The 57671-nt window shown below is 34.0% G+C and carries 52 protein-coding genes and 1 tRNA gene (1 of these 53 cut by a window edge); 16 read left to right on the top strand and 37 right to left on the bottom strand.

Annotated elements, in window-relative coordinates; all coding sequences use genetic code 11:
• Nucleotides 1–11: 11 nt before the first annotated feature.
• From G7A72_RS03625 to G7A72_RS03615, 3 genes are read right to left on the bottom strand one after another with little or no spacing between them, the layout of a single operon-like run.
• Nucleotides 12–968, bottom strand: a complete 957-nt coding sequence (locus G7A72_RS03625; RefSeq protein ID WP_165151465.1) for a HipA domain-containing protein — start codon at nucleotides 966–968, stop codon at nucleotides 12–14.
• Nucleotides 961–1293 carry a HipA N-terminal domain-containing protein gene (locus tag G7A72_RS03620; RefSeq protein ID WP_165151464.1) on the bottom strand — a complete coding sequence of 111 codons (333 nt, stop codon included), beginning with the start codon at nucleotides 1291–1293 and terminating at the stop codon, nucleotides 961–963. The genes G7A72_RS03625 and G7A72_RS03620 overlap by 8 nt, the downstream gene beginning before the upstream one ends.
• A 5-nt stretch (nucleotides 1294–1298) precedes the next feature.
• A complete protein-coding gene (locus tag G7A72_RS03615; RefSeq protein WP_126745055.1) occupies nucleotides 1299–1517 on the bottom strand; it encodes a helix-turn-helix domain-containing protein in 219 nt (72 codons plus the stop codon).
• 305 nt (nucleotides 1518–1822) lie between these two features.
• Between G7A72_RS03615 and G7A72_RS03610 the strand changes: the two genes are divergently transcribed.
• Genes G7A72_RS03610 through G7A72_RS03595 form a run of 4 tightly spaced genes read left to right on the top strand, consistent with a single transcriptional unit; the run spans nucleotide 1823 to nucleotide 3386 of the window.
• The gene (locus G7A72_RS03610) at nucleotides 1823–2578 is read left to right on the top strand and encodes a hypothetical protein (RefSeq protein WP_165151463.1); all 756 of its coding nucleotides are present in this window, start codon (nucleotides 1823–1825) and stop codon (nucleotides 2576–2578) included.
• A 1-nt stretch (nucleotide 2579) separates the two neighbouring features.
• The gene (locus G7A72_RS03605; RefSeq protein ID WP_165151462.1) at nucleotides 2580–2990 is read left to right on the top strand and encodes a DUF5675 family protein; all 411 of its coding nucleotides are present in this window, start codon (nucleotides 2580–2582) and stop codon (nucleotides 2988–2990) included.
• Nucleotides 2987–3220 carry a hypothetical protein gene (locus G7A72_RS03600; protein WP_165151461.1) on the top strand — a complete coding sequence of 78 codons (234 nt, stop codon included), beginning with the start codon at nucleotides 2987–2989 and terminating at the stop codon, nucleotides 3218–3220. The genes G7A72_RS03605 and G7A72_RS03600 overlap by 4 nt, the downstream gene beginning before the upstream one ends.
• Complete coding sequence (locus tag G7A72_RS03595) at nucleotides 3210–3386, top strand: hypothetical protein (RefSeq protein ID WP_165151460.1); 177 nt, start codon at nucleotides 3210–3212, stop codon at nucleotides 3384–3386. Before G7A72_RS03600 ends, G7A72_RS03595 begins: the two co-directional genes overlap by 11 nt.
• 198 nt (nucleotides 3387–3584) lie before the next feature.
• Here G7A72_RS03595 and G7A72_RS03590 read toward each other — a convergent pair whose 3' ends face one another.
• From G7A72_RS03590 to istA, 7 genes are all read right to left on the bottom strand, one after another.
• Nucleotides 3585–4385 carry a hypothetical protein gene (locus tag G7A72_RS03590; protein ID WP_165151459.1) on the bottom strand — a complete coding sequence of 267 codons (801 nt, stop codon included), beginning with the start codon at nucleotides 4383–4385 and terminating at the stop codon, nucleotides 3585–3587.
• Between the two features lie 143 nt (nucleotides 4386–4528).
• Entirely contained in the window at nucleotides 4529–5290 is a 762-nt protein-coding gene (locus tag G7A72_RS03585) for an HNH endonuclease (RefSeq protein WP_165151458.1), read from the bottom strand.
• A 107-nt stretch (nucleotides 5291–5397) separates the two neighbouring features.
• Nucleotides 5398–5820: a hypothetical protein gene (locus G7A72_RS03580; RefSeq protein ID WP_165151457.1), complete on the bottom strand. Its 423-nt coding sequence runs from the start codon at nucleotides 5818–5820 to the stop codon at nucleotides 5398–5400.
• 787 nt (nucleotides 5821–6607) lie between these two features.
• Nucleotides 6608–7315 (bottom strand): macro domain-containing protein, encoded by a 708-nt coding sequence (locus tag G7A72_RS03575; RefSeq protein WP_241258570.1) that lies wholly within the window; start codon nucleotides 7313–7315, stop codon nucleotides 6608–6610.
• A complete protein-coding gene (locus tag G7A72_RS03570) occupies nucleotides 7306–10398 on the bottom strand; it encodes a DarT ssDNA thymidine ADP-ribosyltransferase family protein (RefSeq protein WP_165151456.1) in 3093 nt (1030 codons plus the stop codon). The genes G7A72_RS03575 and G7A72_RS03570 overlap by 10 nt, the downstream gene beginning before the upstream one ends.
• 135 nt (nucleotides 10399–10533) lie before the next feature.
• The gene (gene istB, locus G7A72_RS03565; protein ID WP_113667236.1) at nucleotides 10534–11271 is read right to left on the bottom strand and encodes an IS21-like element helper ATPase IstB; all 738 of its coding nucleotides are present in this window, start codon (nucleotides 11269–11271) and stop codon (nucleotides 10534–10536) included.
• 17 nt (nucleotides 11272–11288) lie between these two features.
• Nucleotides 11289–12836, bottom strand: coding sequence for an IS21 family transposase (gene istA, locus G7A72_RS03560; RefSeq protein ID WP_165151421.1), 1548 nt, complete (start codon nucleotides 12834–12836; stop codon nucleotides 11289–11291).
• A 230-nt stretch (nucleotides 12837–13066) separates the two neighbouring features.
• Between istA and G7A72_RS03555 the strand changes: the two genes are divergently transcribed.
• The 5 genes from G7A72_RS03555 to G7A72_RS03535 all read left to right on the top strand — a co-directional run bounded on the left by G7A72_RS03555 (nucleotide 13067) and on the right by G7A72_RS03535 (nucleotide 17545).
• Entirely contained in the window at nucleotides 13067–13300 is a 234-nt protein-coding gene (locus G7A72_RS03555) for a hypothetical protein (RefSeq protein WP_165151455.1), read from the top strand.
• Complete coding sequence (locus tag G7A72_RS03550) at nucleotides 13284–14477, top strand: hypothetical protein (RefSeq protein ID WP_165151454.1); 1194 nt, start codon at nucleotides 13284–13286, stop codon at nucleotides 14475–14477. Before G7A72_RS03555 ends, G7A72_RS03550 begins: the two co-directional genes overlap by 17 nt.
• A gap of 168 nt (nucleotides 14478–14645) precedes the next feature.
• Nucleotides 14646–15653, top strand: a complete 1008-nt coding sequence (locus G7A72_RS03545; RefSeq protein ID WP_165151453.1) for a HipA domain-containing protein — start codon at nucleotides 14646–14648, stop codon at nucleotides 15651–15653.
• A gap of 2 nt (nucleotides 15654–15655) precedes the next feature.
• Nucleotides 15656–16063: a HipA N-terminal domain-containing protein gene (locus G7A72_RS03540; RefSeq protein WP_165151452.1), complete on the top strand. Its 408-nt coding sequence runs from the start codon at nucleotides 15656–15658 to the stop codon at nucleotides 16061–16063.
• A gap of 1059 nt (nucleotides 16064–17122) precedes the next feature.
• Nucleotides 17123–17545, top strand: coding sequence for a hypothetical protein (locus tag G7A72_RS03535; protein WP_165151451.1), 423 nt, complete (start codon nucleotides 17123–17125; stop codon nucleotides 17543–17545).
• A gap of 162 nt (nucleotides 17546–17707) precedes the next feature.
• Here G7A72_RS03535 and G7A72_RS03530 read toward each other — a convergent pair whose 3' ends face one another.
• On the bottom strand, nucleotides 17708–18511 hold the full coding sequence (locus tag G7A72_RS03530) for a hypothetical protein (RefSeq protein WP_165151450.1): 804 nt from the start codon (nucleotides 18509–18511) through the stop codon (nucleotides 17708–17710).
• A gap of 108 nt (nucleotides 18512–18619) precedes the next feature.
• Between G7A72_RS03530 and G7A72_RS03525 the strand changes: the two genes are divergently transcribed.
• On the top strand, nucleotides 18620–19087 hold the full coding sequence (locus tag G7A72_RS03525; protein WP_165151449.1) for a thermonuclease family protein: 468 nt from the start codon (nucleotides 18620–18622) through the stop codon (nucleotides 19085–19087).
• Nucleotides 19088–19180: 93 nt separating this feature from the next.
• Here the strand turns inward: G7A72_RS03525 and G7A72_RS03520 are convergent.
• The 15 genes from G7A72_RS03520 to G7A72_RS03450 all read right to left on the bottom strand — a co-directional run bounded on the left by G7A72_RS03520 (nucleotide 19181) and on the right by G7A72_RS03450 (nucleotide 35391).
• A tRNA-Ser gene (locus tag G7A72_RS03520) sits at nucleotides 19181–19265 on the bottom strand.
• A gap of 167 nt (nucleotides 19266–19432) precedes the next feature.
• Nucleotides 19433–20566 carry a 3,4-dihydroxy-2-butanone-4-phosphate synthase gene (ribB, locus tag G7A72_RS03515; RefSeq protein WP_113665512.1) on the bottom strand — a complete coding sequence of 378 codons (1134 nt, stop codon included), beginning with the start codon at nucleotides 20564–20566 and terminating at the stop codon, nucleotides 19433–19435.
• A gap of 7 nt (nucleotides 20567–20573) precedes the next feature.
• On the bottom strand, nucleotides 20574–22013 hold the full coding sequence (locus G7A72_RS03510; RefSeq protein WP_165151448.1) for an LptF/LptG family permease: 1440 nt from the start codon (nucleotides 22011–22013) through the stop codon (nucleotides 20574–20576).
• Between the two features lie 8 nt (nucleotides 22014–22021).
• Entirely contained in the window at nucleotides 22022–22636 is a 615-nt protein-coding gene (locus tag G7A72_RS03505) for an outer membrane lipoprotein carrier protein LolA (protein WP_371807565.1), read from the bottom strand.
• Between the two features lie 79 nt (nucleotides 22637–22715).
• The gene (locus G7A72_RS03500; protein ID WP_113665515.1) at nucleotides 22716–25163 is read right to left on the bottom strand and encodes a DNA translocase FtsK; all 2448 of its coding nucleotides are present in this window, start codon (nucleotides 25161–25163) and stop codon (nucleotides 22716–22718) included.
• 19 nt (nucleotides 25164–25182) lie between these two features.
• Nucleotides 25183–25557, bottom strand: coding sequence for a diacylglycerol kinase family protein (locus G7A72_RS03495; protein WP_113665516.1), 375 nt, complete (start codon nucleotides 25555–25557; stop codon nucleotides 25183–25185).
• Nucleotides 25558–25567: 10 nt separating this feature from the next.
• Nucleotides 25568–26065 (bottom strand): thiol peroxidase, encoded by a 498-nt coding sequence (gene tpx, locus G7A72_RS03490; protein ID WP_165151447.1) that lies wholly within the window; start codon nucleotides 26063–26065, stop codon nucleotides 25568–25570.
• A gap of 189 nt (nucleotides 26066–26254) precedes the next feature.
• Nucleotides 26255–26512: a hypothetical protein gene (locus G7A72_RS03485; RefSeq protein WP_113637306.1), complete on the bottom strand. Its 258-nt coding sequence runs from the start codon at nucleotides 26510–26512 to the stop codon at nucleotides 26255–26257.
• A gap of 113 nt (nucleotides 26513–26625) precedes the next feature.
• Entirely contained in the window at nucleotides 26626–26934 is a 309-nt protein-coding gene (locus G7A72_RS03480; protein WP_091172170.1) for a co-chaperone YbbN, read from the bottom strand.
• A gap of 87 nt (nucleotides 26935–27021) precedes the next feature.
• Nucleotides 27022–27660, bottom strand: a complete 639-nt coding sequence (locus G7A72_RS03475; protein ID WP_113665518.1) for a peroxiredoxin — start codon at nucleotides 27658–27660, stop codon at nucleotides 27022–27024.
• Between the two features lie 142 nt (nucleotides 27661–27802).
• Nucleotides 27803–29413, bottom strand: a complete 1611-nt coding sequence (locus tag G7A72_RS03470) for a glycoside hydrolase family 3 protein (RefSeq protein ID WP_165151446.1) — start codon at nucleotides 29411–29413, stop codon at nucleotides 27803–27805.
• A gap of 166 nt (nucleotides 29414–29579) precedes the next feature.
• Entirely contained in the window at nucleotides 29580–30854 is a 1275-nt protein-coding gene (locus tag G7A72_RS03465; protein WP_165151445.1) for an AmpG family muropeptide MFS transporter, read from the bottom strand.
• Nucleotides 30855–30881: 27 nt separating this feature from the next.
• Entirely contained in the window at nucleotides 30882–32414 is a 1533-nt protein-coding gene (locus G7A72_RS03460; protein ID WP_165151444.1) for a glycoside hydrolase family 10 protein, read from the bottom strand.
• A 311-nt stretch (nucleotides 32415–32725) separates the two neighbouring features.
• Nucleotides 32726–33934: an anhydro-N-acetylmuramic acid kinase gene (locus G7A72_RS03455; protein WP_165151443.1), complete on the bottom strand. Its 1209-nt coding sequence runs from the start codon at nucleotides 33932–33934 to the stop codon at nucleotides 32726–32728.
• Between the two features lie 230 nt (nucleotides 33935–34164).
• Entirely contained in the window at nucleotides 34165–35391 is a 1227-nt protein-coding gene (locus G7A72_RS03450; RefSeq protein WP_165151442.1) for an aminotransferase class I/II-fold pyridoxal phosphate-dependent enzyme, read from the bottom strand.
• A 279-nt stretch (nucleotides 35392–35670) separates the two neighbouring features.
• Here G7A72_RS03450 and G7A72_RS03445 point away from each other — a divergent pair, with 279 nt between their 5' ends.
• Entirely contained in the window at nucleotides 35671–36129 is a 459-nt protein-coding gene (locus tag G7A72_RS03445; protein ID WP_113634615.1) for an Lrp/AsnC family transcriptional regulator, read from the top strand.
• Nucleotides 36130–36280: 151 nt separating this feature from the next.
• Nucleotides 36281–37684 carry a dihydrolipoyl dehydrogenase gene (gene lpdA / locus G7A72_RS03440; protein ID WP_113665525.1) on the top strand — a complete coding sequence of 468 codons (1404 nt, stop codon included), beginning with the start codon at nucleotides 36281–36283 and terminating at the stop codon, nucleotides 37682–37684.
• Nucleotides 37685–37763: 79 nt separating this feature from the next.
• Here the strand turns inward: lpdA and G7A72_RS03435 are convergent, their stop codons facing one another.
• Together G7A72_RS03435 and G7A72_RS03430 are read right to left on the bottom strand one after the other, a co-directional pair.
• Nucleotides 37764–38144: a DoxX family protein gene (locus G7A72_RS03435; RefSeq protein WP_113634612.1), complete on the bottom strand. Its 381-nt coding sequence runs from the start codon at nucleotides 38142–38144 to the stop codon at nucleotides 37764–37766.
• A 36-nt stretch (nucleotides 38145–38180) separates the two neighbouring features.
• Entirely contained in the window at nucleotides 38181–38585 is a 405-nt protein-coding gene (locus G7A72_RS03430; RefSeq protein WP_165151441.1) for a VOC family protein, read from the bottom strand.
• Between the two features lie 142 nt (nucleotides 38586–38727).
• Here G7A72_RS03430 and G7A72_RS03425 point away from each other — a divergent pair, with 142 nt between their 5' ends.
• The 3 genes from G7A72_RS03425 to G7A72_RS03415 are packed head-to-tail and all read left to right on the top strand — an operon-like array spanning nucleotide 38728 to nucleotide 43385.
• The gene (locus tag G7A72_RS03425) at nucleotides 38728–40014 is read left to right on the top strand and encodes an anthranilate synthase component I family protein (RefSeq protein ID WP_165151440.1); all 1287 of its coding nucleotides are present in this window, start codon (nucleotides 38728–38730) and stop codon (nucleotides 40012–40014) included.
• Nucleotides 40015–40041: 27 nt separating this feature from the next.
• Nucleotides 40042–41352, top strand: a complete 1311-nt coding sequence (gene tilS / locus G7A72_RS03420) for a tRNA lysidine(34) synthetase TilS (RefSeq protein ID WP_165151439.1) — start codon at nucleotides 40042–40044, stop codon at nucleotides 41350–41352.
• A complete protein-coding gene (locus G7A72_RS03415) occupies nucleotides 41352–43385 on the top strand; it encodes a thioredoxin family protein (RefSeq protein ID WP_165151438.1) in 2034 nt (677 codons plus the stop codon). The genes tilS and G7A72_RS03415 overlap by 1 nt, the downstream gene beginning before the upstream one ends.
• A 143-nt stretch (nucleotides 43386–43528) precedes the next feature.
• Here the strand turns inward: G7A72_RS03415 and G7A72_RS03410 are convergent, their stop codons facing one another.
• The 5 genes from G7A72_RS03410 to G7A72_RS03390 are packed head-to-tail and all read right to left on the bottom strand — an operon-like array spanning nucleotide 43529 to nucleotide 48791.
• Nucleotides 43529–44602 carry an alanine/ornithine racemase family PLP-dependent enzyme gene (locus G7A72_RS03410; RefSeq protein WP_091171105.1) on the bottom strand — a complete coding sequence of 358 codons (1074 nt, stop codon included), beginning with the start codon at nucleotides 44600–44602 and terminating at the stop codon, nucleotides 43529–43531.
• Entirely contained in the window at nucleotides 44602–45753 is a 1152-nt protein-coding gene (alr, locus tag G7A72_RS03405; protein ID WP_165151437.1) for an alanine racemase, read from the bottom strand. The genes G7A72_RS03410 and alr overlap by 1 nt, the downstream gene beginning before the upstream one ends.
• Nucleotides 45743–46897, bottom strand: a complete 1155-nt coding sequence (locus G7A72_RS03400; protein ID WP_165151436.1) for an amidohydrolase — start codon at nucleotides 46895–46897, stop codon at nucleotides 45743–45745. Before G7A72_RS03400 ends, alr begins: the two co-directional genes overlap by 11 nt.
• A 6-nt stretch (nucleotides 46898–46903) precedes the next feature.
• The gene (locus tag G7A72_RS03395; protein WP_165151435.1) at nucleotides 46904–47338 is read right to left on the bottom strand and encodes a GNAT family N-acetyltransferase; all 435 of its coding nucleotides are present in this window, start codon (nucleotides 47336–47338) and stop codon (nucleotides 46904–46906) included.
• Nucleotides 47319–48791, bottom strand: coding sequence for a sodium:solute symporter (locus G7A72_RS03390; protein ID WP_165151434.1), 1473 nt, complete (start codon nucleotides 48789–48791; stop codon nucleotides 47319–47321). The genes G7A72_RS03395 and G7A72_RS03390 overlap by 20 nt, the downstream gene beginning before the upstream one ends.
• Nucleotides 48792–49302: 511 nt before the next feature.
• On the opposite strand from G7A72_RS03390, the gene G7A72_RS03385 reads away from it, so the two are divergent.
• Nucleotides 49303–51150, top strand: coding sequence for a CocE/NonD family hydrolase (locus G7A72_RS03385; protein ID WP_165151433.1), 1848 nt, complete (start codon nucleotides 49303–49305; stop codon nucleotides 51148–51150).
• 246 nt (nucleotides 51151–51396) lie between these two features.
• Here the strand turns inward: G7A72_RS03385 and G7A72_RS03380 are convergent, their stop codons facing one another.
• The 4 genes from G7A72_RS03380 to G7A72_RS03365 form a co-directional block, all read right to left on the bottom strand.
• Nucleotides 51397–52713 (bottom strand): ammonium transporter, encoded by a 1317-nt coding sequence (locus G7A72_RS03380; protein WP_165151432.1) that lies wholly within the window; start codon nucleotides 52711–52713, stop codon nucleotides 51397–51399.
• A gap of 328 nt (nucleotides 52714–53041) precedes the next feature.
• On the bottom strand, nucleotides 53042–53419 hold the full coding sequence (locus tag G7A72_RS03375; protein WP_113665535.1) for a PH domain-containing protein: 378 nt from the start codon (nucleotides 53417–53419) through the stop codon (nucleotides 53042–53044).
• 9 nt (nucleotides 53420–53428) lie between these two features.
• Nucleotides 53429–54736: an amidohydrolase family protein gene (locus G7A72_RS03370; protein ID WP_165151431.1), complete on the bottom strand. Its 1308-nt coding sequence runs from the start codon at nucleotides 54734–54736 to the stop codon at nucleotides 53429–53431.
• Nucleotides 54737–54801: 65 nt separating this feature from the next.
• A protein-coding gene (locus tag G7A72_RS03365) for an amidohydrolase family protein (protein WP_165151430.1) crosses the window boundary here: on the bottom strand, nucleotides 54802–57671 show its 3' portion. 121 nt of this gene lie beyond the right edge of the window; the window shows 2870 of its 2991 coding nt (coding positions 122–2991); the start codon falls outside the window, past its right edge; its stop codon occupies nucleotides 54802–54804.

Here is a 57671-nt window from a genome sequence, read left to right as displayed (position 1 = left end):
AAAGAATGCGTTTATTCTTGCTGAAATAAGGTTCTGTATCTTTCTTCCATCAGGGACTTGTATTTTTCTTTGTATTCCTCCGATAGGAATGAATTATTGATCCATTGGATAGCGATAATTTTGTTTTTCTGGAAGCGCTTCGCAATTCCTTTTATTTGTTTTTCGTTAAGTCCGAGGTTGATGCCGAGTCTTTCAAAATTTTCCCATTTGAGTTTTTTCTTTTTGCCTTCTATGGTTAAGGCGAGTTCCTCGGTGTCGTCCGGGTTTACTATGGCCACGTTCAATAGGTCATAGGCTGGAGCCAATGTCCAAGTTTCGCCAGAATGGATCATCGAGAAGTTCTTCAGGTGCATATCATTGTTCCCGGTAAGGAAACTCAAAATACCCAATTCCAGAAAATACAATTTATCTAACAGTGTGTTGTCCGAGTATTCATTTATGGCTTTGCCTACTTTTTCCATCGAGCTTTTGTATTTATCAAAAGCTTCCGTGATTTGGAACATATCGAGCATGTGGATTTTCTCTCCTGCATCTGTTCGGTCGATACGTTTGGTGATGTAGGACAGTTCACCCGACTGCAGTCTTATTAAGCTTGATTTTACGGTGTTAATTCCGAAAGCTTCCGCAATACGCATTGTCAGGTGCTCGTTTTCGGGCATTTCAGGATACTGGGTGGATGGTGGTTTGAAAATGTAATTTCCTCCCAAGGCACCGACAACGGTAAGACGACCTCTGTTTCCGTCCTGCAGAGCGTCATTCACAATGGAGAGTGATAGTTTGGGTTGCACGCCGGGAACTGCCACACTTCGTTCCACCACGTTTTTGGCTAATTCTGCCATTTGTTTTAGTGAATGTTCAAATGCCGGCGGTTGTTTGGTGCCGAAAAACTCTAGGCTGCATTGTTCGTGAAAATCAACAACACTATTGTCTTCCAACGTTTTGTAGCAATATAGACAGTTCTTACTCATTTTCGTTCGATATTGGTTGAATACTAACCGCTCCGATGCAGTTCTGGCAACAGGCCAATAGCAATCCCATACGGTCATTTTGATTTATTTTCCAGTTTTTGGATGCAATATCCAAAAGCCATCCTTCTGGGATCAATCCTTCAAAAAAAGGAAATAACCGTTTTTCGGTATAGGTTTTTGATCGTACCGGCATCGTCAAGGTGATGCCTTCCTTGGGATGTTCTATCACATACTTTTCATCGTATTCGAAGGTGTAGTCTCCGTCATCCGTTTCGGTGAGGATGCCCGCCAGAAACTCTTTGTAATATACGGCTGCTTTTCTCATTTTATTTAGTCTTCATTTTTGGATAATTCTCTCGCATTGACTGGAGCCAAGGTATGCCCAAACATTTTGAGTACCTGGTTTACTTTTTCGAGGTTGAGGTTTTCCTTTCCCTGTTCTATTTTTCGAATGACGGTAAGTGCCACTCCAGCCCGTTCCGCAAAGGCTTCCTGGGTGAGTTTTACTTCGTTTCTTTTCTCTTTAACAAAATCCGCTAGTGTGTTCATAATTATATGCATTTGCATTGATTTTAAGCAAATATAGTAAATTATATTTAAAAGCATATAATTTGTTTGAATAAAATATATTTATATGTAAACGCATATAATTTATATTTGGATAGATTTCTAGAAACAGAGCGATATTTATGCTTTTAAATGCAATTTATACCACTGTAGGACATATGGAATATAGCTGCGTTCTAAATTATTTGTTTAAGTGTAATCTTTGTTTCGAAATCAATCGAAGGATGTTGCAACAGGATGATGATTGAGGGAATTTGAAACATTATTAATTTAAAAATTTAGAAATTATGGCAAGGCAAAAAGGCATAATTAAGTTGAAAGGTACTATCGGAGATATTACTTTTTACAAAACACAGGACGGGCATTTGGCTCGTGAAAAAGGCGGAATTGACGCCAGCAGAATCAAGAATGATCCTGCGTTCCAAAGAACACGTGAGAACGGTTCTGAGTTTGGTAGAGCCGGGAAGGCTGGGAAGATTTTGAGAACTTCCTTGAGAGCTTTGCTCATCAATACTGCCGATGGTAGAATGGTGAGTAGATTGACTCAAAAAATGGTTGAGGTAATTCAGGCAGACGTGACCAGCGTGAGAGGGTTACGAAATGTAATTGATGGTGAAGCAGAATTGCTTGCCGGCTTTGAATTCAACATCAGAGGGAAACTAGGCACTAGTTTATTTGCCCCATTTGTGGGAGCAATTGACCGTGTGACTGGTGAAATCACTGTTGATCTGGATCCGTTTGTTCCGGCAAATATGATTGCTGCACCGAGTGGAACCACCCACTTTAAAATCATATCTGCAGGAGCAGAAATTGATTTTGAAACAGAAACGTTCGTTGAAGCTCATTCGGAAACTGCCATTTTACCTTGGGATGCTGTGGCTACGGTTGCCATCAACCAAGTGAATACGGTGACTCCAGCCAGCACAAAACCTTTGTTTTTGGCTCTTGGTCTGGAGTTTTACCAAGAAGTTAATGCACAAATGTACCCATTGAAAAATGGTGCTTACAACCCATTGGCATTGGTTCCGGTGAGCGGATTGTAGGGTGGTCCTGGTATTGACACGGACTTATTTTCCCGAGGGAACGCAAGGGGTTATAGAATGGAACGGCACAATAGTTTGTTATATCATCGAATTGCCCTGGTTGGGAAACCAAAAGCGTATTTCTTGTATTCCCGAGGGAGAATATATCTTGCAGAAGCGGTTTAGCCCCAAATTCAAATGGCACTTTCATTTGATGAATGTTCCGGGACGAGATTTGATTTTAATCCATCCCGCCAATGACGCCAAGAAAGAGTTGTTGGGCTGCATTGCTCCTGTATCGAAACACACCGGAATTGGAAAGGGAAGTTCCTCCCGAAAATCGTTGGAAAAGTTGAAAACGATAGGTTATGCAGCTTTAGAACATAAACAAGAAATAAAAATTAGTATCCAGTCTAAAAAAGAGATAGTATGAAAATAGTAGAAAGAATAAAAGCACCCACACCCAAGTTTTTCAAAATTTTGAGAACTATTGGTTTGGCTTTGTTGGCCATCAGTGGAACAATTGTGGCAGCACCCATTGTTTTACCCTTAACGGTGGTAACTGTCGCAGGTTATATGGCAGTTGCAGGAGGTGTAATATCTGCGGTGAGTCAATTGACTGTTGCGGAGGAGAACCTAAATAAGCCTAGAGATGGAGACTAATATTTCCCTCCGAGCTGGAACCGTATCCGGAACATTTTTGAGCATTTTGCCCAATATTCTTTCGGAAGATATTGCAAAAACAATTATCTTAGCGGTCGTGGGAGCCACTGCCAGTTTTATGGTTTCTCTCCTTTTAAAATGGTTGACAAAATCTAAAAATAAATAGTCTGGTTATGATTGGTAACCTTTTCCAGGCTAACTAAGAAAGCCAAGTCGTGAGACCTGGCTTTTTTGTTATTTACTGCTATAGTAATTTTTTGAACCCCAATGAGTCCTTGGTTACTTAATTTCACCAAGGCCCAGGCATTCTGCTCGCCACCCCCATTTTTATAACTACATTGTGGAGGTAAAGGGACTCGCTTCATCACGGATACAACTCGTTTGGTTGTTTTTGAGCTCCGTCTAATATTTTTATTGTTTTTCCATCAATTCTTTCAAACAATTCATTTCTCCATTCAATATTATTGATTTTTTCTGAACTTTCAATCTTTTTTCCCATAAAATATCTATCACCTTCATATATTACTCCAAATTTCTTTCCGTTAAATCGATTATATAAACCAACTAATTGAGGTGCGCCTCCACATTTTAAATCCTTCATTTTTAATAAACTGTGGCACAAAGATTGAAATATCGCTCTACTTGTTTTTCCACTATTACCACGAAAATACTCTTTATATCTTTCATAATATTCTTCTTTACCAGAACCTAAAATTATTATTTTATCAGATATTTTCGGAATTTCTTCTTCTTTTTTTGTCCAACCGTTTATTTTTGTCCATTTAAAAATAGTACATAAAAAATCAATTTCATTATCACGTGAAATATGAATAATTTCAATAGATTTATCTAATTTAGAAACAGGATATTCTTCAAATTTTTGTTTTAATTCTGAATAAATTTTTTCTGCTCTTTCAAATCGATTTGAGTTTTCTGTAAAAAGAATTTCCTCTTCTCCCATACTTAAGATTTGATTTAAAACCGTTGTTGGATAAAGTACATCACCACAATATCCTAAAATATCAGGACTTTTACTAAAAGAGAAAACTTTTTGTCCGTAATCAAATACTGAGGTTCTATCCCAAGAAAAGCGGCTATCGCTCGCAATGTAAACACTTGAAATTTTCCTTGAGTCAATTCCAACCCAACTTAATAATAATGTCATAATCCATTTATTTTTTTAAAATTAAACTGTTTTGATTCTATTGTGGAATTTGGAACAAAATACTTTCTGTTAAGTAAAACGAAGATATGTGAAAAAAACTGTTACAATTTGCAAAATCGAGCAATATCGCCAACCTAATCTTCCTATATTTTTTTTCTAAAATGTTTAGGATATATTTGTATTCTTTTATCTTTGTCAATAAATATCTCTGACCATTTAAAATTACGACTCAATAAATTTACAGTAATACTCACAGCTGCAAAAGTAAATTTAAAAAGTAAAGTTTTTTCATCAATTTCTAAAAATGTCAGTTCGATTCTATTTTTCTTTAAATTATGTTTAACAGTCATTTTAGGAATACTTGTAAATTTTGCAGGTTCATAGTCGGACATTATAAAAGGCCAACTCTTAGTGTTCTCATTAGTCAAATATCCTTTTAACTCTGTAAAATCATAATTGTTAAAGATTTCTTTTTTTCTTGATGTAAATATTGACTCTAAAGCAATTTTCAAAGCCAATTTACAAGCTGACTCTTCGCTCTTATCAAATGACTCAACATACAATTGACCAGTTTTTGTCTTTGGATCAAAGTTTTTAAAATTACTTGAATTTATTCCTTGAATAGAAATATGTTGCTTTTTAAAGTCTTGATGACCTTCAACCTTTATGTTTTTAACTTGTCCTTTAACATTTTTTCCTTTTTTTGTAACAATTCCCAAGCGTGCTCTCTCGAAAACGAATATAGAATTTGATAATGCTTTGTCTTCAAATTTTGAAAATTTTGAGTTACATTCATCACAAACTGAACTTCTTTCCATTACGTAATCTTTATTTCCAAAAGATTCTGAAACTATGTGTTCAATTGATTTAGCTATATTTGGCTTATCGCAAAAGATACAATTCATTATTATTCCAATTGTCTAAAATATCATTTAATTTATCGAAATGTAAGATATATATCAGACATTATTTCTTTCAAATATACATAATCATAATTTATAAGTTCTATTTTTTATTTCTTGCAGTAGGAACATAGAATGGCAATACGCATTTCGTTTATAAGTGAAATGTTTTGATGCAATTGATCTTCTTTCTGTTCCAGCAACCTCAACGCTTGGACTTGTTTCTGGTGCAGCTCGTGTTCCTGCATCATTGCATTTACTTTAGAGTCAAAATCTTTCTTGAAATCTTTGACGCGCAAAAAAGGAATTACGGACCCAATTAAAAATTGGTGCCAGAAGTTGGATTTCCAAAGGCTATAGGCAAGCCAGTAGATTGTTTCTGTATCCTTTTCGTCTGGACATAGTATAACAAAGCTGTTGGTAAATGGTTCTTTTTGGGGCTTGCCGGAGTTCATTCCTTTGTTGAGGATAAAGATTTGGTTTCCATTGTAAGCGGTGTCTTTTTGGTGGGTCTTGATGATGAAATTTGGCATAGTGCTGTTGGTTTAAAAAATTCGACTTAATTTTTTTGAAAAGAAAAAAGAGAAAAAAAGAAAGCCACTATAAAAGCAGAAATGACGAACGGGAATGGAGGAAGGCACGACCGACTGGAAGTGAGGAATGGATGCTAAATTTGCTGGATTTTTTTCTCTTTCTTTTCAAGAAAATGCACTATAGTTGTCGTGGAAGATTTTAACACCCCCAAGCACCGCAGAAAATGATGATTGTAGCGATAGCGGAAATTATTGTTTTTCGAGGAGTGCAGTGGCGGAGTTGCGGCAATCGAACAGCCACGGTAGACCGGGAATGGAACGTAGCCCTTGCGAAGTGGAGAGAAGGGCTAGCAGCGTAACACGGCGGGGAAAAAATATAAGACAGCCTATGGCGTTCCTTGATTTAGGGCAAAGTGCCGTTTTTCACGGCACGGAGCCAACCCCGATGGTTGTGCGAAGGAGCAACCGCTGAAAAAACAAAGGGCGGCAGAGATGATACTGCTGGAATGCAGTGGAACGTAGCTTGCGGAGAGGAACGGAATGAAGCGGTATTGTGGATGCATAAGCCCTGCCGAACGCAGGAAGAGAACGTGTGGAGATGAGGAACGAGACAGCGCAAAAAAACAGCTGCTTATTTTCAAGCTGCTGTTTATTTTGTGGCTGAATCGTGTCTGCGGAACGGAGGGCGGCACAACCGACTGGAGCTGCCGAACGGAACAAAGAGAACGACCGAAGAGAGACCGCTTGATTGCCCGTCATGCTTAATAAAAATATTCTTCTAACATTGCTAATCCGTTAGAGGAAATGTCATTTGCGCATTATTTTGATGGTTGAAATTCATAACATAATTAAATGCCTTTTCTAAAGTTTTCTCGCCAATACCTTCATAGTTAGCTAGTGAAATCATTGAATTGACTTCTCCAGACTCAATAATATCATTTATTTTCCTTGCATATTGTGGTTGAATACCTGTTTCAATTTTTAAATTATTAGAATCAATAGATAGCCATTTTATTTTAAAATGCTCAAATAAATCATCTTTTGCATTAGGGTCATAATCGTAAATTTCAATTTCAATTGAACACTTGTCTAGATATTCATTCATTAAGACTTTTACTTTTTCAGTATCTAGTCCTCCATTGTGAGTACCAAGTAAAGGGAATGCTATTGATGTTATTTTTTTTTCTTCATAAGTATCTACGAATTTTTTTAATCCATCTTCTATCCATTCCATTTTGCTAGGATATTTCCAATGAAATTTGGTTGGAAAGTTTAATATCCATGGAGCATTTTGTTGTTTTGAATACAACCATAAAGAACCGGGTTTAATTAGTTTGTTTTTGCAATGTTCTTTATATTCTATATACATATTAGGATAACGCAGTTTATGTACCAATGCGATTCCTTTACCCATTACACCAACACAATTTACTGTGTTTACAATAGTTTGGCATTTTGTATTGAAAATATTACCTTTAATATGTTTTATAGACATAATTCAATTTCATTTTTTAGATTTAAATACATTTTCCAATATTTTGGCGAAAATTTAATTAGTTCTTCGTCTTTATCGAATACTTTTTCTCCATCCTTGTATTCAAAAAGATGTTCTAAAAATTTCAAACCACCAGCATCGGCTGTATAGGCTGCCGTGTCACATTGGTAATAAACCATGTAAAGCTTTAAAAAATCAAAAATAGATAGATTAGTTTTTTTAGATAATCCTATTAGGGATTTCTTTGTGACTTCAATTGAAAGTTTTTCTTGATAATATTCACCGAGACAATCATTTGAAACTAAGCTTAAAACTGTTTGGAGATCCTGCTGATTAAATGGCAAGTCTTTCCAAATAGACGTAATAATTTCGATAGTGTATCTAAATTGATTATCCTTATTTCCGTTTTTAAACGCCATGGGCTTTCCTATATCGTGTAATGCCAAAAACACTCTAAATAAATTCAAATTTATCTTACAATTGTTTTCTAAGAAGTATTTCTCAAATTGATTACAAACTAGTTTTGTATGATTAAGTAGTTTGTAATGCCTTACAGTCGAGTTATACATTTGAGAAATAGTAGTACTTAAATTGGATAAAGATGCAATCAAACTGTCGACTTTAAAATCTTTAAAATTGAATTCATTTACTAAGTTCAAAGATTTAGAAGTTTTGTTGGAATAAACAAACCATTCTCTTTTTGATTCATCTGTAAAAGTAACTTTGAAATCTTCGTGGTAATTATTTAAAACCAGATGAGATTTAAAAATCAATTTGTCGTTGTTGATCCGTTCGATGTCACCAGTAATAATATTGTTCGGATCGATTTTGCTTGAGGGATAGAGATTTAAGTATCCTTCTCCTTTAAATTCAGATTCTATCCTCGTTTCTGTTTCATTGTTTGTGATTCTAATTCGAGGATTTTCATTGTTGTAATAACTACTGTCAACAACAATTTTTGAGAATATTTCTCTGTTTTCATTCCCAATTAATGAAATCAACAATTTTTTATCTGTTTCTGTTGGGCAAACTATTTCAAAATTATTCAATTCGTCAAAACCTAGTTCATCTTGAATTAGAAATTCTTGTTGAGCGAAATCACGGTACCTATTATAGTCTTCTTTTGTAGAGTATTGTCCTGGAGTATAAAATAAGTCTTCAAAACCAAATTTGTCGATCATTGATTCAATTGAACCGAAAGATGTTGAAGTCGTTTGCATATTACCATTACTAATACAACATTTGTTTTTGGTTTTCAAAAGTATTTCTTGGATTGAAAAACGAAAGAAAATGGGTAAGGGACATTTTGGAAAACCCAACCCACGAGCTTTTTCGTACCACGAAACCCAAGTGTCGGAGTTGTTATTTCTATAGCCGTCATTAGTGTTTTTTCCTAAAAACTCATTATAAAACTGTGTTGGTGTATGAGGTCTAAAATAAAATCTAGAATATTCATGAGCATCACTTCTACGATGTACAACATTTCCAGCTGCATCCCCTAAAATATTTGCTTTGTTTCGACTTTGAATTTTTCTATTCTTAATTATCTGTATAGCATTATCAATGTTTGAAAAATGATAAACAGAACCTTTCCAGGGTGAATATTGTTCTGCAATTTTATTAATAAATCTTAATTTGGGAGATGCTTCAATAATTTCTTGAACATAATCTCCTAATAATTCATTAATTCGATTGTTGTTTTTCAAATGATTCCAATTCCAAAATGGTTTATACTCTTGAATCAATTCCTTGGTGAATTCAATACTCGTATTTTGAGAAAGTAAATCCCAGTTCAAGTATTCTTTAAAATTAACTAATGTTTCTTTGTTTAAGTCAATCTTTCCAGATTCACAAAGGTAAGTCCAATCCCATTTGTCAATAAAACGTAAAATTAGATCAATGTCTTTAAAATCAATAGATTTTTGTTTAGAAACATGATTCCAATCCCATTTGTCCTCAAATTTCGCTAATAATTCACGTGTTGGATTTAAGTCTGAGTGTTTTGATAAATGTTTCCAATCCAATTCAAATTTTTGGGTTAGAGTTAAGATTTCTAATGTTGGTATAAATGATTTATGCTTTGAAACGACTTTCCAGTTCCATGTTTTAGATAAAGTTTTAGATAAAAATTCTAAATAGAAAATTAATTTAGAACGATTTGATAATGAATTCCAATCCCAATCTTTATCGATTAGTTTGAAAATAGTCTCGTTTGATATCTCAACTTTCGAATTTTTGGATAAAGTAATCCAATCCCAGTTTTTTTCTTTTAGATCGACTAATAAACTACTTGATATTTCAGCTTTAGGATTTTGAGATAGCACAATCCAGTCCCAATTTTCATTTGCCTTAGCTTGAATTGTGTTAGACGATATTATTAAATTTTGTCGTTTTGAAAACGAAGCATAATCAATAGGAAATTGATTTAAAAGTTTTACTAAATAATCATCTGTATCATTTTTTCCTTTTTTCAAAAAATCACCATATTCACTCAAATAGTCCCAATCCCAATCTTGTTTTACAAAATCCCGCAAAATATTCCGATTCCAATTTAAATGAGGATTGGTAGAGAGTACTTTCCAATTCCATTTGTCTAAAAATTGATTCAAATATTTTTTAAGATTTACTAAATATCCTTTTTTATCATCTCCCCAATTGGCTTGATTGAATTGTGTTTTAATTGAATCATTATCAGAAAGTATAGTCCAATTTAATTTATACTTAAATTTATTAAGGCTGACTAAATCTGTCGGTATATGTTTATGTCCTGAAATATAATCCCAATCCCATTCAAAAGTAATATTTGTAGAAGTGGCATCGATATATTTATAGAGTATGTCAATTGGAAATACAGAAGTTAAAATCTTCCAAATTTCTTTTTTCTTTTCATCATCAAGAACAGATATACAACTCGCAATATTAGCGAGTATACCATCTTCTAGTTTTAAATCAACACTAACAGTAAAAATATTTTTTATAATAAAGTCCCAATCCCAAAAAGGTGTTCCAATTTCTAAATTATTTACAATATCAGTTTTAGATAATTTAGTAGTGGCAATGCAAATTCCAGTGATATTGACCACCCAATTCCAATTTAAAGTGAGCACCTGATTCCAATTCAAAATGACCACCTAATTCCGGAGCAAAATGACCACCCCATTTTTCATTAAAAACTACTCTTTTTCATCTGTTAATTAGTATTCAAATATACTTAAATATTAGCCTTTGTTTATCCCTCTTTTTTTTCTCATGGATTCTCCATGTAATTCGAGTCGATGAGATTGATGAATCAGTCTATCCAAAATGGCATCAGCTATGGTTTTTTCTCCAATGATGTCATACCAGCCTTGCACTGGGATTTGTGAGGTTACAATAATAGAACCGTTATTATGCCTGTCTTCAATGATCTCTAAAAGGGTAATTCGGTTACTGCTATCCAAAGCTTGGAGTCCAAAATCGTCTAATATAATAACATCTTGCCGTTCTATTTTGGCCAATTCTCTCAGGTAAGAACCATCTGCTTTGGCCATTTTTAATTTAGCAAACAGCTTCGAAGTATTAAAATAACTTACTTTAAAACCTTGGATACAGGCTTGATAACCCAATGCTGTGCCTAAATAACTTTTGCCTACACCAGTGCTTCCCGTTATTAAAATGTTTTCATTTTTTTCGACAAATTCACATTCTGCCAGACGCAGTATGGTATTTCGATCCAGATTACGGGTTTGGTCAAAATTGATACTTTCAATATTTGATTTGTAATGGAATCGGGCGTTGGTGATACTGCGGGCAATACGCCGATTGTGCCTTTCATCCCATTCGGCATCAATAAGCATCGATACAAACTGATCGAGCGTGTAATGGTCTGTTTTTCCGCTTTCAATGGCTGTTTTAAAAGCATTGTGCATGCCGTAAAGCTTCATTTGTTTCATTTTTGTTACTGTGGATTCATTCATGATTACTGTGTTTTAATTTAATTATAATACTGTTTTCCTCTTATGTTAGCGTGAATTGGAAGTTCCTGCTCAGGTTCTTGTTCAAATTCGATATGATCTAAGTTGTTTTCTAAAATATTTTGAATGGTCTTAAAATTGTAAATTTTAAAATCAAGTGCCCGCTTACAGGCATTTATTAATCGCTCTTTCCCTACCTTTTTCTCGAAGTTTAATATTCCCAAACAACTTTTATAAGCCTGTTCAGGATGGTTTCTACTTTCAATTATTTGCATAATATATTCTGCTACTGACTCGTCAATACTACTGGCCCAATCAATGAAGCGGGCAGCACTCCACTGAGCTACAAATTGATGCGTGCTAGCCATATGTTCCGGGATTGTGGTATAGATATAAGGTTTGTAATTCCTTGGATGGATGGCTATTCGATTGTATTTGTGATAGATCTCTACCGTTGATTTGGTATACAATAGTTTCGCTTTTTTCTTGACATATTGATACGGAACGCTATAGTAATTTTTGTCCTGACTTAATTGAACATGCCCATTTTGCATTACTGTTGCAAAGGATTGGTATTTGATTTCAAAACGTTCTTGTGGTAATGGACTTAGTTTTTGTTGCTCATCTTCTAAAAATAATTCTATCCGAGAGTACGGACGTCCTGTGAGTTTTCGACTGTTATGAGCATCCAATAAATCCCATATTTGCTGGTTTAATTCTTCCAGAGAAAAGAATTTAGTTTCTTTTAGATTTACATAAATCCTTCGATACAAGATCTTAACAGCTCCTTCAACCAATGATTTGTCTCGGGGTTTATAAGCCCTAGCAGGCAAGATTGTAGTTTGGTAATGTTCGGCTAAATCAGCTAAGGTTTCATTAATTGTGGGTTCAAAACGACTGCTTTTTATTACTGCAGATTTTAAATTATCGGGAACAATTGCCGCAGGAGTACCTTCAAAAAAACGCATAGCATTTTCTACCGAAGTAACAAAATCTTCTTTTTGTTGGCTCATGGAAGCTTCGGCATAGGTGTATTGACTGGCTCCTAATATGGCTACAAAAAATTGTACTTCTTTAATTTCTCCCGTGTCTTTATCAATGATGGAGAGTGTTTTTCCAGCATAATCCACATACATTTTATCACCCGCTTTGTGATTCATGTGCATCACTGGATTGACTCGTTTGCTCCATGTTTTATAATGATGTCCAAATTGCGAGCTTCGGTAACCATTAGGATTTAGGGCAATATATTGCTCCCACATGTGCTGTATGGTAACGCCAACTTTTTTTAGTTCGCGTTCCATTTTAGGAAAAAAATCATAAAGAATCTGCAGTTTGGGACTGATTGATTCCACGGTAGTGTGTGAAAACAAAAGTTCTAACTCAGCATCTGTTTTTTCGTTAATTACTTCAAAACTTAATCCTAGCACTTCAAATAAAGAAATATACTTCTTTACTGTATTTCTAGAAAGAGATAAGTACTTACTTATGAATAACTTACTTTTCCCGTTACAGTAGAATTTAATTGCTTTTCTAATTTTACTCATGTCTGTTATTTTGTTTGCCATAATCCGTATTTTTTTAACGAATGTATGGTGCTAACAACATGAAAAAGTTAGTAGTTTTTAATGTCCAATTTTAGCCCAAAATCAGGTGGTCAATTTGGACTGGAAAATGGTGGTCAGTTTGCTCCGAAACTGGTGGTCAATTTGAACTGGAATAGGGTGGTCAATTTGACTGGTTTTTCCAATTGTGTTCAATTTCTTCACTTATTAATAGTCAAGAGCCTAAAGATTTTTTGAATTTCATTAAACAAAAAGAGCTTGAAGTTAGTGGTAAAATTACTATTAATAGAAAATCTGATTTTGATTCTTTTGTTAGGAATAGAGTATCAGAAACAGGATATACTCTAGTTTTTGATGAGTCTTTGAAAAAAAATAATAAAATAACATATATCGGAAATCAAATTATTATCAATGATGTTCCTGATGAGTTAATAAACGATGCTTTTGAAGATGGGAAAACTTCTTAATAGTGCAGTTGCGGTAAAGAGGCTTATAGATTTAAAAGTATCCGATTCAATTTCCACAACAGGGTTTCTTGTAATTACCACAACTAATATAGAATATATTGAGTTGCTGCTTGATAATGAAATTGTAGAGGTATTAACTGTTGGTGAACCCGATGATATAAAAAATATTTTCAAAGAGGATATTAATGATTTTATTGGTGTTCAGGTTTATTTAGAGATAAGAATAGGACGTGTTAATTGCTATTTTGAAACAGTTAATGATTTTTTAAATGGTAATAAGTTCAAATTAAAAAGCGAGTTATTTTACATTGCTGAAAATGATTATTATTCTCACGAATCAACAGTTGTAAATGAACTAGTCAATAACTATTGTAAAAATATTGAACTTATAGATTTTTTAAATTCGTTATCTCATTCTCAACATCATATAGGTAATCAACTTAAATATTATTTTTATAGAATTTCAAATAACATTGTTGAAATTGATATAAAATACTCTGAAAACGATTTAATTTTTTTTTCTGATTTACAAGGCTTACAAGAGTTGAAAAATGAGTTTTCAGGCGCAATAAGTCATAAAGATAAAAAGGAATTATTTATTAATGAATTAGTTAATTTTATAGAAAGCAATTCAAGTGATTACTTGACAATTGTAAAAAATTGGAATACTATTTTGAGCTCTTATAATAGGAGTTACAAATTATATTTAGCTGGATTTTCATTTGAAAAAATAAAAACAGCCTCAAACGAACATTTTCAGAAATTATTAAATAGTATCTATGATTCAATAAGTAAAGTTTCAGGATATATTTTTGGAATACCAATAGGCTTTATTTTATTATTGAATTACTTCGATTATACGGGTTCATTAATATTTAAAAACATTGTAATACTAATATTGTCAATTCTTTTTTTTGTTTTGATTTGGTTTATTTTATTACGGAATATAAAAGAATCTATAGAAGCAATTGAAACTGATATTGATGACTTCATAAAACTTATTAACACAGTTCCTGTACTTAATCCGTATAAAGAAAAATTAGAAAGTCTGAAAACAGACTCTATAAAAAAACAACGAAATAAATTACTAATAGTAAAAGGAGTTACTATATCAATATTTGCCTTAACAGTTATTGTATTCTTTTTTATATTTTTTGATGTAAGTGTTTATTTGTAGAATTTTATATACAATAAAAAAGAGCTATGTTTATGGAATATATAATCAATTCAAGTACCGAGTCATCAAAAAGCAAAAAAAGGGATTAAATAAATAGGCATTTAATGGAAGTGGTTTTTTGATTTTATAATATGAGACGATTTTAATAATTCATTATAAATTACATAAATGGCGAAAAAGCTCATTACATATAAGATTGTAAATAAATCAGGGATTAAGGTAACAGCTAAACATATTGAGGTTGTAAAAAGTCATTCCATTATTGTTTTAGAAGGAACGGTTGGGGGTGATGCTCCCAAAGATTTGATACGATTATATAATTATGGTAAAGGACGAAAAAACAATCCTAAAACTTGGAAAAAATATATTGCTAAAATTGGTCACAAATGGTATCCTAATGAAAGTATCACGGAGCATTATTTAACAGTCGTAGGCAAATGTTTTGGCATAAATATTGCTAATTCTAAAGTTATAATAGCAGAAGATTATGTTAGATATTTAAGTGAACATTTTCACGATGAAGAGCAAACATTAAATCACGGAGCAAATATTTTATCACGTTTTATTAACGAAGAGAACAACGAATGGATTGATGAACTCGATAAAAATAAGGTGTTAAAGAAAGAAATTAGTATCGTTGATGTATTAAATGCTATTAAAAAAATCTTTCCAGAAGAGCATTCTGAAATATTTAACAATTTCTTCCATATGCTTTTATTTGATGCGTTAACGGGCAATAATGACCGTCATTACTATAATTGGGGAGTTATATCACACATTAAAAACCAACATAGACCCTACTTTTCTCCTATTTATGACACCGCAAGAGGGTTGTTGTGGAACCAATCTGATGAAAATGTTATATCTTTGCAAAAGGAAATAAACAATCCTAATAATAAAAAACTAAAAAATTACGTTTTACAATCAGTACCGAAAATTAGTGTACCCGATAATGTAAAATGCAATCACTTTGAATTAATTGAATTTCTTGAAAACAAAAAATATTTTAACGATGAACACAAAAGTGTTTGGACGAACCCTAAATTCCTTGATGAGGCAATACTAAAATTGAACTCCGATTTTAAACACTTGTTTATTAAGGAAAGGAAAGAAGTGATCCAATACATATTGGATTTAAGGTTTAAAGCAATAGCTGAAATATTAAATAAAAAGTAATTATGATTAGTACAATCCTAAATATATTCAACAAAAATAAGTCTAATGATTTCTCAAAAGATAATTGTATCATTGAGCATAAAGAGACTATACATCGATTTTCATTGAAATACCAAAACTCTGTTATTGGTGAGCTTTTATTTGAAAATGAAGAATGGCTTTTTGAATATTCGGTATGGTTTAAAAATCAAAACGAATTGCAACCATTGTTAGAATTTCCAATAGTCGGTAATAAATACAAAAACAAAGAATTATGGCCATTTTTCTCAAATCGTATACCATCTTTCAAACAACCAAAGATTAAGAATTACATTGAGAAACATCCATCAGAACGAACAAACACAGTTAAATTATTAGAATTGTTTGGTGAGTATTCGGTGAATAATCCATTCAAATTAGAAACAAAATAAGGTGCTGTAAAGCATCTTATTTTTATCTCTTCATATTCTCAAAACTCTCGTTTACATTAATTACAATAGAATTTTCCGGTACAAACAACACGTGCAATCAAGCGGTCTCTCTTCGGTCGTTCCCTTTGTTCCGTTCGGCTGTTCCAGTCGGTCAACCTTATATTTTCATAAGAACATTATTGCTAAATAGGCAGTATTATAAACTTAATTACGTTTAGGTTTCCCTCCATTCCACAGTCACTTCACAGCCAAAAAAAACAAGGCAGCCAAAAATAGGCAACCTTATTTTTTCTGCTGTTCGTTCCTCATCTTCACACGCTCTCTTCCTTCGTTCGGTCGGGCTGTTGCATCCACAATACCGCTTCATTACGCTACACTCCGCAGGCTACGTTTCACTACATTCCAGCAGTATCATGTCTGCAACCCTCTATTTTTTCAGCGGTTGCTCCTTCGCACAGCCATCGGGGTTAGCTCCGTTCAGTAAAAACTTCACTTTGCCCTAAATCAAGGAACGCCAAAGGCTGTCTTATATTTTTTCCCCGCCGTTTCACGCTCATATCTGCTACGTTTCGCTCCGTTCCTACGCTCAACTCTCGCATCTATGGTAGCTGTTCGATTGCCGCAACACCGCCAACTGCGCTCCTCATACATTACGCTACAATTCCGCTATCGCTCCATTTTAGCTCCATTCCTTGCGGTGCTTGGGGGTGTTTGATTGCCGCTTCCACAAGAAACATCCCAGAAAAAAAAACCACACAAGAAACATCCTGCTATAAAAAAAATAAATAAAAAGAAAGTAAAGATAAGTTCCGGTTTCAAAAAGTAAAGTTCAAGCCCTCCGGGTTTTTGAAAAAATCTCCACCCTTACATTTCCAATTCAACATTTACTTATACGATGACGACTTCATTATATAAGAACAGTTGGGTAGTATTTTTTCAAAAAAACTTGACTCCTTTTGAAACCTCCACTGATATGACGACTTTCTTTTTTTTTCTTTTTTTCTTTTAAAAATGATATGGTGCGGAGCGTAGCGACAGCATCATTTTAAATCCGAAATTATGCCAAATTTTATCGTTAAAACTCACAGAAAGGATGTTGTTTACTCAGGAAATCAAATTTACATTCTCAATAAAGGACTGAATAGTGGAAAGCCACAGAAAGAACCATTTACAAATAGTTTTGTAATTATTTTTCAAAACGAAGAAGATGCCGAAACGGTTTATTGGTTAGCTTACAGCCTTTGGAAAGCTAAATTCTGGCATCAGTCGCTTTGCGGTTCAGTAATTCCATTTTTACGTCTTCCAGAATTCAAGAAAAACTTTAATCCAAAAGTTTCTGAAATGATTTTGGATTTTGAGCTGCACCAAAAACAAGTAAACACATTGAGGCTATTAGAACTAAAAGAGCAACATTTTCAAAAGAACTTGACTTTAATAAATGAATTGAGAAAAGTAATTTTACATAGTTATTATAAAAAATAATACAAGAGTTTGTTTAACCTTTATTCCGTGCTTATTTGCACTATTTCTCACATATAAGCCCCCATTATAGATAAATTGATGCAAATAAAAAAAGCCCTCTCAAGTGAAAGGGCTTAATTTGCAACATTGCAAACTTTGCAGTCTTGCAAAATGATGGTTTTTTTAGAAAGTCTCTTGGATCTTTAAAGCATTACCAGCATTAAATAGGTAATAATTGGAACCTACCATTTGATAAAACTCAATTCCGATACTTCCCAAAACAGCAACATTTATTGTCATTGTTGGCGCACCTGTTAAGGCTGCAGTAACATCGATCGATGGGGTTACGACATCGACCGGAGTATAATCCGAATAGGCAATGTTTGACATTTCATTTAAAACAGGCTCAGCAGGTTCGTATGCTCCAGTCGTAGGATTATAAACGGTATCTGAAACAACAGACAAAGCATTGATAATTCTAAAGTGTGTTGCACCTGATGGAATGTTTAAGAAATTAAGAGGATTAAACTCTGGAATACTTAATGTACTCTCGTTTCTATCTGCAGCAGCAGTTAATGTAAATGGAGCTCTAAAAATACCATTAAACGAAATGTTACGATTAAAATCTAGTCCTTTTAAATATTGTGGTTGTTGTGAAACCAAAACAGCTCTTTGCCCTCTAGCTTCGGAACCATCTTCAATATTAATTTTCTTCATAATGGCAGTAAGTCGTCCCGTTAGTTGACTATCGGACATTTGTTTCATCAATGCAGACAAACCAACTCTTAATGATTTACCCGCATTTGCACAAGCTGCAAATTCGCTCATGTTTTCACGAGTACGAATAAAGCCTGGTGCAGTTTTTACTTGTTCCGCAGTTGGTCCACCTTTAAGACCTGCAAAATACCCTTCGTTACCTTTGATTTTGAAGTGTCTAACTTCTCCTAGTGTGCCGACATATTTAATATGCCCTTTCTGTCTTGCCATGTTATATGTTGTTTATTTATAAATTAATTATTTAAATTTACAACGTAAAACATTTATAATCAAGTTGTTAATTGATACTAATTAAGGCATTATAATGCTAAAGAAACTATGACACGAAAAATTATTCTGAAAGTAAAAAGATTTGTTGATGGGGATGGACTTATTGCAGAAGATTACTATTCAAAAAGAGAATTTGAAATAAGATTATACGGTATAGACGCGCCAGAAATGAGTTATTGCGCTAAAATTAAAAAAGATGAAAAAGAATTACATCTTCCAGCTGCACTTTTAATTAAACTCGGATATATGTCGTTTGAATTTTTAAAAAGCAATCTGATAATAGGGGAGAGTTGTACTTTAATACAAGAAGAAAACAGTCTTTCTGACAAATATGGAAGATTACTTGGGTATATCGTCCTGAATGACGGTAGAGTATTGAATGAAATAATGATAAAAGAGGGGTTTGCGAAGCCGTATAACGATGTTTTTTGTGAAATGCTTCCAATGTATCAAGAATGGAATTTACAAGCTAAAATCGACTTAAAAGGTTTATATTCTATTGTAAATAAGTTTTGATAGTATATATAATGAATGTGGGCTAAATGTGGGCTAGAAGTAAAATAAAAAACCCTAACACCTTTGTTTACAAGGGTTAGGGTAAATTTCCTGCGGAGAAAGAGGGATTCGAACCCCCGGACCTGTTACAGTCAACAGTTTTCAAGACTGCCGCATTCGACCGCTCTGCCATTTCTCCAGTGAGCGACAACCATTACCTGATTGCGAGTGCAAATATAAGAACCTTTTTTGGTTATGCAAATCTATTTTTAGAAAAAAAGCATCTATTTTTTGTACTGTTTTTTAAAGGTTTCATTTTCTATACTTTAGATGAAAAATATTTTTAAAAAAGATTTAAAAAAAACTTTAATACTTAACATATTCTGTGATTTCTAAGCCATAACCTATCATTCCAACTCTTTTTGTTTGCTCAGTATTGGATAATAAACGAATTTTTGAAATGTCTATATCATGTAAAATTTGAGCTCCAATACCAAAATCTTTATTATCCATTTTGATTTGTGGCGCTTTAAATTCTCCTTTGGCTTGCAATCCTTTCAATTCTACAATTCGATTCAGTAATTCCACTGATTGTGCTTCCTGATTGATAAATAAAACGGCACCATTACCTTGTTGATTGATGATTTCAAACATATCATCTAATTTTTTGTTAACATCGTTTGTCAATGTCCCTAAAATATCATTATTGACTAAAGTCGAATTAATTCTAGTTAATACAGATTCGCCAATATTCCAATTGCCCTTAGTTAAGGCAATATGTATTTGTTTGTTGGTAGTTTGTTGGTACGCTCTCAATCTGAAAGTCCCGTAACGCGTTTCAATATCAAAGTCTTCTTTCTTAACAATCAAACTGTCGTGTTGCATTCGATAGGCAACTAGGGCTTCAATTGAAACTAGTTTTAAATCGAATTTTTTAGCCACTTCCACCAATTGTGGAAGTCGCGCCATTGTTCCATCTTCATTCATGATTTCAACTATCACTCCTGCTGATTTAAACCCAGCTAAACGAGCAAAATCAATTGCTGCTTCAGTATGCCCAGTTCTTCTTAAAACACCTCCTTGTTTAGCAATTAACGGGAAAATATGTCCTGGTCTTGCTAAATCATGTGGTTTTGTCTCGGCATTAACGAGTGCTAAAACTGTTTTAGCTCTATCCGCTGCAGATATTCCTGTGGTCACACCATTTCCTCTTAAATCTACCGAAACTGTAAAAGCGGTTTCCATAGGATCCGTATTATTGGTCACCATTACATGTAATCCTAATTCTTTACAACGGCTTTCCGTTAATGGAGCACAAATTAATCCACGGCCATGTGTAGCCATGAAGTTGATCATTTCCGGTGTCACTTTTTCGGCTGCAGCCAAAAAATCACCTTCATTTTCACGATCTTCATCATCTACAACGATAATAATTTTTCCTTGACGGATGTCTTCTATTGCTTCTTCAATTGTGTTAAGTTGTATTTTATTTAAGTCCATTTAGGGTTTAGTTTTGTGTTGGGAATAATTTTTTAATTACTTTTTGGAAGGGTGCTAATATAACATCCATATTTATTAATCCAATATCGTTTGTAGCTCTGTAAGTCAGTAAAACAGCTAATGGTGCTAAGATAAATGATGATAACCAAGCTCCCATAAATGGAGTCATTCCGTTTTCTTGAGCAATCCTTTTTCCAAAAGTATTTATGAAGTGAAAAGTAATAAATATCAACACGGCAAAAACTATTGGAAGTCCTAATCCGCCTTTTCTGATAATTGCTCCCAATGGCGCTCCTATAAAAAACATAAGAAAGCAGGCGAATACAATTACAAATTTATCGTAGAAAGCTAGTAAATGTCTGTTTATGTTTTTTTGCTTATTGAACAATTCAGTTCTGGAAGAATCAATAGCGTAGGAAATACTGGTTACATTACTACTCGCGATTTTTAAAATATCTGATTTTTGTTGGTTTGTGTACAACGACAAAATATCATTTGGAAGCGGTTCTCTTTTCTTAGCCTTAGCAGCAACCATTTTCTTTTTCGCGGGAAATCCAATTCGGGAATTACTGTTTTCTGTAAACGAAATGATATCCGTTTTCATGTTCTTATTCAATGAATCTAAAGTGTAATTGAGTTCATTAACGGTAAGCATCGTATTGGTATTAGCGACCGATTCGTCATTTACGTCAACTTTATTTAGTTCTGACAAATCAATATTAATGATTTGCTTTTTAAAGGAACTTTTTACGAAAGGCATTTTACTGCGATCTTCGTATTTTTTAGGTACTATATCTTCGTAATAATAGCCATTATTGAGCACTAATTGAAGAATACTGGATGCTTCACTACTGATTAATTCTCCGTCTTTTGCTTTGATAACTGTTTTACTTCCGTCACCAATCTTTGATTTTTTGTGAATGGTTATTCCAGTAAGCGTATTGCCTTCCTTACCGCTTTTTTTGTTGACTTTAATATTGTAAAAGCCCACATCATTAAACTGTCCTTCGGCTATAGCCAATGCCGGTTTAACTTGTGCAATATTTTTTCTGAAATTGATAAACTTGTATTCGGCATACGGAATCACATTATTCGAAAAGAAAAAAGCAACAATACTCAATAATATTATAAATACCGTTAAACTTCTCATAGCTCGTTGCAGCGAAATTCCAGAAGACTTCATCGCTGCAAATTCATAATTCTCAGCTAAGTTTCCAAAAGTCATTATCGAGGATAATAGTATCGAAAGTGGTAAAACTAATGGTACAATTCTAGGCATAGAAAAGGCCAGGAATTTTATAATCATTAATAGATCTAAATCTTTCCCGGCCAATTCGGATATGAATAACCAAACGGTTTGAAGTATAAATATAAAAAATAGGATTACAAATACCGTAGTAAATGTAGTCAAAAAGGTTTTTAATAAGTATTTGTCAAGAATTTTCACCTAGTGCATTAATCTAATTTGTTGATGTAGTAATTTGGATATTTACTTCCCGCAAATGTAAATTGATTTTTTGACAAAGGTTGGTTGGTTTTGAAAGAATTAACTGTTAATGTTGTTTTTGTTCCTTTTTTACCTACCTCTATCAAATTATAGATGTGTTTCGTTTGAACATCAATCCCTAATAACACCTCTTTTCTTTGGTCTTTAGCATTTAAAGGAACTAATTTGATATATTGAATTTTTCTGCCTTTTACATTTTGCAAAATATCCATATTGTATTTATAACCGGTATTGAAAAAAGTCAACATTTTAGAAGGTGTAATGGCATTATCGTCTTTCTCGTTAACTGCAGAAATCGTAATTTCTTCATCCTCAGGAACGATTGTGTACGTTTTTTTTCCATCAAAAATTTTAGTAACTCCCATGAAATTCAAAACATATTGATTGCCTTTCATCGTCACATTTCCTTTACTGTCCTGATTAATGTTTTCTTTTGCATTATTTAAGGAGTATTTAAAATCAATGGCAATATTATTATAACTTTTAACCTTGGCGGTAACTTGATCTAAAAGGTCTTTTGCTTTTTTGTCTTGTGCCTGAATCGAAAAAGTAAACAGAAACATTGCTGTTAATAAAAATAGTTTTTTACCAATGCTATTTCCACTACTTTTTTTAGAATCTTGAATTTTTAATTTCATCGTATTATTTGTTTTGTTCATTGTTGAAAAATTGATCAAGAGAACTCATATCCAGAATGTTTACGCTTCGTGCTTTACTTCCTTCAAAAGGGCCTACAATTCCGGCAGCTTCGAGTTGATCGATTAATCGACCTGCTCTGTTGTAGCCTAATTTAAGTTTTCTTTGTAATAATGAGGCTGATCCTTGTTGTGCATTCACTATTATTTCGGCGGCTTCTCTAAACAAAGTATCTCTGTCGGAAATATCCATATCAAGATTAATGCCACTTTCCTCCCCAACGAACTCAGGAAGTAAATAAGCAGTAGCATATGCTTTTTGAGAACCAATAAAATCAGTAATTTTTTCTACTTCTGGCGTATCTATAAAAGCACATTGTACTCGCACGACATCATTTCCATTAGTATAAAGCATATCACCACGACCAATCAATTGATCCGCTCCTTGAGTATCTAAAATGGTTCTGGAATCAATTTTTGAGGTCACTCTAAAAGCTATCCTCGCAGGGAAATTGGCTTTTATCAAACCTGTAATTACATTTACTGAAGGTCTCTGTGTCGCTATTATTAAGTGAATTCCAATGGCTCGCGCGAGTTGAGCTAAACGGGCTATAGGAACTTCGACTTCTTTCCCAGCGGTCATAATCAAATCGGCAAACTCATCGACAACAAGAACGATGTAAGGTAAAAATCGGTGTCCGTTTTCAGGATTCAATTTCCGAGCCTTAAATTTATCGTTGTATTCTTTTATGTTACGAACCATAGCATCTTTCAATAACGAATAACGGTTGTCCATTTCTACACAAAGCGAATTCAACGTATTCACCACTTTTGCATTGTCCGTAATGATAGCATCATCCATATCTGGAAGTTTCGCTAAATAATGTCTTTCTATTTTATTAAATAGGGTCAACTCAACTTTTTTAGGGTCTACCAAAACAAACTTTACTTCAGCTGGATGTTTTTTGTACAAAAGAGAAGTCAATACGGCATTCAAACCAACAGATTTTCCTTGTCCGGTAGCTCCCGCCATCAATAAGTGAGGCATTTTAGCTAAATCCACGACAAATGTTTCGTTCGAAATTGTTTTTCCAAGAGCGATTGGTAATTCCATTTCGGCTTCTTGAAATTTGGCAGAACCAATAACGCTTTTCATCGAAACCATCGTTGGATTCTTATTCGGAACCTCGATTCCTATCGTTCCTTTTCCTGGAATAGGAGCAATGATACGAATTCCTAATGCCGAAAGTGATAAGGCGATATCATCTTCTAAACTCTTGATTTTTGAAATACGAATTCCCGCTTCCGGAACAATTTCATATAGCGTAACAGATGGTCCAACGGTTGCTTTTATTTGTGCAATTTCTATTTTGTAATTGCGAAGCGTATCTACAATTCGGTTTTTATTTTCTTCTAATTCTTCTTGGTTGATAGTAATTCCACCAGTCGAATATTCTTTTAATAAATCAATTGTAGGGAATTTATAATTGGATAAATCCAAAGTTGGATCAAATAATCCAAAATCAGCCACCAATCGTGAAGCTAAATTTTCTTCGATAATATCTTCTTCCGGAGCAGTTTCTATGACAAAAGATTCGTCAGCATTCGAAATAACTTCTGGAGCTACCATTGGCGTAACTTCCATTGCAAGCGGTTTTGCAATTGGATCTCTGTTAATATCTGACGAATTACTGATGGTAGGTTTCAGTGCTTCTTTATTAATTTCGAATTGCGAACCATTCTTTTTTAAATGGATGTCATCAATCTCTTCTTCTACAACTGCAAATTCTTCTAGGTTATAACCACTTTTGCCATTATTAAGCGGATTGGTGATTGAAACCGCTTTTATTTCTTTTTTGGTAGTGTCAAAAAAGGACTGAATACTTTCAGGGGAAAGTTTGATTTTAAAAATCACGTAGATTATTAATCCGAAGAATAAAATCAACAAAGTTCCTGGTTTTCCAATATAATCTTGTAGGAATAAATTTAATTCATACCCAATTGTCCCACCTAATTCTGGAGCTGAAGTAGCAAAGAACCCAAATAAAACAGACAAAATAATAATTACGAATAAATCCCAAAACCATATGTTTTTTAATTTCCTTGCCGGAATTCCAAGTACTAAATAAATCCCTGAAAGGAAAAACAAACGTACAAATATAAATGCAGCAATTCCAAAACCTCTATAAACAAGTAAATCAGCTAAGAAGGCGCCAAATTTCCCAAGCCAATTCTGAACGGTTTCTGAACGATTTGTTAATTCCTGAACAGCACTTTGGTCTTGTTGTCCGTAAATGAAAAAGGACACAAAGGCAAACAATAAAGCAATAGAAAATAAAACCAAAAGCGAACCTAAAACAATTTTGTGCTGTTTGGTTAGCTGTAATGGAGTTTTATCAACTGATTTAGTATCGTTTTTTTTATTTAAAGGGGCTGTTTTTGTTGTTTTTGCCATTCTTAATTTTAAATAATACCTAAAGAAATAAAGGCACATATATGATTAGACCAATTGCTATTGCTGTCAAAGCAGCAAAAAATACCGCTCCTGCAGCAATATCTTTGATGAATCCAATTCTTTCATGGTAATTTGGATGAATAAAATCGGCTATTTTTTCAACAGCGGTATTTAAACCTTCGATGCTCATCACTAAGCCGATAGCTAAAGTCTGAAAAAGCCATTCTGTTTTAGAAATACCAAAATAAAATCCAGCAATGCACATCAAAATCCCAATGGAAAATTGAACCATAATACTGTGCTCCGTCGAGATTAATTTCAAAGCGCCCTTAAATGCATAAGAGACGCTTTTTAATCTTCCGGTAAAGAAAGTATTGTCTTTTTGAAACTCCATCAAGTTGTGATTATAGTACTGCTAATGCAGCTTCGTAGTTTGGTTCATCTGCAATTTCAGCAACTTGTTCAGTGTGAGTGATTATTCCGTTTTCGTCAACAACAATAACAACTCTTGAATGTAATCCAGCCAACGGTCCGTCAGTAATTTCTAAACCATTTGCTTTACCAAAACTTCCTTCTGGAAAATCAGATAAATTTACTACATTTTCAAGTCCTTCCGCTCCACAAAAACGTTTTTGCGCAAAAGGTAAATCTCTTGAAACGCATAAAACTGTTGTATTTTCTAAAGTACTGGCACTTTCGTTAAATTTACGAACAGATGCTGCACAAGTCCCCGTGTCAATACTTGGAAAGATATTTAAAACTAATTTTTTACCTGCAAAATCACTTAGTGAAGCTACAGAAAGATCTGTTTTAACTAATTTAAAGTCAGCAAGTTTAGTGCCTACTTTTGGTAATTCTCCTGATGTGTGAATCGGATTTCCTCCTAATGTTATTGAAGCCATAATGTTTGTTTTTTTGTGAGGTTCAAAAGTATGAAAATTATTTAAGAATAAGCCCTCAAATGTCTCGATAAGTTTAGCGTTTTGGTTCAATTTTTAAACTCGATGGCCTCAATATGTTTTGCATTTTGCATAAAAAAAAACGCCCTCGTTGCGGAGTGCGTTTTTGAAATACAGAATTAAAAATTCTTTTTATTTGTCAATAGAACCCAAAACACGTTTCATAAAACTGTTTAAAGCTTCTTTTTTGTCTGTTCCGGTTTTTACCAATTTATTGACTTCTAAAGCGCCATACATATTAGAAATTAATTCCCCAATAACATCTAATTCTTCATCTTTCAATGATGAAATTTCAGTCATTGCTTCCAGAACTTCGATTGTTTCTATGATGTAATCTTCATCATTTTCTTCTATAAACTGCGTTAAATGCTTAATTACGGGTAACTTCATTTTATTTTTTAAGTTTAAAGTTTAATGTTTTTAAAGGTTTAAGGATTTGAACTGCTGTTGCATTAAACTTACTTATAAAGTCAGGCAGCTTTAAACTTTAAACTAAGAAATCATTAAACTATTTCGTTCACTAATTCAATTAACACTTCTTGTTTATTGGTTTGTGTTTCGTTCACCAGTTTTCCATTTACAAAAGTGGCAAAAGTTGGTAAATTACTAACATTTGCTAATTTTCTGGATTCTGGGAAATTTTCAGCATCAACAAGAGCAAAAGTGATTGTTTCGTTTTCTGAAGCTAATTTTTTGAATTTTGGCTTCATAATTCGGCAATTTCCGCACCATGATGCCGAAAATTGAACGACTACTTTTTCGTCTTTTGCAATTAAATCCTGTAATGTATCTTCGGTTAATTCGATTAACATATTTTTTAAATTTAAAAATGCAATTGCAATAACAATAATCAATATTATGAATTGAAATTTGGTATTGCAATTGACATTGTTATTGAATTAGTTTAAAGTCAAGTATTCAGCGGTACTGATTCTGTCAGCGCTCATCGCTTCTTTTCCAGCTTCCCAGTTTGCAGGACAAACTTCTCCTTTTTCCTGAATGTGCGTGTAAGCATCAACCATACGTAAAAACTCGTTTACGTTACGACCAAGTGGCATATCATTTACACTTTCATGGAAAATTTTTCCAGTTTCATCAATTAGGTAAGTCGCTCTAAAAGTTACATTAGAACCTTCAACAATTACAGAATCAGTTTCTTCAGAATATTCAGTTGAATCAATATCAAGAATTCCTAAGATGTTAGATAAGTTTCTGTTAGTATCAGCAAGAATTGGGTAAGTAACACCTTCAATTCCACCGTTGTTTTTTGGAGTATTCAACCAAGCAAAGTGTACTTCGTTAGTATCACAAGATGCACCTATGACAATTGTATTTCTTTTTTCAAATTCCGGTAAAGCAGCTTGAAAAGCGTGCAATTCAGTTGGGCAAACGAATGTAAAATCTTTTGGGTACCAAAACAAAAGTACTTTCTTGTTGTTATTAACTGCTTCTTCGAAAATGTTGATTTTTAAATTATCACCCATTTCAGAAATAGCGTCTACTGCAATACTTGGAAATTTTTTACCTACTAATGACATTTTATTTACTTTTTTAGTTATTTATTTTGATGGTGCAAAAGTAGTCTATACAATAGGTTGGAAGCAATAAGATTTGATTATAAATAGTTATTAAAGAATAGTTATTTGTTATGTGTGCTATTTTAAACTTTTTGAGAAATAATTATTGAATACTAACCATCACTGGCAGAGTTCCTTTGCAATCCACATTTTCCAGAAGTTGTTCCGCAGCGGTTTCTTGAAATTCTGAAAAATCTTGATACATTTCTATAATTCCCAATGCATGTTCCAGATTTGGAATAATTTGTAGTGCATACGGATTTCCAAAAACATACAAAACACATTTTTTGGTGGCCAATACGTTGCCTAAAAATTGAAGTACAGATTCTTCAATATCAAAATTATTCAAAGGTTTTGCCTTTGGAACAAATAAAGATATGACTAGCGTATCAAATTTACCCAGGTTTTTTTCTAATTCATTCAAAACGGATTCACCACCTGTTTGATAACTAAATTCTGGTGAAGGCAAAGCATGAGTCAGGCTTTTAAAAAACACATTATCAGTGTTTTTGTAAATACTGATTTTAGCAAGATCTTCTCTGTTTTTTGCATCAAAAACGGTCACTGTATTGTGATTGTCTTTAATTTTTGTAATGCAGTTTTGAGCAATTTTCAGATTTAATTTCGAAGTAGTTTCAAAATCAAAATCACTTTTGGAAAGGTTTGGCAAACGCAGATTTCCGTCTGTGATTCCTGCTTTTTGTTTGCATTTCCAGATGCGTTGAAAACTAGCTTCAATTCGCTCAGGAGATGCATTTTTTAAGATTTCTTGAATTCCTTCGGGAACGTTTTCGGCAAAGCATAACACATCATTTCCAGCATTAAAAGCTTCCCATTCCAGAAGGCCTTTTTGATCGTATAATTTAGAAACACTATGCATGTTAAGCGCATCAGAAATTACTAAGCCATTATAACCTAATTGCTTTCGCAAAAGTGTTTCAATCACGGATTTTGATAATGTTGCCGAAGTATCTTTTCCGTCATTCAAAGCAGGAACAGCCAAATGACCAATCATAATCGAATCCACATTATGTTCGATTCCTTTTAAAAATGGAACTAATTCATTGGCTAATAATTCTTTAAGAGTTTCTTTTAAAACGGGTAATCCTAAATGCGAATCTACATTCGTATTTCCATGTCCGGGAAAATGTTTCAGACAGCCCAAAATCCCGACATCATTCATTCCTCTTAGATATTCCAAAGCAAAATCACTTACTTTTTCTTTGTTTTGACCAAAAGAACGGTAGCCAATTACAGGATTATTCGGATTGTTATTGATATCCGCTAACGGCGCTAAATTATAATGAATCCCAACTGATTTTAAGTCTAAACCGATTTGTTTCCCAACTTCGTAAACTAAGTTTTTTTGATTGTTCGGCAAAGCGCCAAGTGTTATTGCATAAGGATATTGTGGCGTTTTTTCAACGCGCATGGCTAATCCCCATTCGGCATCAATACTCATTAATAATGGTGTCGTAGCGCAATTTTGATATCGGATTATGAGTTCCTTTAAACGCTGAAAACTATCATCATTCAGGACTATTTTTTTCTTCGTTTCATAGTTCGTTGCTGCACTGGCTCGACTGTGAAAAAAAGTTAATCCGCCTATATTGTGTTCTTTGATTAATCGTTCGGTAGCCTGAATATTTTCTTCGGTATCATTGATAAAAACGGCAGGAAAGAAAAATTGTCCTATTTTTTGTTTTAATGTCATTTTGAAATGGATATGGTAATAATTTTCAAGAAATAAGTCATGTAAGTCAAACTATACAGAATAAATAATTACATAAAAGTGGTTGCAAAAAAACAATTATTTTAAGAAAGTCTTACTTACTTATATAAACTTATATGACTTATATCTTAAAAAAAAGCTAGTTTGTTTATTCTTGTTCAGATTTCTTCCCGAATTCGGCTGGGAAAATCAAAAAGCGCGATAAAATTAGTCCCGGAATCGTTGCTAGAAATACCCAAATAAAGAAATTTCCATAGCCTAGATATTCCTGGATATATCCGCTCAACATTCCCGGAAGCATCATTCCTAAAGCCATAAATCCGGTTGCGATAGAGTAGTGGGACGTTTTTGATTCACCATCAGCGACATAGATTAAATACATCATGAAAGCGGCAAAACCAAATCCGTAACCAAATTGTTCTGCAATAACGGTTGCATAAACATACAAAACGGAACCAGGATGAAAATGTGAAAGTAGTATGAACCCAATTATAGGTAAGTGCATGGCCAAAATCATGGGCAACATCCATTTTCCTAATCCGTCTCGTGAAATTACGATTCCGCCCAAAATTCCACCAACAGTAAGTGCAATCACGCCAAAAGTGCCGTAAATGACACCGACATCTTGAGTAGTTAAGCCCATTCCGCCTGCGGTCACAGGATCGATTAAAAAAGGAGTTAGCATTTTTAATAATTGGGATTCGCCTAATCTGAATAATAGAATGAAAGCTAGTGCTAAACCTATTTGTTTCTTTTGAAAAAAAGTAGCGAAAACAGCAGCAAAACTTTTATTTGCAACTGATTCCGTTTTGGTTTCTACGATTTTTGCTTCTGTTTTTGGAGTCGAAAAATAATTATAAACTGTAATTACGGTCATAATTACACCCACAACTACCATTGTATAAGACCAAGCTTTTTGCTTGTCGCCATATTCTTGTTCTAAATAACCAGCAATAAACACCATTAATCCATTTCCGGTAAGCATCGAAAGTCGGTAAAAAGTACTGCGGATTCCCAAGAAAAAGGATTGTTGGTCTTTTTCTAAAGCCAACATGTAAAATCCATCACTGGCCACATCATTTGAAGCTGATGCAAAAGCAGCAACCCAAAAAACAGCTAAACTGATAACGAAAAAATTACTCAAAGGAATTGTTAAACCCACAATCAAAAAAGCGAGGGAAATTAGCAATTGCATACTCAAAAACCATTTTCTTTTAGTGGAATAGAGATCAATAAACGGGCTCCACAACGGCTTAATCACCCAAGGTAAATAGAGTAAACTGGTATAAATTCCAATGTCTTCATTATTAATTCCGAGGTTTTTGTACATGATCACCGAAACCGAAATAATGATGGCGTAAGGCAAGCCGGAAGCAAAGTTTAAAACGGGAATCCAATACCAAGGTCTATTGTCTGTTTTCATGTAAGGCAAATTATAATCAATTAAATTTTATAGCGTAAAGTTCACTAAAGTTGGGTCACTTTCATTACCATAAAAATCAATGAATGTAATCGCGCAGGTGGTATTTTTGTCTAATTTATAGGATGGAATCACGACTTCAACCGTATCACTATCGTCTTTAAATGCAATTTTGTCAATAATTTGGCTTGGATCATTTACATTAATTTCCGAATTGAATTTGGCGCCATAAACCATAACATAACGCACTTTGCTATACATTGGATAGGTTACATTAAATCGTGATGCAATTGGATCTATCAAAATGTTATTTGCAGTGGGAACTATAGCCATTTTTTTTACGGAACCGGGAACTACTGCAGGAAGAGCAGGATATTTATACTGGTTTTCTGTTAGTAATTTAGTCACACTTTGATTTTTATTCAAAAATGATTTAGCACTAAAAAACGCATTTCCCTGAACGTTCTTGTAGGATCTGGTGATATCAATTTGATTTGGAATTTCTTGTGGATTATTCCATCTTTTATCAGAATCCGCATTGATTTTATAGGTTCCATTTCCAATGTAGATTGCGGTATTCGTTGAATTTTCAGACCACCAACGCAATAATTTTGAATAAGAAGCCTTCGGATGATCCATACTCCAATACAATTGAGGAACTAAATAATCAATCCATTTGTTCTCCATCCACGCTAACGGATCAGCGAATAGATCATCATAATTTGTTTGTCCCGCTTCCGTTTCAGAACCTCTGGGATCCACTGATTTATTTCTCCATACTCCAAATGGGCTGATTCCAAATTGTACCCATGGTTTAATATTTTTTATCGAAAGGGAAACACATCGTACAAAATTATTCACATTTGAACGTCTCCAATCTTCAATACTTAGTCCATTTCCATATTTTTTGTACGAAGCAGTATCATTAAATAATTCTCCTTTTATTCTGTATGGATAAAAATAATCATCAAAATGTATCGCATCGATATCGTATTTTTCCACAACTTCCTCTACAATAGCCAATAAATGGTTCTGAACTTCGGGCAATGCCGGATTGTAATAATATTTTCCACCGTATTTAATCATCCAATCTGGATGCTTGAAAAAATCATGATTTGGACTCAAAAGCGAAGTATTATAATCCATCGTAGCTCTGTATGGATTCATCCAAGCATGAAACTCAAAACCTCTGGCATGCGTTTCAGCAATCATCCACGCTAATGTATCATAGTAAGGTTTTGGTTCCTGACCTTCTTTTCCTGTCAAAAAACGGGACCATGGTGCTAATTGGGTTGGATAAAAAGCATCCCCAACACTTCTGATTTGGACAATTACAGCGTTATAATTTAGTTTTTTATAAGCGTCTAAAATTTCAATATAATCCGCTTTTTGTTTGGCAACATTATCAGTACTCATTTTCGGCCAGTCAATATTTACTACGGTAGCAATCCATACGGCTCTAAATTCATTTTTTGGATTTGTAGCCAATGCTTGTGCGTTAGCATTCCAAAAAGAAAATATAAGGAACGAAATAAGCAAAAGTTTATGCTTGAAATTTTTCATTAGAATATTGTTTATTAAGTAATCAAAAATAGTTTTTTTAGTGAAATTTACCAGTTAAAATGGTTTTAAAATTTGACTTATTTTAACAGCTCAATTTCTTTGCCAATTTTTTGTATTTGCATTCAAAAACATATTAGACGTAAGTTTTATATCACTTGAGGTATTCCTAAAATAAACAAATAGTGTAATGGTGTAGTTTGCTACATTGAAATTTTAAGATTGTCAAATGTAGAACGGCAACAGATATTTTTAAAAATACCATGGAGATCGCTTATAATGGATTATGAATAATTATAAAAAGTATCTCTACTTTAATTGGGAAATGATATTTTTCCCATAGAAACTGAAGGAATTCCTTTGCGGGTACCAAAATCTGAGCCTCCGCCTGCAATTGTTTCATTAGCCAAAACAGCAAATAATACTGCTTCTTTTGCATCACCAGATATACCTAATTCATCAGTTTTAAAAAAATGACAAGGCAATAGTTCTTTTAACCCATTAACTAATAGTGGATTATGAGTTCCGCCACCTGACATATAAATAGAGAAACTTTCTACATCGTATTTTGTATTTTCTATAGCATACTTGATTGCTTCGGCAATAGTTACGGCGCTAAATCTTGTTAATGTGGCTAATAAATCAGGTACTAAAATGTTTTGGGTATTACTTTTAGCTTGAGCACTTTTAACATATTCCATATTAAAAAGTTCTGGACCTGTAGTTTTTGGGAAAGAATCTTTAAAAAAACTATTTTCTCGTAAAGCCTCTAAAAGGGATTGGTTTACAACACCAAGTTTTGCAATTTCCGCATCTTTATCATACGATTTTCCGGGGTAAAATTGTCTGATACAGGCATCAATTAATGTGTTTCCAGTGCCTGTATCCGTTACGAAAACTTCTTCTGGGTTCATATTTGAGGGTAAATAGGTGAAATTTGCAATACCACCCATGTTTAACATAATACGATTTTCGCCTTTTTTTCCAAAAATAAAATAATCACCATAAACTGCCAGCGGAGCTCCTTCACCGCCTGCTGCAACATGTTTTTGCCTGAAATCAGAAATAGTTATTATTCCAGTCTTTACAGCAATGTGATCCCCATCCCCAATTTGCAAAGTGGCATTAGGAAATTTTTCTTGCAGATGTAATTTTTTTGGAAGGTGTAATACAGTTTGTCCATGTGAAGCTATTAAATCTACCTCATGATTTGATATATTCCAGTTTTTCAAACAATTTAATACCATGTTGGCATGAAGAATACCAATCCATTCATTCAATAAAACAAGAGAGTGGAAATCAATATTCTGTTTTGCAAACACTTTTTGAATCTCAGCCTTTATTTCGTTTGAATATTCAATCGTCTTAAAATTTGTTAGCGTGATTTTTGTATTTTCTCCTGTACCAGAAACCTTGCACAGAGCAACATCCAGACCATCCATTGAAGTACCTGACATGAGTCCAATAATCATCCTGGAAGGTTTTTTGGCAATTTTACACAGCAATTCTAAATTTTTATTCATGACAATATTTTTCGCAAAATAGTTTTTTTTTAACCAACATGTAAATACTGGAAAATTTATCTTTGATTGCAAATAAAATCCAGTATTCATGAAGGTTATTGCTAATAGCAAATTTCATATACCTTTAGCAAAGTACAAATTAAATTTTAGGAATTGTAAAACAATCCTAAAGAATTAAATTTAAAAAAGCAGTTGTGTTTGGTCTAAAAATTATAATTAAAACACTTTTACTATTTTGTCAAAATTGATTCTGATGCTAGTATATTCAACTCTTGCATACATTGCTTCATCATATGATACGTTCTTTCAATATCATTATCTAAACCAATTGAGAACCGAATCAAGCCGTCAGTTAATCCCATTTCTATTTGTTCTTCCATTGGAATTTCACTTGATGTTGAAGTTCCTGGGGCACTAAATAAAGTCTTATAAAATCCTAAACTCACGGCAAGATACCCAAGATTTTTGGCTTGCATCAATTCCATTAACGCATTGGCTTTCGCCAAAGTTTCTACGTCTAAAGTCATCATTCCGCCAAAACCATATTCATGATTGATCATTCCTGAATACAATTCATGACTTGGGTGACTTTTCAAACCTGGATAAACTGTTTTTAGGCCATCTTTTTCAAAGCGTTCTGCAAGATACATCGCATTATGGCTGTGTTGTTTCATTCTGATGTGTAATGTGCGTAAGTTTTTCATCACACTTGCTGAACGCAAACTGTCCATTGTTGGACCCAATAACATACTAGCACCGCTGTTCACATTTTTTAAACTGTCGATAAATTCTTGTGATGCACAAGTCACTCCACCCACAGTATCACTGCTTCCGTTGATGTATTTTGTCAAACTGTGAATCACAATATCAGCGCCTAATTTTGCAGGAGAAACTGATAATGGCGAAAAAGTATTATCGACAACCAATTTCAAATTGTGTTTTTCAGCAATTTTTGCCAAACCTTCAATATTAGCCACTTCTAATAAAGGATTACTCACCGTTTCACAGTACAAAACTTTAGTTTGTGGAGTAATGGCTGCTTCTACAACATCGAGTTTTGTGATGTCAACAAAGGTGGTTTTGATACCTAATCTCGGTGTAAAATTCTTCAAGAAAGCATAGGTTCCACCGTAAATTGTTCTGCTCGAAACGATGTGATCGCCCGAACCGCATAATTGTAATAGAGTAGGAGTAATCGCTCCCATTCCTGAAGCCGAAACATTAGCCGTTTCTGTTCCTTCCATTGCTGCCATGGCTTTGTCTAAGTACAAATTACTCGGTGAAGAGTGACGGGAGTACAAATAGCATCCTTCCATATTACCTTCAAAAGTATCGAACATCGTTTTCGCCGATAAAAAAGTATAGGTTGAGGAGTCTGAAATTGATGGATTTACACCACCAAATTCACCAAAGTACTGTAAATCCTGAATGTTGTCTGCGGGATTAAAATTTTTCATAGTTGTTTTTTTTTTGTTATTTGAAGCTACTCCTGCTATTCGCTTTATCTTTTACTTTTTAAAGAAAAAAGTAAAAGGATGCTGCTGCTATCAGGGCTAGGGGATTTCGGTCTTGATTAAATCTATTCAAAATAACAGTGTTCTAGATTAATAATCAATACTATTATTTATTATTAGATTTTAAAACTATAAAATATAAAAAATGTAATTTAATTTTCTAAATTAGCTTCCTAAATAGGATTTACATAGATTTTATTTCAATTCAAATTCTCAATAAAAATGACATTAGACTTAGTAGATAAAAAGTTGCTTTTTTTATTACAAAAAGACTGTAAAAAAACAACAAAGGAATTGTCCTTAAAACTTAATCTTTCAGTTACTGCCGTTTACGAGCGCATTAAAAAACTGGAAAGAGAAGGTATTATCGATAAATATGTTGTGTTAGTGAATCGTTCAAAAGTCGAAAAAGGTTTTGTTGTTTTTTGTCACCTTAAACTGATTCAGCATACGAAAGAATTTATCGCTAAATTCGAAAACGAAGTGATACAACTTAAGGAAGTAATTGAATGCCATCATGTAAGTGGGGATTATGATTATATCTTGAAAATAGTAGTAAAAGACATGGAAGCCTATCGAGAATTTTTGGTTACAAAACTCACAACATTGGAGCATATTGGAAGTACGCACAGTACATTCATGATTAGTGAAGTAAAAAACACGACCATTGTTGATATTTAGAATAAAAGTGGATTTAAAGCGGTATTCAATGGTAAGTAAATGTTAATTACTAAAAATTCGTAACAAAAAACCTTCTGAATTAAACTTTAAACAAAACTTAATTCCTTAATTTTGTGCAACATTTTATAAAAACACCATAAAAAAATATACTATGAGTTCATTTGACGTAGTCATTATAGGTTCTGGACCAGGCGGATATGTATCAGCAATTCGTTGTGCACAATTGGGTTTCAAAACAGCAATTATAGAAAAATATTCCACTCTTGGAGGAACTTGCTTGAATGTAGGTTGTATTCCTTCAAAAGCATTGTTAGCTTCTTCTCATCATTACAGTGAAATTGCTCATTTTGCAGATCACGGTATTGAACTTTCTGGAGAAGTAAAAGTAAACCTTGAAAAAATGATTGCACGCAAACAAGCTGTTGTCGATCAAACTTCAGGGGGTGTGAAATTTTTAATGGACAAAAATAAAATTACAGTTCTGGAAGGATTGGGTTCATTTGTGGATGCTACGCATGTTGCTGTTGCAAAAGCAGATGGAACTTCTGAAACTATCGAAGCTAAAAATATCATTATTGCTACAGGTTCAAAACCTTCTTCTTTGCCATTTATCAAAATTGATAAAGAAAGAATCATTACTTCTACTGAAGCTTTGAAACTTAAAGAAGTTCCAAAACATTTAGTGATTATTGGTGGTGGCGTAATTGGGATTGAATTAGGTCAGGTATATTTACGATTGGGAGCACAAGTTTCTGTTGTAGAATATTTAGACAGAATCATTCCTGGAATGGACGCTTCATTGTCTAAAGAATTGACTAAGGTATTGAAAAAACAAGGCATGAAATTCTACGTTTCACACAAAGTGAAATCAGTAGAAAGAAATGGCGAAGGAGTTGTAGTTCAAGCTGAAAATGCAAAAGGAGAAACAATTACGCTGGAAGGAGATTACTCATTAGTTTCTGTAGGACGTCGCCCATACACAGATGGATTGAATGCAGATAAAGCAGGAGTGAAAATCTCAGATAGAGGAATGGTTGAAGTCAACGATCATTTGCAAACTAATATTCCAAATATTTATGCAATTGGAGATGTAGTTCGTGGAGCAATGTTAGCGCACAAAGCCGAAGAAGAAGGAGCTATGGTTGCCGAAATATTAGCAGGTCAAAAACCGCATATTGATTATAACTTGATTCCTGGAGTTGTGTACACTTGGCCAGAAGTGGCTGCTGTTGGACAAACGGAAGAGCAATTGAAAGCAGCTGGTGTTGATTATAAATCAGGAAGTTTTCCTTTCAAAGCTTTAGGTCGCGCCAGAGCTGGTGGAGATTTAGACGGATTTGTAAAAATTTTAGCTGATGCAAAAACGGATGAAGTTTTAGGCGTTCACATGATTGGAGCTCGTTGTGCAGATTTAATTGCTGAAGCGGTTACGGCAATGGAATTTAAAGCATCTGCTGAAGATATTTCAAGAATGTCTCATGCGCATCCAACTTTTGCGGAAGCAATAAAAGAAGCAGCTTTAGCAGCAACTGATAATAGAGCTTTACATGTGTAATTAGTTAATTACATTTTCTATACAATAAAGAAACCCGCTCCATTGAGCGGGTTTCTTCGTTGTTATGAGTTTAGTTTAATTAGCCTTTTGCTACAAATAAACCTTTATAGTTTTCCCAATGGCTGTAAATTAAAAATAGATTGCCTAAAAATAAGAACACAGCGATTGGTATTCCTTCAGGGGATAAGAAAAAATTAATAAATAATATGTTTAAGGTGATTGGTAGGATTAATAGATTCGCTAATGTAACATAGCGTCCTGTAAGAAACGATAGTCCACAAAGGAATTCTATTGATTTTGCTAGTGGCAAGATGTAAGTAGAGGCGACTAAACCTATATTGAAAGCTTTGAAATTTCCTGTAACTTCAGGTTCTGGTGCTAGTTTTAGAAAAAAGCTAACAGAAGCATAAAGTAATATAAGCCCAATTAAAGTACGGATAATAATAATTGCAATTTTCATAGTATATGGTGTTAGAGGTTACATATTTGAAAACTATTATTGTGGAATTGCATTTTCATCCATATACATAATTTCCCACTGATGCCGGTCTAAATCGGCAAAACTATGTCCATACATCCATCCATGATCTTGCGGCTCCATATAAATTGAACCACCGGCATCTACTGCGGTTTTTACCATTTCATCTACTTTTTCTCTACTTTCAGCATCTATTGCAATTAATACTTCGGTATTTTTATGGGCATTGCAAATTTCTTTTTTGGTAAAGTCTTTAAATCGTTGCTCAGTAACTAGCATCGCAAAAATATTTTCTCCAATAATCATGCAAGTGGCATGTTCATCAGTAAATTGTGGGTTGAAAGAAAATCCAAGTGTAGTAAAAAAATCAATCGATTTTTTTAGGTCTTTAACAGCTAAATTGAGGAAAATTTTGGAAGCCATAACGGGAATGATTTAATGATTTACAAAATCTAAAACGGATCACGCACTATCAAATTTACAAAAAAATAAGCTAATTTTAGTAAAATCGGTTATTGAAGGTTTATTTTTTGTTGTAATTTTGAATTTTAAATACCAATACTTTTTGAGAACTTCTATTTACAAGTCTATTTCTGATCCAAAACTGTTTAAAGAACAGCTTTTATTTTGGTCTCAACAGTTTCGAGAAATCATTTATTTAGACAGCAATGATTATCCAAAAAATTATTCCAGTTATGATTGTGTTCTTGCCGTTGATGCATTTACTTCAATAAAAACGGATTATCAGAATGCTTTTGAGGATTTAAAACAATACCAGCAAAGTACCAAAGATTGGCTTTTTGGTTATTTATCCTATGATTTAAAAAATGATATTGAACAGTTGCAATCTCAGAATTTTGACGGATTAGAATTTCCAGATTTGTTTTTTTTTCAACCTAAGAAGTTATTTTTATTGAAAGGGAATCAACTTGAAATTCAATATCTCAATATGTGTGACGATGAAGTGGAGTTAGATTTTGAAGAAATTGTCGAAATTGGAAAGTCAAAAATCGAAATAGAAGCATTAGTAACCATTCAACAACGGATTCCGAAAGAGAGTTATCTTGAGAAAGTTTCAAAAGTTTTGGAACACATTCATCAAGGCGATATTTATGAAGCTAATTTTTGTATGGAATTTTTTGCTGAAAACGCAACGATTGATCCAATAGAAAAATTTATCAAACTCAACGAAATTTCTCAGCCTCCATTTGCCGTTTTTTTTAAAAACAACAACCATTTTTTGCTTTCGGCGACACCGGAACGTTATTTAAGGAAAGAAGGAGAACGCATTATTTCACAACCGATTAAAGGAACCGCGAAAAGATTTTCAGATCCAATCGAAGATGAGCAATCAAAAAGACAATTGGCTTTAGACCCAAAAGAACGAGCCGAGAATATTATGATAACGGATTTAGTTCGGAATGATTTGTCTCGAACGGCACAAAAAGGATCCGTTGAAGTAAAAGAGTTATGCAAAATTTACTCTTTTTTGCAAGTGCATCAAATGATTTCTACAGTGACATCAAAATTAGATGCGCAATATTCCGTTGTTGATGTATTAAAAACTACTTTCCCGATGGGAAGTATGACTGGAGCACCAAAAATTTCAGTGATGAAAATCATTGAACAGTTGGAGGAAACAAAACGCGGATTATATAGCGGCTCCGTTGGTTATTTTACACCAAACGGAGATTTTGATTTCAATGTTGTTATCCGAAGCATTTTGTACAATCAAGAGAAGAAATATATTTCTTTCTCGGTTGGAAGCGCCATCACTTCACAATCCATTCCTGAAAAGGAATATGAGGAATGTTTGCTTAAAGCAAAAGCGATGCGAGAAGTTTTAAGTTAAATCCAAACGAATTAATTAAATTTGAACATGCTACAGAAATTCCAAAACCATCTTCTTCATAATTTCCAGTTCTTGAGCGGAAAAAAAATACTTCTGGCGACAAGCGGCGGGAAAGACAGTATGGTAATGTTGCATTTGTTTCAGCAATTGGATTATGAAATAGGAATTGCACATTGTAATTTTCAACTGCGTGAAATGGAAAGTTTTGAAGACCAAAATTTTATCCAAGAATATGCTGCTGCAAATGACATTCCGGTATTTATAACACAATTTGATACCAAAGCTTTCGCAGAAGATTATAAAGTTTCTACTCAAGTTGCTGCGCGCGAGTTGCGTTACAATTGGTTTTATGAATTATTAGAGACTGAAAAATTCGATTATATTCTCACGGCACATCATGCCGATGATAATCTGGAAACGTTCCTAATCAATTTGAGTCGTGGAACTGGATTAGAAGGTTTAACTGGAATTCCGGAACAAAACGATAGAGTAATTCGTCCGCTTTTGGCATTTAGCCAAGAAGAAATGGAAGAATATGCCAGAATAAATAACATTAAATGGCGTGAAGACAGCAGCAATGCATCAGATAAGTACCTTCGGAATAAAATTCGCCATCATTTGGTTCCGATGTTAAAGGAATTGAATCCCAATTTTCTTTCATCGTTTCATAAAACGCAAACCTATTTACAAGAAGCGCAAGTGATGGTCGAAGATGCTTCGATTATGATTTATCAACAAGTGGCTAAACAAGAGGATGATACTATTTATTTTGACTTAAATAAATTAATAAAATTACCCAATTACAAATCGTATTTACATCAATGGCTGAAAGAATTTGGATTTTCGGCATGGGATGATATTTATGATTTGGTTGAAAGCCAATCTGGTAAATATGTTTTTTCACCAGAATATAGATTATTGAAAGACAGAGATTCTTTAATCCTGAGTCCTATAAATTTCGTAAATGAAAAGGAGGAATATTCTATTGATGAAAATCAAAAAGAAGTTAATATTCCCTTAAATCTTTTGTTTTGTAAAGTAGCGGACATTAGTTTAACAACGAACTCAGCTATCTTTGTTGACGCTGATAAACTTCAATTTCCTTTAGTTTTGCGCCATTGGAATGAGGGCGATAGTTTTCAGCCTTTTGGGATGAATGGTAAATCTAAAAAAGTGAGCAAGCTTTTTAAAGATGAAAAATTATCCTTGCTGGAAAAAGAAAATTCGTGGCTTTTATGTTCGAATGAAGACATAGTTTGGATTATTGGGCTTCGTCAGGATGAACGTTTTAGAATAGAGAACACAACAAAGAATATACTTAAAATACAATTAGAATAATGAAGAAACTACTATTTATACTTATTGCTTTTTTGGCTTTTGCCAATGGATATGCCCAAATTCTTGATCCTGCAAAATGGACTACCAAAATAGAAAAGAAATCTGAGAGTAATTATATTCTTACTTTTAATGCCGTCATAGAAAAAGATTGGCATTTATATTCCCAATTTACGGCTGACGGTGGATCTTTGCCTTTGGAAATTATTTTCAAAAATCAAAAAGGAAACTTTAATTTAGTGGGCAAAGCCAAAGAAAGCAAAACTACAACTGCTTTCAATGATGTTTTTGAAGTGAATGAAACGTACTTTGAGAAAAAAGCTCAAATTCAACAAGAAATCACGATTACAAACCCAAAGATTACAAAAATTGAAGTCAATTTGAATTATCAGGTTTGTAAAGAAGCATGTATCAATTTAGAGAAGAGTTTTACGTTTACCATTCCTGCCACTGCAAAAACAGCGGAAATATCTACTGTAGCATCAGATTTAACTACGATAGATTCAGCTAAAGTTGATACTTCAGTTGCCATTGCGGATGTAAATAAAGAACAAGTTGTTACTCCTGAAAAAGTTCCTGTTCTGGACACTAAACCTTCTAAACAAAGAGGATTATGGTCTATTTTCTTTATTGCTTTTTTATCTGGTTTTGCCGCGTTGCTTACGCCTTGCGTCTTCCCGATGATTCCTATGACGGTCAGTTTTTTTACCAAACAAAGCAAAACAAAAGCAAAAGGAATTAGAAATGCCATTATTTATGGAATTGCAATCATCTTCATATATGTTGTTTTAGGATTCTTAGTGACTTGGATTTTTGGTGCGGATGCATTGAATGCGTTGTCTACGAATGTTTGGTTTAATATTATTTTCTTTGTTTTATTAGTCACTTTTGCGGCTTCATTTTTAGGAGCTTTTGAGATTATGTTACCAAATTCTTGGGCAAATAAAGTCGATAATCAAGCGGATCGAGGCGGAATAATTGGAATTTTATTCATGGCTTTGGCATTAGCAATTGTCTCTTTTTCGTGTACAGGACCTATCGTAGGAACACTTTTAGTCGAAGCTGCGTCTAAAGGCGGAATAGCTCCAATTGTTGGAATGTTCGGATTTTCTTTGGCTTTAGCCTTACCATTTATGTTATTTGCCATGTTCCCAGGTTGGTTGAATTCATTACCAAAATCTGGCGGTTGGTTGAATACGGTTAAAGTAGTTTTAGGATTTTTAGAATTGGCTTTGGCATTCAAATTTTTGTCGAATGCGGATTTAGTTTTACAATTGCATTTCTTGGAAAGAGAAGTGTTCTTGGCGATTTGGATCGCTATTTTTGGAACATTAGCCTTTTATTTATTCGGGAAAATTACACTACCGCATGATAGCCCGATGAGTCATATATCAGTAGGAAGATTGTCTTTTGGATTGGTAGTTTTGGCCTTTACCATCTATTTGATTCCCGGAATTTGGGGAGCACCATTAAAATTAATTTCTGGTTTCCCACCTCCAATGACGTATAGCGAAAGTCCGTACGGAGTAGGAAACTCTAAAGGTGGTTCGAATGCATCAGCTCAAATTTTGCCGGAAGGTGCACATTTAGGACCGCATGATCTTATTGCTTTTGAGGATTATGAAAAGGGATTGGCTTATGCCAAATCAGTTAACAAACCCATTTTACTTGATTTTACAGGATATGCTTGTGTGAATTGCAGAAAAATGGAAGATTATGTTTGGTCTGATCCTGCGATTTTAAAAATATTACAAGATGAAGTGGTATTAATATCTTTGTATGTCGATGATAAAAGAGAATTACCAAAAAGCGAGCAATATGTATCTAAAGAAACGGGTAAAGAAATTGTAAGTGTTGGAAATAAATGGAGTGATTTCCAAATTACAAGATACAAAGCCAACGCGCAACCGTATTACATTGTTATCGATGTAGAAGAAAATATGTTGTCTGATAAACCGGAAAGTTATAATTCGGATATTAATGCTTATAAAGGCTGGTTGAGAGAAGGAATTGATCGCTTTAAAAAGGCTAAATAAAGCGTAACAACAAGACAAAATAGTAAACGTAAATTGCACTAATTTCCGGGGATCAAGCCATGGAAATTACTGCAATTTTTTTTGAATTTAGTATTTTTAACTAAGTGTAATTGTTATATTTTAACTGTAGACAGGAAATTTTTTTATTCAATTATTTTTTCGATATAATCAGAATTTAAAAGATACAAAGCGCCCATATAGCGTATTTGAAAAGCAACTAAGTCTCCAATTTTATACGTTTTTTTAGAATTAGAAATATCTATAACCAACATATCAGAACTGGCATCTACAATAGTAATATCCGTGTCATCAGATTCAATGTATTGTGGTTGCATATCTAGCAAACCAATATCTAGAATGGCTCGCAGCGAAGTAATTCCCAGATCAGTGACATCGTCCATTGAAAACGAATTTCCGGCTACATTCTCTCCTAATTCACCTGTTGGCGTATTCGGCTTTTCAGTAATTTCGATGATTTCAGCATATAATTTGAAAACATCATGGTGCATTCCTTCAATTGTATTTCCAGTAAACAAGTCTTTCCCAAAAAAAAGCGCTTCTCCTATTCTGAAGTGATTCACTGCCATTGGTCGGGCATTTTTTAGGAGCAACGGTATTGTAACCGAAGTTCCTCCGGAAACGAAAGGAATACTGATATTGAATTTAGCTTCGATTAATTGCTTGTATAAACTCAATTGAATAAGCTTGTCCTGCGTTGGCATTACGCCGCTAAGGCAATTAAAATTCGTCCCGATACCAGAGATTTCGATATTTGGCATTTTTAGAATTGTACCATAAAAGTCTATTAATTCTTCCCCCATAACGCCTTCGCGAAGGTCTCCCATTTCAATCATGATGATGATTTTATGCGTCTTATTTTGCTTCACCGCTTCATCTGAAAGTAGTTGTATGGTATAGATTTCAGTATTAAAACTGATATCGGCATACTTAACAATGCTTTCAATACTTCGTTTTGCAGGTGGTTTTATGTAGACAGTTTGAATTTCAGGATCTAATGCTTTAATTTTTTTCAAATTACTCACTCTGGAATCATGAATTTCACGCACTCCTAAAGCAATGATTTCTTTGAGGTAAATTTTATTTCCGCACAGCAGTTTTGAAACTACGCCCCATTCAATATTTCTGGATTTAAATGTTTCATCTAAAAACTGATAGTTTTCCTGTAATTTTTTTCGATATAATTTTATAAAAGCCATTATTCTATGATTTTACGTGGAATTGCTTTAGAAATCCGAGTTAATAATTCGTAATTGAGTTGGTTACTGAAATCACTGAAAGAAGCTACAGATACGGAAAGCTCTTTTTGTGTGCCTATCAGTACTACTTCATCCTCTTTTTTTGCTATGTCGATATCAGTAATGTCGACAGTCATCATGTTCATGTTTACGGAACCCACTACAACACAGCGTTGTCCATGGATAAGAACACGACCTTGGTTGCTCAATGAGCGACTATATCCGTGGCAGTAGCCAATGGGGACAACAGCGATTTTCATTTTCCTTTTAGCCATAAAACTGCTACCATACCCAATGAAATCACCAATATTTACTTTTTTTATGCTCATAATAGCACTTTTCCAAGTGATAACGCGTTGTAATGGATCGGTTTTATTCTTTTTAGAATTGAGATAGGTTACAAATACTTCGGGACTGGACCACAATCCGTATTGCATAATTCCGATGCGTACCATATCCATTCTGGTTTGCGGAAACATTATTGATGCTGCTGAACAAGCAGAATGTCTGATTTGTGGTTTCAGGTCATTTTTACAAAAAATGGCATAAATTTCTTCAAACTTTTTGATTTGTTGATCCACTCTGTAATAATTAGCTATACTTTCGGCACCCGCATAATGTGTGCAAAGCCCTTTGAAAGTAAGATATTGTTCTTCTTTTTGTAATATAGCAATAATAGTATTCAGTTCGTTTTTGTCAAAACCGGTTCGGTTCATTCCGGTTTCTACTTCGATGTGCAGAATTGCTTTTTTGTCGAGTTTTTTAGCCGTTTTCATAGCTTTCGTTAGTCGGCTTTTATCAAAAACAAAGAATTCGATGTCATTTTGGATTACCCATTCCATGTCTTCATCCTGAACAAGTCCCATAACCATTATAGTTGCTTTGTCCTTTAATGTACTTTTGACAACTTTAGCTTCTTGAACATCAAAAACAGAAAAATGAGTTACGCCACATTGAAAAGCCATAGAAACAAACTCCTGTACCCCGTGACCATATGCATTTCCTTTTACAACAGAGGAAACCAATACTTTTTTTCCGAAAGTCTTTTTTAGAAAGTCGATGTTGTTTTGATACGCGCAGCGATTAAGCTCTATAAGTGAATTAGTGTGCATTTGTAATTTGTTTACTGATTTCATAAAAAACGGATACTCCAGTTGCAATAATTTCATCTGGAAAATCATAATCAGGATTGTGTAATGCAGGAGTGTTTATTCCTGCTCCCAGTCCAAACATGGCGCCAGGATAGTGTTGTGTGAACAAACCAAAATCTTCGCCCCAAGTGAATGGTTTCTCTTTTTCGAATAATTCAAAACCATTAATTTTTGCTGCTTTTTTGATGAATGTTACAGCATTTTTGTCATTCTCATTGGCTTGAAAACTTTGGGTCCAACGGGTTTTACACTTTATCTGATGCTCTTTTGCGATTGATTTGGCTAAATTTTCTAAAGCGAGTTCAATCTTTCTCATTTGCAAATTGCTGTCACTTCGTACTGTAAAATGAATTTCTCCTGTACCAGCTGATACGCCATACGCTTTTTTGCCGATTTTAGAATAAATGGGGGTAATCAGGCAATAGTTTTCTTTTGTAATATCGGTTTGAATAATAGTATTAAATTGATTAATAATTGCGGCTATTGCCAAGGCAGGGTTTATTCCTTTTTCGGGCTCACCGGCATGAGCTGTTTTGCCTTTTAATTTTATAATAATGCTGTTTACGGCGCAGGTAAAAGTTTCGTTTTTTACTACAATTTGATGTATTGGAAATCCCGGCAAATTATGAAGTGCAAAGACGTAATCGGGTTGGATAGAAGCAAATTTGGGATCCGATAATACTTTTTGAGCACCACTGCCGTCTTCTTCAGCGGGTTGAAATAATACAATAGCAGCTCCTGATTCTGGTTTGTTCTGATGCAATTCAGCAGCTAAACCACAGAGGATAGCCATGTGACCATCGTGACCGCATTTATGTGAAACGCCATTATTTAGGGAACGATGTTCAAAATCATTCGTCTCTTCAATGGGTAAAGCATCTAATTCGCATCGGAATAATACTGTTTTTCCGGCTTTTTTACCTTTGTAAATTGCCATGACACCAGTTGTACCTAATTCGGTAATCAATTCAGCAGGTTGATAATTTTCGAGAAAAGAAAGGATCCGTCTAGACGTTTCAATTTCTTTACCGGAAACCTCCGGATGCTGGTGTAGTTCTTTTCGCAACCGCACAAGTGAATCGGTAAACTGGTTTGAATTTTCCATTTTGGATTATTTGATGAGGCGCATTTCCAGATATTTATTGGTAAAACCTAAACTTTCATATAGTTTTTTGGCAGGATTATCCGGTTCAACATGCAATGCTATATTTCCTTCGGCAATTGATATGGCTTCTTGCATCAACTGTTTTCCAAATCCTTTTCCACGTTGACTGTTGTCCACGGCAATGTATACCAAAATATTTTCGGGAATAAAATCTTTCATTCCTGTGTTGTTCAAGATCACAACACCCACGATTTTCTGTTCCTCGATTCCCACAACAATGTTTCCTCCTTTGGCAGGATTCATGACATAATCAATACATTTTTGAATGTCTTCAATAGTGTCGCCATATTGTTCTAAATGCGTATAAAGGAAGAGTGCTATAATTTGATTGGTATATATTGTATCTTCTCCGGTAGTGTCATTAATTTGTTTGAATTCCATTTTGTCTGTCTTTTTTGTTATAGTGATAAAGTGATATTGTGATGAATAAAATAAGTGAAACACTTATTCCGTAAAGATTAGCGTCTAAGTGTTCCGGCAGTTTTAATCCCAAAGGGAGTTTATTCTCCGAAACAATTAATAGAATCGTGGTTGCACCGCCAAAAAGCATGCTCCAAAAAGCTGCTGTTGGATGGCTTTTTTTCCAAAACAAAGCGCCTATTACTGGAACAAATAGTCCTGAAACCATGAAAGCATAGGAGTAAAGCATCAGTTCTAATACATTTTGCATTTGGGACGCAATTAAAATAGCAAGAAAACCAACCATTAAGGTGACTACTTGTGAGAGTCTTAGCTCCTTTTTATGACTCAATTCTTTTTTAGAAAACTTAGCAATAATATCAGTGACAATATTTCCAGAAGCCGCCATCAAGCAACTGTCCGCAGTTGAAAGTATAGCCGAAAAATAGGAGGAAAGCATCAATCCCATTAATCCTACAGGAAGTATTGTGGCCAATAAAATAGGCAATCCCATTTCGCTGTCCATATTGGCTGCATCAGTAATGCCATTAAACATTCCTTTGTTAGCAGCCACTTTAGCCAGCATTCCCAGGATTACTCCCATGAATGCCATTATCGGCCATTCAAAAACGCCTGCAATCAGCCAAGCTTTTTTAGCTTCTTTTTCACCCTTGCTGGCATAAATTCGTTGGTATAAAGTCATTCCTACAAACCAAATAGGAATAATGGTTATGGACCAGTTTAGAATCTGATACCACTTCACATTGGTCAGCGATAAATATTCAGGTGCTAAGCTAGTTTTGATCGCATCATAACCTCCCACGGCAGTGTAGGCAATAGGAATTCCTATGAAAACCAATCCTCCAATCAAGACTAACCATTGGATCGTATCGGTATAAATGACCGCTTTTAGTCCTCCAATAGCGGTGTAAATTACTGCGATAAGACCCATGACTATCAGCGCAGTTTGTAAATCAAGTCCTTTTATGGTTGCCGAAGCTAATTTGGCTCCTGCCAAAACCTGAGAACTCGTAAATCCGATGTATCCAATAGCTGAAATAATTCCGGCCAGCAGCGCAACTTTAGCATTATAAAAATGATCAAATATTTGCGGGAAAGTAAAAAACTTGTATTTGTGTCCTAATGCGCTTACTTTTGGAATAAGAAAAACGGCACTCAACCATGCGCCCAGCAGTCCGGTGAACAGCATCCATGAACCTGATATTCCCATTGTAAAACCAAGTCCACCCAATCCTATTGAGAATCCACCACCAACATCAGTGGCAACAACTGATAAGCCAATGTGCCAGCTACTCATATTTCTGCCACTTACGTAAAAATCTTCAGCGGTTTTATTTTTGTTAAAAAAGTAAACACCAACGCCTAACATGGCCAACATATAAACAATAAAGATTGCATAATCTATTATGTGCATATTATTAATTTTCGATTATTTAATAGCCTGTAAATGGAATTTTTCCAAAAGGCAAAAGGTGCAGTAAACTGCAAAAAAAGATGATTTTTTCAGAATTTTTTTCTGAAATAAGGGATCTTAATTTTGGGTTAAAAGTGCACAAAAAGAGACTTTAAAAACCACAAAAAATAATTTGGTATTTTACAAATATAAGGCAAATTATCTGAAAATAGCTCTTAAAATGGGTGAAATGTACTTTTTGTAAGGAAAAACGATCTTTTTATGGGTTTCTTTTGTAAATAATTCAAGGCAAAGACAAAGGATTATCTGGTAGAAAAAGTTGCTAATTTGAATACACAAATGAATGAATTATTGGTGTGAAAGCATTGAATAATGAGCTATTATAAACAGCGTCAATTGCTACTTTTTCATCTTGTCAAAGTCGATATATGAATTTTAAAAAAGTTGGAATAAGGATACTATAATCAGTGAGATTTTTTATCTTTAAAAACTATTTTAATTCAAAAAATTCATGAAAAAACTACTTAGTATTTCTCTTTTTTTTATTGGCGCAGTTCTGTTTGCCCAAGACAATAAAGCCAATTATGTTTCGGAAAATTACACTAAAAAAGAAGTGCATATAAAGATGCGCGATGGTGCAGAATTATTTACTTCTATTTACACCCCCAAAGATGTTTCTAAAAAATATCCGATTATAATGCAAAGAACGCCTTATAATTCTGGTCCTTATGGAGAAGGTCAGCTCAAAAGAAGTATTTCTCCTAGCGAAACCATGATGAAAGAAGGATATATTGTGGTCTATCAAGATGTTCGTGGCAGGTTCATGAGTGATGGATTATACGATAATATGCGAGGTTTTATTCCAAATAAAAAAGGAAAGGCAGCTACCGATGAAGCCTCGGATACGTATGATACGATAGATTGGTTGGTCAAAAATGTAGCTAATAACAACGGAAATGTTGGAACTTGGGGAATTTCATATCCCGGATTTTACGCTACGTATTCTTTGTTGAGCAATCATCCAGCTTTGAAAGCGGTTTCACCTCAAGCGTGTATTGCTGATTTCTTTTTTGATGATTTTCATCATAATGGAGCCTATTTGTTGAGCTATTGGAAAGTGACGCCATTATTTGGTCCTCAAAAAACAAAGCGAACTACGGAACCTTGGTATAAATTTACGAATACGGGTACAAATGACGATTATCAGTTTTTCTTGGATGCAGGGTCATTATCGAATCTAGATAAATATTATGGTAAAGATGATGAGTTTTGGCAACAGCTGAAAGACCATTCCAGTTATGATGATTTTTGGCAAAAACGTGGAATTTTACAACATTTGAATAATATCAAACCAGCTGTAATGACCGTTGGCGGTTGGTTTGATGCTGAAGATTTATATGGACCTTTGAATACGTATAGTACGATAGAAAAGAGTAGTAAGAACTACAACACTATCGTTATGGGACCATGGAGCCATGGTGATTGGGCTAGAAATTCAGCAAAACAAGTGATTGGTAATATTAATTTTGGAGACAGTATTTCAGGTTATTATCAAAAAAATATAGAAGCTAATTTCTTTCGTCATTTCTTAAAGAATAACGCTAAAGGTGAAAATAAATTACCAGAAGCCTATGTTTTTGATACTGGAAGAAAAGAGTGGAAGACCTATGAAACTTGGCCTCCTCAAAATACTGAAAAACAAGATTTCTTTTTGCAAGGAAATCAATTGACAAAAATGGCGAAGCGAAATATTTCTTTTGAAGAATTTATAAGTGATCCTAAGAAACCGGTTCCTTATTCTGAAGATATCAAACAAGCCGGTCTTACACCAAGGAAATATATGACGGATGATCAGCGTTTTGCCGCGAGACGTCCGGATGTGATTGTTTTTGAAACAGAAGTATTGAGTGATGATACGACATTAGCAGGAGAAATATTAGCCAAATTACAAGTTTCAACTACAGGAACAGATGCGGACTGGATTGTAAAAGTAGTTGACGTTTTCCCTAATGATGAGCCAGAGACCAAAGATGTTGCTCCTTATTTGAAGATGAGTAATTATCACATGATGGTAAGAAGTGAAGTGATGAGAGGACGTTTCAGAAACAGTTTCTCAAAACCGGAAGCATTTGTTGCTAATGAGAAAACACATGTAAATATTAAGTTACAAGATGTTTTTCATACATTCAAAAAAGGACATAAAATCCAAATTCAGGTTCAAAGTACGTGGTTCCCGTTTATTGATTTGAATCCACAAACATTTGTAGAAAATATTTTTTATGCTAAACCAGAAGATTTTCAAAAGCAAACTCATAGAATTTATAATGATTCAAAAATTGAGTTTACAATTTTAAAATAGATAATCCTTTTGCTTAATAAAAGCATTCGATTATATTTAAAAACAAAATCCCAATCTTTTTTAAAGATTGGGATTTTGTTTTTAAAGGATATTAACTAGAAGTAGTCTTGCAAAAAATGTTTTTAAATATGTTCTTTCTTGTCTAAAGATAATTGGACAGACTGCATAGAATCATCCTTCTTTGAGTGACTGCAGAGCAAAAAAAAACTCTCTGAAGTGCAGAGAGTTAATTTATTTTAAGATGATTTACAAAAATTCACCATGTTGAGAAATATCTAAACCTAATTCTTCTTTTTCTTCACTTACACGAAGTGGAGTAATTTTGTTTACAATAAAGAAAAGGAAATAGGAACCTACAAAAGCAAATATGGAAACAACTACTAAAGCAGTTAATTGATTGATAAATAATGTAGCGTCTCCAAAAATTAGACCTTGATTATCACCAACAATGGAGTTGATCGATTTTGAAGCAAAAACTCCAGTTAAAAGCATTCCAACCATTCCGCCCACACCATGGCAAGCAAATACGTCTAAAGCATCATCAATTTTTAATTTGTGGAAACTTCTAACCACTAAATTACTAACGATACTGGCAAAAGCTCCTATGAACATTCCGTGTGGAATACTCACAAATCCTGCAGCAGGAGTAATAGCCACTAAACCTACTACAACACCGATACAAGCTCCCATTGCAGAAAGTTTGTGACCAAGAATTTTGTCAAGAAATACCCAAGCCATTCCAGCTGCGGCAGCTGCAACAGTTGTAGTACCCAGCGCTTGAACCGCTAGGCCGTTAGATCCTAAAGCTGATCCAGCATTAAAACCAAACCATCCAAACCATAATAAACCAGTTCCTAATAATACATAAGTGATACGGGCAGGATTAGGTTTTTGTGCTTTTCTTTTTCCAAGAAAAATGGCTCCTGCAAGTGCAGCCCATCCAGCACTCATGTGAACGACTGTTCCACCTGCGAAATCCAATACCCCCATTTTAAAGAAAATACCATCTGGGTGCCAAGTCATGTGTGCTAATGGTGTATAAACTAGTAATATAAATAAAACCATAAATAGTAAGTAAGCCCAAAAACGAATTCTCTCAGCAAAAGCACCCGTAATTAAAGCTGGGGTAATTATGGCAAATTTTGCTTGAAACAATGCAAATAACATAAAAGGGATTGTTGGAGCAAGACTCCATGATGTATTAGTACCTACACCTTGAAAGAATAAATTCGGGATAGGATTTCCTATAACGCCGCCAATTGTTGGGCCAAATGATAATCCAAAAGCGATAACAACCCATAAAACGGTTACAATTATCATGGCCATAAAACTTTGAAGCATGGTACTGATGACATTTTTTTTACCTACCATCCCACCATAAAAGAAACCTAAACCAGGAGTCATGATTAATACAAGTGCTGTAGCAACAATCATCCAAGCGGTATCGCCAGTGTCAAATTTTACAGCTTCTGCGGGTGCAGGGCTATCTGTTAGAAAATAATTTGAAAAAAGGGTAAATACCAAGATTGTGATTAATATCACACTTAAAATAATTTTTCTCATTGTTTTTTAGTTTTAAATTTCGATAAAAATATAAAAATCATCAACAACCCCCTTTATAAAAGTAATTGAATGTTTTATTTTTACGATTTAAACAATGCACACCCCTTTTTATTGTGGGTATATTATAATTTGAAGTTAAAATTTGTAATTTGTTAAAATTAGGTTAAAGGAATATTATGTTTTGATATCTAAAACCGCCTTTTCTACAAAAAATTAAGAATCCTATTCTGATTTGTCGCCGTCTTTTGTAAAGACAAAAGAGATTAAACTAAAAAAGGCACTAATTGCATGGATTGCAATTAGTGCCTTTAAATTATAAATGATGTATTTATTTCAATGTATGTTGGCTCAATATTTTATAAACCTCATTGATGTTGTTTCCTCCTTTACCAAATTGTTTGATAATTGGATTATTATCGTGGTTTAACCAAATTTTTAATTCGGCATCCAAATCTAATATTCCGGCACTTTCTTTAGAGAATTTCTTAATACTGGAATAGGGAATAGACATATAATCAACTTTACTTCCAACCAATTGTTTTTCGACTAAAATCAGTCTTTTATTGGTGAAAATAAACATATCCCGAATAAGCTTATACGCTTTTTCGATTTTTTCTCCATCTATTAAGATAGGCTCAAATTCATTCGAAACATTTTCAATATTCACTTCAGATGCATTGCCTAAAATGGCATTAAATAGTCCCATTGTATTAATTTATTTTTGATTGTATTTTGTTTTATATCGGTCATTAAGCTTAGTTTGATGTGTTTCCAAACTAATCATTCTCCCTTGTATAAAGGCATTAGTCAATTTATTGGTTCTCATATCTAAAGCATCGCCTTCGGAAATGAATAATGTAGCATCTTTTCCTTGCTCTAAGGTACCACATTGCGCATCAATTCCTAATATTTTAGCAGTATTTGATGTAATTAGTTGTAACGCTTTTTCTTTTTCCATTCCGTAGGCAGCACATGTTCCCGCTAAAAATGGTAAATTTCTGGTATTCATTCTTTCATGGGCACCGCTATTTTCTAAACCTACAAGGACACCTTTATCGGTTAATAATTTGGCTGCTTTGTATGGTAAATCAATATCATGATCATCATTCTCTGGCATATCATGCACGCGTTTAAGCAGTACGCCAATATTATTTTTTTGTAATAATTCAGCAGTTTTATACGCTTCATACCCGCCAACAATGACCATTTTTTTAATACCATTTTCTTTGGCAAATTGCACCGCATCGATTATTTGTTTTTCTTCATTGGCATGAACAAACAGCGTTAGACTTCCGTCATATAGACCTTTTGTAGATTCTAAAACTAAATTTCTCTCTTTTGAACTATCGCCTAAATACGCTTTTGCATTAGATAAAAATCCAGATAATTCTAAAACTTGTTTAGCATAGTCCTTATTAGCTTCTATATTTCCTGGTTCTGCCCACCATCCACTTCTTTTAAAGGTGGATGGGAAATTGATGTGAATTCCATCATTTTCTTTTATAATTGCATCTTTCCAATGCCAAGCATCCAGCTGAACAATTGAGGAAGATCCAGAAATCACTCCGCCTCTAGGTGTTATTTGAGCCATCAAAATACCGTTTGGTCTTACTGTTTCAATTACTTTAGAATCGGCTGTGTAAGCAACAATACTTCTTACATTTGGATTCATTGCTCCAATTTCATCTTCGTCATCGGAGGACTTTACGGCATCTATCTCTACCAAGCCTAATGTAGAGTTAGGTGCAATAAATCCCGGATATATATGTTTTCCGCTGGCATCAATTGTCATGTCATAGGCACCCGCAGCTAAGCGTATTACTCTCGCATCTGCAACCAAAGTGATTTTCCCGTCTACAAATCCGATGGCGCTGTTCTCAATCACTTCACCATTACCCAAGTGTGCTGTAGCATTAAGGATTAAAACAGATTTTGATTGCTTTGCGGCTGGTGTTTGTTGTGCCTGAGATAGTATTGAGATACTAAAGGCCAATATTAAAAGATATATTTTTTTACTATTCATGATTATAGGTTTTTTAGAATTGCTTTATTACAAAAGCACGGTTTTTGAAATTTAGATGCATTGGATTATTCTTCTAAAGTATCGCAATGATATTCTTTCTTTTCCGTTTTTTTAGGTTCTTGTGTGGTCATTCCTTTATTTTTTTCTTGTAATAACTGACCTATTAGTTCACTTCTTTCTTTAGCGATTGCTACTCTTTGCGCTTCATCTTTTTTAGCATCATAATACACAACACCTTCAATTAATGTTTTTTCAGCTTTGGCATAAATAGATAAAGGATTTGCATTCCATAATACGATATCCGCATCTTTGCCCACTTTGATACTTCCTACTTTATCATCTATATGCAATAATTTAGCAGGATTCAATGTCACAAATTTCCATGCATCTTCTTCTGAAACATTACCATATTTTACTGCTTTAGCCGCTTCTTGATTCAATCTTCTAGACATCTCAGCATCATCAGAGTTGTAGGCAACTACAATTCCTGCATTATGCATAATTGGTCCGTTGAAAGGAATGGCATCATTCACTTCAAATTTATAAGCCCACCAATCCGAGAAAGTAGAAGCTCCAACGCCGTGTTCTTTCATTTTATCGGCAACTTTATAACCTTCAAGAATATGAGTGTAGGTATTAACTCTAAAATCAAATTTTTCAGCTACGTTCATCAGCATCAAAATTTCAGATTGAACATAAGAATGGCATGAAATGAAACGTTCTTTGTTTAATATTTCGGCTAATGTTTGTAACTCTAAGTCTACTCTTGGTGCATTTCCTTTTGCTTTTTTACCACTAGCATTGTATGCTTTCCAAGCTAAGTCATATTCTTTTGCACGTTGGAAATAATCAGTAAAAACTTGTTCAACTCCCATTCTGGTTTGTGGAAAACGAGTAGGGTTTACGTTACCCCAATTAGATTGTTTAACATTTTCACCTAAAGCGAATTTGATGAATCCGGGTTGGTTTTTGTATAACATTTCCTCTGCAGGAGCTCCCCATTTCCATTTTACAATTGCAGAACGTCCACCAATAGGATTAGCAGAACCGTGCAATAATTGAGATGTTGTAACTCCACCAGCTAAATCTCTATAGATATTAATGTCTTCAGAATTCACTACATCTTGTATCGTAACTTCGGCACTTGAATTGTGTCCGCCTTCATTTACACCGTTTGAAATGGCGATATGTGAATGTTCATCAATAATTCCGCTGGTCAAATGTTTTCCTTTAGCATCAACAATTGTTGCAGATGCGTCAGAAATATTTTTCCCGATGGATGCGATTTTTCCGTTTTTCACCAATACGTCTGTTTCTTCTAAAATACCGTCTTTTTCATTGGTCCAAACGGTAGCATTTTTAAAAAGTATTGTTTCTGCGGTAGGTTTCTTCAGGTTACCAAAAGCAACATTTGGAAATGTTGTTGGGATAATCATGTTGTTTTTTTCAATTTTAGAAGAATCAATCGCTTTTACAAATGGAGCCGTTTTCACTGCTGACCATTTCACTTCAGTACCATTGAATAAAACTGCTTTTCCAGATAAATTTTGTGTCTCTTCGATGTATCCAATTAATCTGGTGAAGCTCGTTTTAGTAGAATCATTAGGTTTGATTACAGTCGAAATCCAATTATTGGTCATCGTCAGTTTTGACTTGATTTTTTTAGAATCTACTGTTGTGATTTCTGATTTTGGTGCAGTAATCTCCCCATCAATTTTCCATTTATATTTTTCGGTATTAATGGTCAAATCATAATTTCCACGAATGTCCTTCGTTGCAATGTCGTTGACAACAAATTTGTTTCCTTGAACCCAGTTTTCGTACAACACTGTTTTTTCTTCAAAAATCTCTCCCGATGTAATTACAAAGTTGGCTAAACTTTCTGTTTTCAAAGTTCCCATTTCATTGCTTTTTCCTAAAAGAGCAGCAGGAATGGTAGTCAATGCTTCTAACGCTTTTGTTTTATCAAAACCATATTTGATGGCTCTTAACAGATTGGGTCTAAAATCTTCCATCTTCTTTAACTTGTCAGTTGTCAATGCGAAAACAATTCCATTATCCGATAAAACTTTAAGGTTGGTCGGCGCTTGGTTCCAAAAACGCAAATCTTTCAATTCCATTTGGTTCGCTTGGTTCGGATCAGAAACATCATAGGCTTCAGGGAAATTGATTGGAATAATAAATTTCGCATTCGTTTTTTTGATTTCCTCAATGCGTTCAAATTCGTTTCCGTTTCCTTTTAAAACATAATTTAAACCAAATTCCTTTGCAATTTTGGTCGCTCTTAAACTGTTTAATTTGTCTTCAGAAGCAAATATTTGAACTAACTTTTCATTATTTGCCATGGCTTCTAATGACAAATCTTTGGTTACTGAATTTCCTTTTTTGTACCAGTCTAAATCATAATACATTTGACGTAACAATGCCATCATTCCCATTAATGAACTTGGATAGGATTGATTTGTGGTAACACTTTTAGTAAAAGCAAAATGATTGGTCACTTTATCAGAAAGTAATTGATTCTTTTTTTCAAAGTTATTCAAAGCGATTAAAGTTCCTGATCCACGAGCAATTCCGTCTGGAATATGCGTTCCCACAACACCAAATCCAGCTTTCAATAATTCTTCGGCTTTAGGTTGGTCGTATTTAAATGCTTCGTAGGCATTCAATTCTGAACGGATGCTCTCATTCCAATAAAAACCAGATCTTTTAGTATCATATAAAGGGTTTCTTTCGGTAATTCCTTTTGGTTTTTCGATTCCAAAACTGGTGTAAATATCAATAAAAGAGGGATAAATGGACCTTCCTTCTAAGTTGATTGTGGTACAGTTTTTAGGAATTGAAATATTAGTTCCAACGCCAATTACTTTTCCGTTTTGTATCAGTAAAGTACCTTTTTCAACAACTTGTGTTGGTGTCACATAGATTTTTGCAT

It is taken from the genome of Flavobacterium sp. Sr18 (assembly GCF_011064265.1).
Taxonomy (GTDB): Bacteria; Bacteroidota; Bacteroidia; order Flavobacteriales; family Flavobacteriaceae; genus Flavobacterium; species Flavobacterium petrolei.
This window is presented reverse-complemented; position numbering and strand designations above follow the sequence as displayed.

Bases quoted from the DNA above. Each gene is read 5' to 3' on its own strand.
- G7A72_RS03625 (WP_165151465.1), bottom strand. From the start codon at position 968: ATGAGTAAGAACTGTCTATATTGCTACAAAACGTTGGAAGACAATAGT.
- G7A72_RS03620 (WP_165151464.1), bottom strand. From the start codon at position 1,293: ATGAGAAAAGCAGCCGTATATTACAAAGAGTTTCTGGCGGGCATCCTC.
- G7A72_RS03615 (WP_126745055.1), bottom strand. From the start codon at position 1,517: ATGAACACACTAGCGGATTTTGTTAAAGAGAAAAGAAACGAAGTAAAA.
- G7A72_RS03610 (WP_165151463.1), top strand. From the start codon at position 1,823: ATGGCAAGGCAAAAAGGCATAATTAAGTTGAAAGGTACTATCGGAGAT.
- G7A72_RS03600 (WP_165151461.1), top strand. From the start codon at position 2,987: ATGAAAATAGTAGAAAGAATAAAAGCACCCACACCCAAGTTTTTCAAA.
- G7A72_RS03595 (WP_165151460.1), top strand. From the start codon at position 3,210: ATGGAGACTAATATTTCCCTCCGAGCTGGAACCGTATCCGGAACATTT.
- G7A72_RS03590 (WP_165151459.1), bottom strand. From the start codon at position 4,385: ATGACATTATTATTAAGTTGGGTTGGAATTGACTCAAGGAAAATTTCA.
- G7A72_RS03585 (WP_165151458.1), bottom strand. From the start codon at position 5,290: ATGAATTGTATCTTTTGCGATAAGCCAAATATAGCTAAATCAATTGAA.
- G7A72_RS03580 (WP_165151457.1), bottom strand. From the start codon at position 5,820: ATGCCAAATTTCATCATCAAGACCCACCAAAAAGACACCGCTTACAAT.
- G7A72_RS03575 (WP_241258570.1), bottom strand. From the start codon at position 7,315: ATGTCTATAAAACATATTAAAGGTAATATTTTCAATACAAAATGCCAA.
- istB (WP_113667236.1), bottom strand. From the start codon at position 11,271: ATGAATGAATCCACAGTAACAAAAATGAAACAAATGAAGCTTTACGGC.
- istA (WP_165151421.1), bottom strand. From the start codon at position 12,836: ATGGCAAACAAAATAACAGACATGAGTAAAATTAGAAAAGCAATTAAA.
- G7A72_RS03550 (WP_165151454.1), top strand. From the start codon at position 13,284: ATGGGAAAACTTCTTAATAGTGCAGTTGCGGTAAAGAGGCTTATAGAT.
- G7A72_RS03545 (WP_165151453.1), top strand. From the start codon at position 14,646: ATGGCGAAAAAGCTCATTACATATAAGATTGTAAATAAATCAGGGATT.
- G7A72_RS03540 (WP_165151452.1), top strand. From the start codon at position 15,656: ATGATTAGTACAATCCTAAATATATTCAACAAAAATAAGTCTAATGAT.
- G7A72_RS03535 (WP_165151451.1), top strand. From the start codon at position 17,123: ATGCCAAATTTTATCGTTAAAACTCACAGAAAGGATGTTGTTTACTCA.
- G7A72_RS03530 (WP_165151450.1), bottom strand. From the start codon at position 18,511: ATGGCAAGACAGAAAGGGCATATTAAATATGTCGGCACACTAGGAGAA.
- G7A72_RS03525 (WP_165151449.1), top strand. From the start codon at position 18,620: ATGACACGAAAAATTATTCTGAAAGTAAAAAGATTTGTTGATGGGGAT.
- ribB (WP_113665512.1), bottom strand. From the start codon at position 20,566: ATGGACTTAAATAAAATACAACTTAACACAATTGAAGAAGCAATAGAA.
- G7A72_RS03505 (WP_371807565.1), bottom strand. From the start codon at position 22,636: ATGTTTCTGTTTACTTTTTCGATTCAGGCACAAGACAAAAAAGCAAAA.
- G7A72_RS03500 (WP_113665515.1), bottom strand. From the start codon at position 25,163: ATGGCAAAAACAACAAAAACAGCCCCTTTAAATAAAAAAAACGATACT.
- G7A72_RS03495 (WP_113665516.1), bottom strand. From the start codon at position 25,557: ATGGAGTTTCAAAAAGACAATACTTTCTTTACCGGAAGATTAAAAAGC.
- tpx (WP_165151447.1), bottom strand. From the start codon at position 26,065: ATGGCTTCAATAACATTAGGAGGAAATCCGATTCACACATCAGGAGAA.
- G7A72_RS03485 (WP_113637306.1), bottom strand. From the start codon at position 26,512: ATGAAGTTACCCGTAATTAAGCATTTAACGCAGTTTATAGAAGAAAAT.
- G7A72_RS03480 (WP_091172170.1), bottom strand. From the start codon at position 26,934: ATGTTAATCGAATTAACCGAAGATACATTACAGGATTTAATTGCAAAA.
- G7A72_RS03475 (WP_113665518.1), bottom strand. From the start codon at position 27,660: ATGTCATTAGTAGGTAAAAAATTTCCAAGTATTGCAGTAGACGCTATT.
- G7A72_RS03470 (WP_165151446.1), bottom strand. From the start codon at position 29,413: ATGACATTAAAACAAAAAATAGGACAATTTTTCTTTCCTGCCGTTTTT.
- G7A72_RS03465 (WP_165151445.1), bottom strand. From the start codon at position 30,854: ATGAAAACAGACAATAGACCTTGGTATTGGATTCCCGTTTTAAACTTT.
- G7A72_RS03460 (WP_165151444.1), bottom strand. From the start codon at position 32,414: ATGAAAAATTTCAAGCATAAACTTTTGCTTATTTCGTTCCTTATATTT.
- G7A72_RS03455 (WP_165151443.1), bottom strand. From the start codon at position 33,934: ATGAATAAAAATTTAGAATTGCTGTGTAAAATTGCCAAAAAACCTTCC.
- G7A72_RS03450 (WP_165151442.1), bottom strand. From the start codon at position 35,391: ATGAAAAATTTTAATCCCGCAGACAACATTCAGGATTTACAGTACTTT.
- G7A72_RS03445 (WP_113634615.1), top strand. From the start codon at position 35,671: ATGACATTAGACTTAGTAGATAAAAAGTTGCTTTTTTTATTACAAAAA.
- lpdA (WP_113665525.1), top strand. From the start codon at position 36,281: ATGAGTTCATTTGACGTAGTCATTATAGGTTCTGGACCAGGCGGATAT.
- G7A72_RS03435 (WP_113634612.1), bottom strand. From the start codon at position 38,144: ATGAAAATTGCAATTATTATTATCCGTACTTTAATTGGGCTTATATTA.
- G7A72_RS03430 (WP_165151441.1), bottom strand. From the start codon at position 38,585: ATGGCTTCCAAAATTTTCCTCAATTTAGCTGTTAAAGACCTAAAAAAA.
- tilS (WP_165151439.1), top strand. From the start codon at position 40,042: ATGCTACAGAAATTCCAAAACCATCTTCTTCATAATTTCCAGTTCTTG.
- G7A72_RS03415 (WP_165151438.1), top strand. From the start codon at position 41,352: ATGAAGAAACTACTATTTATACTTATTGCTTTTTTGGCTTTTGCCAAT.
- G7A72_RS03410 (WP_091171105.1), bottom strand. From the start codon at position 44,602: ATGGCTTTTATAAAATTATATCGAAAAAAATTACAGGAAAACTATCAG.
- alr (WP_165151437.1), bottom strand. From the start codon at position 45,753: ATGCACACTAATTCACTTATAGAGCTTAATCGCTGCGCGTATCAAAAC.
- G7A72_RS03400 (WP_165151436.1), bottom strand. From the start codon at position 46,897: ATGGAAAATTCAAACCAGTTTACCGATTCACTTGTGCGGTTGCGAAAA.
- G7A72_RS03395 (WP_165151435.1), bottom strand. From the start codon at position 47,338: ATGGAATTCAAACAAATTAATGACACTACCGGAGAAGATACAATATAT.
- G7A72_RS03390 (WP_165151434.1), bottom strand. From the start codon at position 48,791: ATGCACATAATAGATTATGCAATCTTTATTGTTTATATGTTGGCCATG.
- G7A72_RS03385 (WP_165151433.1), top strand. From the start codon at position 49,303: ATGAAAAAACTACTTAGTATTTCTCTTTTTTTTATTGGCGCAGTTCTG.
- G7A72_RS03380 (WP_165151432.1), bottom strand. From the start codon at position 52,713: ATGAGAAAAATTATTTTAAGTGTGATATTAATCACAATCTTGGTATTT.
- G7A72_RS03375 (WP_113665535.1), bottom strand. From the start codon at position 53,419: ATGGGACTATTTAATGCCATTTTAGGCAATGCATCTGAAGTGAATATT.
- G7A72_RS03370 (WP_165151431.1), bottom strand. From the start codon at position 54,736: ATGAATAGTAAAAAAATATATCTTTTAATATTGGCCTTTAGTATCTCA.